31 protein-coding genes are annotated in these 47,480 nt (G+C 60.3%); 20 read left to right on the plus strand and 11 right to left on the minus strand.

Translation table 11 applies throughout. The features are described from left to right. The first annotated feature begins 452 nt into the window (after positions 1-452). From AC5ZG5_RS20845 to AC5ZG5_RS20885, 9 genes are all read left to right on the plus strand, one after another. A complete protein-coding gene (locus AC5ZG5_RS20845) occupies positions 453-1,460 on the plus strand; it encodes an AraC family transcriptional regulator (protein ID WP_456643753.1) in 1,008 nt (335 codons plus the stop codon). Between the two features lie 162 nt (positions 1,461-1,622). Next, on the plus strand, positions 1,623-2,489 hold the full coding sequence (locus tag AC5ZG5_RS20850) for an AraC family transcriptional regulator (protein ID WP_456643752.1): 867 nt from the start codon (positions 1,623-1,625) through the stop codon (positions 2,487-2,489). Positions 2,490-2,656: 167 nt separating this feature from the next. Continuing rightward, on the plus strand, positions 2,657-3,400 hold the full coding sequence (locus tag AC5ZG5_RS20855; protein WP_456643751.1) for a S1 family peptidase: 744 nt from the start codon (positions 2,657-2,659) through the stop codon (positions 3,398-3,400). 283 nt (positions 3,401-3,683) lie between these two features. After that, on the plus strand, positions 3,684-4,628 hold the full coding sequence (locus AC5ZG5_RS20860) for a helix-turn-helix transcriptional regulator (protein ID WP_456643750.1): 945 nt from the start codon (positions 3,684-3,686) through the stop codon (positions 4,626-4,628). 390 nt (positions 4,629-5,018) lie between these two features. Continuing rightward, positions 5,019-6,683, plus strand: coding sequence for an arylsulfatase (locus AC5ZG5_RS20865; RefSeq protein WP_456643749.1), 1,665 nt, complete (start codon positions 5,019-5,021; stop codon positions 6,681-6,683). Positions 6,684-6,908: 225 nt separating this feature from the next. Next, positions 6,909-7,967, plus strand: coding sequence for an HAD family hydrolase (locus tag AC5ZG5_RS20870; RefSeq protein ID WP_456643748.1), 1,059 nt, complete (start codon positions 6,909-6,911; stop codon positions 7,965-7,967). A 395-nt stretch (positions 7,968-8,362) separates the two neighbouring features. Further along, complete coding sequence (locus tag AC5ZG5_RS20875; protein WP_456643747.1) at positions 8,363-10,495, plus strand: tetratricopeptide repeat protein; 2,133 nt, start codon at positions 8,363-8,365, stop codon at positions 10,493-10,495. A 395-nt stretch (positions 10,496-10,890) separates the two neighbouring features. Further along, positions 10,891-11,976 (plus strand): efflux RND transporter periplasmic adaptor subunit, encoded by a 1,086-nt coding sequence (locus AC5ZG5_RS20880; RefSeq protein ID WP_456643831.1) that lies wholly within the window; start codon positions 10,891-10,893, stop codon positions 11,974-11,976. Further along, positions 11,973-15,056: an efflux RND transporter permease subunit gene (locus AC5ZG5_RS20885; protein WP_456643746.1), complete on the plus strand. Its 3,084-nt coding sequence runs from the start codon at positions 11,973-11,975 to the stop codon at positions 15,054-15,056. Before AC5ZG5_RS20880 ends, AC5ZG5_RS20885 begins: the two co-directional genes overlap by 4 nt. A 271-nt stretch (positions 15,057-15,327) precedes the next feature. Here the strand turns inward: AC5ZG5_RS20885 and AC5ZG5_RS20890 are convergent, their stop codons facing one another. From AC5ZG5_RS20890 to AC5ZG5_RS20925, 8 genes are all read right to left on the minus strand, one after another. Continuing rightward, positions 15,328-16,107 (minus strand): enoyl-CoA hydratase-related protein, encoded by a 780-nt coding sequence (locus tag AC5ZG5_RS20890; RefSeq protein ID WP_456643745.1) that lies wholly within the window; start codon positions 16,105-16,107, stop codon positions 15,328-15,330. Between the two features lie 102 nt (positions 16,108-16,209). After that, positions 16,210-17,133: a GntR family transcriptional regulator gene (locus tag AC5ZG5_RS20895; protein WP_456643744.1), complete on the minus strand. Its 924-nt coding sequence runs from the start codon at positions 17,131-17,133 to the stop codon at positions 16,210-16,212. Between the two features lie 144 nt (positions 17,134-17,277). Then, on the minus strand, positions 17,278-18,600 hold the full coding sequence (locus AC5ZG5_RS20900; RefSeq protein WP_456643743.1) for an MFS transporter: 1,323 nt from the start codon (positions 18,598-18,600) through the stop codon (positions 17,278-17,280). Between the two features lie 20 nt (positions 18,601-18,620). Then, positions 18,621-20,162: a tripartite tricarboxylate transporter permease gene (locus AC5ZG5_RS20905; RefSeq protein ID WP_456643742.1), complete on the minus strand. Its 1,542-nt coding sequence runs from the start codon at positions 20,160-20,162 to the stop codon at positions 18,621-18,623. Then, positions 20,150-20,587 carry a tripartite tricarboxylate transporter TctB family protein gene (locus tag AC5ZG5_RS20910; protein WP_456643741.1) on the minus strand — a complete coding sequence of 146 codons (438 nt, stop codon included), beginning with the start codon at positions 20,585-20,587 and terminating at the stop codon, positions 20,150-20,152. The genes AC5ZG5_RS20905 and AC5ZG5_RS20910 overlap by 13 nt, the downstream gene beginning before the upstream one ends. A 73-nt stretch (positions 20,588-20,660) precedes the next feature. Next, positions 20,661-21,611, minus strand: a complete 951-nt coding sequence (locus tag AC5ZG5_RS20915) for a Bug family tripartite tricarboxylate transporter substrate binding protein (protein WP_130223268.1) — start codon at positions 21,609-21,611, stop codon at positions 20,661-20,663. A 43-nt stretch (positions 21,612-21,654) separates the two neighbouring features. Then, positions 21,655-23,199: a hydantoinase B/oxoprolinase family protein gene (locus AC5ZG5_RS20920; protein ID WP_456643740.1), complete on the minus strand. Its 1,545-nt coding sequence runs from the start codon at positions 23,197-23,199 to the stop codon at positions 21,655-21,657. Further along, positions 23,196-25,295 carry a hydantoinase/oxoprolinase family protein gene (locus tag AC5ZG5_RS20925; RefSeq protein ID WP_456643739.1) on the minus strand — a complete coding sequence of 700 codons (2,100 nt, stop codon included), beginning with the start codon at positions 25,293-25,295 and terminating at the stop codon, positions 23,196-23,198. The genes AC5ZG5_RS20920 and AC5ZG5_RS20925 overlap by 4 nt, the downstream gene beginning before the upstream one ends. Positions 25,296-25,602: 307 nt before the next feature. Between AC5ZG5_RS20925 and AC5ZG5_RS20930 the strand changes: the two genes are divergently transcribed. From AC5ZG5_RS20930 to AC5ZG5_RS20945, 4 genes are all read left to right on the plus strand, one after another. Further along, positions 25,603-26,607, plus strand: a complete 1,005-nt coding sequence (locus tag AC5ZG5_RS20930) for an aminopeptidase (protein ID WP_456643738.1) — start codon at positions 25,603-25,605, stop codon at positions 26,605-26,607. 74 nt (positions 26,608-26,681) lie between these two features. Next, a complete protein-coding gene (locus tag AC5ZG5_RS20935; protein WP_456643737.1) occupies positions 26,682-27,920 on the plus strand; it encodes an aminotransferase class I/II-fold pyridoxal phosphate-dependent enzyme in 1,239 nt (412 codons plus the stop codon). After that, the gene (locus AC5ZG5_RS20940; RefSeq protein WP_456643736.1) at positions 27,917-28,297 is read left to right on the plus strand and encodes a RidA family protein; all 381 of its coding nucleotides are present in this window, start codon (positions 27,917-27,919) and stop codon (positions 28,295-28,297) included. The genes AC5ZG5_RS20935 and AC5ZG5_RS20940 overlap by 4 nt, the downstream gene beginning before the upstream one ends. 663 nt (positions 28,298-28,960) lie before the next feature. Next, positions 28,961-31,522 carry an ATP-binding protein gene (locus AC5ZG5_RS20945; protein ID WP_456643735.1) on the plus strand — a complete coding sequence of 854 codons (2,562 nt, stop codon included), beginning with the start codon at positions 28,961-28,963 and terminating at the stop codon, positions 31,520-31,522. A gap of 43 nt (positions 31,523-31,565) precedes the next feature. On the opposite strand, the gene AC5ZG5_RS20950 is transcribed toward AC5ZG5_RS20945, so the two are convergent. Continuing rightward, positions 31,566-32,315 (minus strand): GntR family transcriptional regulator, encoded by a 750-nt coding sequence (locus tag AC5ZG5_RS20950; protein WP_456643734.1) that lies wholly within the window; start codon positions 32,313-32,315, stop codon positions 31,566-31,568. A gap of 141 nt (positions 32,316-32,456) precedes the next feature. On the opposite strand from AC5ZG5_RS20950, the gene AC5ZG5_RS20955 reads away from it, so the two are divergent. The 3 genes from AC5ZG5_RS20955 to AC5ZG5_RS20965 all read left to right on the plus strand — a co-directional run bounded on the left by AC5ZG5_RS20955 (position 32,457) and on the right by AC5ZG5_RS20965 (position 36,684). After that, positions 32,457-33,824 carry a class-II fumarase/aspartase family protein gene (locus AC5ZG5_RS20955; protein ID WP_456643733.1) on the plus strand — a complete coding sequence of 456 codons (1,368 nt, stop codon included), beginning with the start codon at positions 32,457-32,459 and terminating at the stop codon, positions 33,822-33,824. A gap of 90 nt (positions 33,825-33,914) precedes the next feature. Continuing rightward, complete coding sequence (locus AC5ZG5_RS20960) at positions 33,915-35,228, plus strand: cation:dicarboxylate symporter family transporter (protein ID WP_456643830.1); 1,314 nt, start codon at positions 33,915-33,917, stop codon at positions 35,226-35,228. Positions 35,229-35,280: 52 nt separating this feature from the next. Then, a complete protein-coding gene (locus tag AC5ZG5_RS20965; RefSeq protein WP_456643732.1) occupies positions 35,281-36,684 on the plus strand; it encodes a class II fumarate hydratase in 1,404 nt (467 codons plus the stop codon). A 235-nt stretch (positions 36,685-36,919) separates the two neighbouring features. On the opposite strand, the gene AC5ZG5_RS20970 is transcribed toward AC5ZG5_RS20965, so the two are convergent. After that, positions 36,920-38,122 (minus strand): aspartate kinase, encoded by a 1,203-nt coding sequence (locus AC5ZG5_RS20970; protein ID WP_456643731.1) that lies wholly within the window; start codon positions 38,120-38,122, stop codon positions 36,920-36,922. Then, on the minus strand, positions 38,123-39,307 hold the full coding sequence (gene nagA / locus AC5ZG5_RS20975) for an N-acetylglucosamine-6-phosphate deacetylase (RefSeq protein ID WP_456643730.1): 1,185 nt from the start codon (positions 39,305-39,307) through the stop codon (positions 38,123-38,125). 118 nt (positions 39,308-39,425) lie between these two features. Here nagA and AC5ZG5_RS20980 point away from each other — a divergent pair, with 118 nt between their 5' ends. From AC5ZG5_RS20980 to AC5ZG5_RS20995, 4 genes are all read left to right on the plus strand, one after another. Then, positions 39,426-40,349: a glucosamine kinase nucleotide-binding domain-containing protein gene (locus AC5ZG5_RS20980; protein WP_456643729.1), complete on the plus strand. Its 924-nt coding sequence runs from the start codon at positions 39,426-39,428 to the stop codon at positions 40,347-40,349. A 19-nt stretch (positions 40,350-40,368) separates the two neighbouring features. After that, complete coding sequence (locus AC5ZG5_RS20985; RefSeq protein WP_456643829.1) at positions 40,369-41,349, plus strand: N-acetylmuramic acid 6-phosphate etherase; 981 nt, start codon at positions 40,369-40,371, stop codon at positions 41,347-41,349. An 11-nt stretch (positions 41,350-41,360) separates the two neighbouring features. Then, complete coding sequence (locus AC5ZG5_RS20990; RefSeq protein ID WP_456643828.1) at positions 41,361-42,359, plus strand: SIS domain-containing protein; 999 nt, start codon at positions 41,361-41,363, stop codon at positions 42,357-42,359. 442 nt (positions 42,360-42,801) lie between these two features. Beyond that, positions 42,802-47,480, plus strand: a 4,679-nt coding sequence (locus tag AC5ZG5_RS20995; RefSeq protein WP_496165465.1) for a N,N-dimethylformamidase beta subunit family domain-containing protein, incomplete at its 3' end; no start/stop codon positions are given.

Here is a 47,480-nt window from a genome sequence, read left to right on the forward strand (position 1 = left end):
TCCGAAGGTAAACACACCCCTCGCCGAGGATCGGTCTCACCTGCATCCACTTGCGCTTGGACCGCCGAAATATCCCGGCGCGCGAGATACTCACGCAGGTCCGGCAGATCCTCGACGAGTGCTGCCGCCAATGCACAAGCACTTGCCGTACAGGTTATTGCGACCGCCGTCGTCTGAACCAGCTGCGATGCCGCGCTGTCATCGACACGGCTATCATCGACGTGCAGAGCAATATGCATTTTGTGCCAAGTATTCGAGCAGTTGCCCACAGGTAATACTGGTCCTACAATACAACCGAGATCTCGGCCCGCCTCGGATCTCGAATCGACTTGATGGCGTTGCCCGCTCTTCTTTTGCGACCGAAATCGCTCTTCCCGATTCCCAGTGTTCTCCTTGCTGTAAGCTTAGTTGTCCCGAGTGATTAGTAGCTCTGTTTTCGGGAGAGAACAGAAATGGCGTGGAGTAAAGTTTTTAATTTATCTGATCCGTCACAGTGCAAGGCAGTTATTTGGTCCGCGGACATAGAACTTTTTCCGACGGCGAAAGGAAGCTTTCATGCCGAAATTGCGCAGATCGGCATAAACAGGCTTTTGGTGCAACGATATCAAGTGTCGCTTCCGCAGGTTAACACCCTCGCGATCAGTCCAGGCCGCAGATCAATTGGCTTTCTTACCGAACCCAATGAATCGGCCTTCCTGCACTGCGGCCTGGAGGTCTTGGCCAGCGATCTCGTCGTAAACAGGTCCGACGTCATACATCAACGATCTGGCGCAAACCTCCACTATGGCACGATCTCTCTCGCGGCTGATGACTTTGATGCTGCTGCCGAGGCAGTACTCGGTCGCGAGTTTGTCGAAATGCCGCAGAATCGAATTGTCCGCCCGCATTCTGCGGCGATGCTCCGACTGCTGAAACTGCACAAGAGCATTGGGCTGCTCGCTCATGACATGCCGGATGTTCTCGAAATCCCGGAAGTGGGGCGGGCACTCGAGAATGAGCTCACTTATGTCATGGTGAGGTGCGTTGCCGAAGGCGCCGCTGTAGAGTCGAGGACCGGTAGCCGTCGTCACGACGCCATCGTCGCACGATTTGAGGAATTCCTGGAGGCCAATCCCGACCGGCCGCTTTATCTTGCGGAAATCTGCGCAGCGACTGGCGTCGCGGAGCGCACGCTCCGCGCCTCCTGCGAAGAGCATTTAGGAATGGGGCCGATCCGTTATCTCGCCCTGCGCCGAATGCACCTCGTACACCGCGCGCTCCTGAGCTCGGACCATTCAAAGCGGACCGTCACCCAGATTGTCACCGACCACGGTTTTTGGGAACTCGGCCGCTTTTCGGTTGCCTACCACGCACTGTTTGGCGAGGCGCCATCGCATACCTTGCGGCGATCGGTCGAGCTGCCGGAAACGCGTCCCAATCGCCCAACATCGCTTGCAGCCACAAACTTGCGGGCAGCTTGAGCCAGACAGGGACTTAATACAATGTCGTGGGCAAGAGTTCTCAGATTTACCGATCCGTTTCCCTGTCAGGCGGCCGTTCAAGCGACTGATGTCGAGATACTCCCCACAACGAAGGGAGATTTTTGGGCCGAGATTACACAGATTGGCATGACCAGACTTTGGATGCAGCGTTTCACTGTATCTTTGCCGCAAATCAGCAACGTTGCGTGCAGACCCGACCGGCGATCGATCATCTTTCTCACCGAATCCAATTCGTCCCCACTACAGCACTGTGGCCAAGACGTCTTGCCTGGTGACATCATCATTAACAGAACTGACGTTGCACATCATCGATCCGGCCATGATTATCATTTAGGGGCGATGTCTCTCCCGATCGATGAATTCGACGCCGCGGTCGAAGCGATAGCTGGCGGTGGTTTCAGCAAGCGGCTGGATGAGCGTAGCGTTCACCCGAATCCTGCGTTGATGTCGCGGCTGCTGAAGCTGCACAAGGTGGTCGGACAACTCGCCCATGAAACCCCCGATGTACTCGCAATACCGGAAGTGCTTCGTGCCCTCGAGAGCGAACTGGTGCATGTCATGGTCCGGTGCCTTGCGGAAGGCATCGTGCTGGAAACGACCATGGGCGACCGTCGCCATGACGCGATCGTCGCGCGGTTCGAGGAATTTTTGGAGGCCAATCCCGACCGCCCACTTTATCTCACGGAAATCTGCGCGGCGATTGGTGTCGCCGAACGCACCCTTCGCGCCTCCTGTGAGGAACATTTTGGCATGGGACCGATCCGTTATCTCACCTTGCGCCGAATGCACCTTGTGCGGCGGGCGCTCTTGAGGTCGGACCCATCAACGGCAACTGTCACGCAAATCGTGGCCGACCACGGCTTTTGGGAACTGGGGCGCTTTTCAGTTGCCTACCGAATGTTCTTCGGAGAAACGCCGTCGTGCACCTTGCGGCGCCCGCCGGCGGACCCGAGGGTTCGGCTCGACCGCCCATCAACCCTTGCTTTTGCCGGGCCCGGCCTCGCCTGAACCGGGTGCGCGTGATCGCAAACGCGCGGTCGCCTGCGACAAAATCATGCCACTACGCGCGGAAAAATCGCTAAATTCGGAAAAACCTCCGGATAAGGCGGTGAGCTCTATTGCTCTCTTGCAGGCTTCGGTCCCCCCTGCAAGAGGGGAGAAGGAGGCCCTTTGGAATGCGCAAACGCATTTTTTACGGGGCACTCGTTGTTTTCGTTCTGCTCGCAAATACGCAGCGGATTTCTGCGGCTTGCGTCGATCCCACACAGGTTGCGCACTCAGCCGTCAGCATCTTCAGGCATTTTGACGACGCGGAGCGCGAGTCGCATCGGGGCCTGGTCGGCGTGCGAGGCACCGGTTGGTTCCTGTCACCAACGACGATCGTCACCGCTGAACACGTCACCGCCGGCATGGAGCTATCGACGCAGGACTGGAAGCCGCTTGAGATCGTGGACGGGAACGACAGTCAATTCATCGCCGCCCGAATCCTGCGCCTGGCTGGAGGGCGGATGGAAAAGCTGGCCGTAATCGAACTCGGACGCGCCGTTATCAACGCCCAGAGTGCGGCGATCCGCCACGAGCCACTCGTTCCGGAAGAGCAGGTCGTGACGCTTGCCTATGGGGCAGGCCGCCCGCAACTCGTCGGAGGACGGTTCGTTCGATTTGGAGACGGCGGGAAGCTGTCGGGCATGGCACTCCTAGAAATGTATGAGGGCGGGAATCGCCTTATCATCGATCACGGTGCGTCGGGAGCACCGGTTCTTGATTGCGGAGGTCGCGTTACGGCGGTCCTGAGCCACGTGTTTACCCAGAACGTTGGGTGGGCCCACCGGCAGATCAGGACTTCGACAGCATGGGGAATGCCCAACGTCGCGTCCGTGCCGGTCCAGGCGTTGGAAGAATTTGCCGAGACGAGATGAGAGCCGGGTCATCGCATCGTCAGTGTCGCCACAAAATGGGCATCCGGCCACAATTGCTCCGCCAACTACGAAAGACCGCCAGCGGGCGGTCTTTCCACTGAGGGGGCACCTATGGTCGCAGCACCTGGTCGAGATTATCGACCGGCTTGCCGGATTTGCATATTCTTCACATTCCACCCCCGCCATCGACCTTCCGAACCCGCATAGCCGACGACGGCCGACTGCTTGATGCTGCCTCCCTCGATGAGACCGGACCGTGCACCGGTCCGACGGGACGGCGCAGATGGCAGAAGGCGCGACACTCACGTTTGGCGACGCTGACGGCTATGCCGCAGGATTCGGCGATGTCCGTATCAATCTAACGATAACGGGTGCCGGCGATTTCGAGGCACGGCTAACACGGTTGAGATTGAACCACCTGGAATTGTGTCGGTGCCGGGAAATCCTTCCGCGCATCGCATATATTTCGCTGCCCCCCGAACGGATATTCCTTTCTTTTCCGCTGGGTACCGCGTCCCTCGTGTCCGATGGGCTTGTCTTGCGGAACGGCGACATGGTTTTGCACGGTCGCGGCGAAAGCACCCATCAGCGCTCCCACGGCGCGTCCCAATGGGGCTTGATAGCCCTATCGCCGGACCAATTCGGGACTTGCAGCAAAGCCTTGACTGGACGGGAAATCGCGCCGCCGCCCGTGAGCAGAGTGCTCCACCCTGCCCGCGCGAATATATCAAGATTTCGTCTTCTCTTCAGAGAAGCTTGCTACCTTGCAGAGGCTGGACGGAAATTGATCGAGCGCCCCGAGGTAGCAAGAGCGCTGGAGCAGGAATTGCTCCACGCGATCATCGATTGTCTGACCGCCGACGACATCGACAACAATAACTCCAAGGCAAGACACCATCACACTGCCGTCATGCATCGATTCGAAGATGGCCTAAGCAAACGCATCGATCAAAGACTCAAAATGCCTGCGCTTTGTGCCGAGATCGGCGTGCCGGAGCGCAGCCTGCGGATGTGTTGCGCGGAGTTCCTCGGCGTAAGCCCCGCACGATATCTCTTGTTGCGGCGATTGAACCAGGCTCGTTCGGCACTGCGACGCGCCGATCCTTCGATAGCCACCGTCGCGGAGGTCGCGCGAAATCATCAATTCCTGGAGCTTGGACGCTTTGCGGTGACGTATCGCACCACCTTCGGAGAGTCGCCTTCCGTCACGCTGCAACGCGATCCGTGATCTGATCCGCCGAAAGCGCACAGCCAGCCCTGCGAAGCCGACATTAGCCTCAGCCTCGTAGGCGAGGCTTTCAATCCTTTGTGCCGATTGACGACTGCGGGCCTGGTCGCTGCGGAACGGCGGCAACGCGCTTTGGTATACCGCTTTCCATCACGCCCTCAATCTGCCGAATGTGCATAGCGCATTCAGGGCCTTTCGCCCAATTTGCCGTCGCAAAGCGTCCGACCGATTGCCGGTTGCGATCTCGCATGAACCGGCAAAGGCAAGTTGGTCGGCGGGTGGAGGTGGGCGAAGGCTGCGGCCCGGGGCTTTCGGCAGCCGCCAACTAAGGAAGCAACCATGAGCTTGTTCCGACCAATTTCGGGCGCTCTTGTCTTGGCGTGTGCCGTCATGACAGTGGCAAGCATTCCTGCCTCCGCCCAGCAGGGACAAAAACCCAACATCCTCTTCATCATGGGCGACGATATCGGATGGATGCAGCCAAGCATCTATCACCGCGGTCTGATGGTGGGAGAAACGCCTAATATCGATCGCATCGGCAACGAGGGTGCCATCTTCATGGACTACGTCGCCATGCAGAGCTGCACTTCCGGCCGCAATGCGTTCTTCACTGGCATGTATCCGCTGCGCACTGGCATGATCCCGCCACAGCTCCCGGGGAGCCCGTCCTACCTGCGGCCCGGCACGCCGGCTCTCGCCCAGTTCCTGTTCGATCTCGGCTACACCACCGGCGAATTCGGCAAGAACCATCTCGGCGACCACACCGATGCCCTGCCGACGGCACACGGCTTCCAGGAGTATTGGGGCTATCTCTATCACCTCGACGCGATGCAGGGCGTGAGCTTCCCCGACATCAACAAGACCGCGCTCCAGCAGACGGTTGCGCCGCCGTGCAAGAACACGCCGATCCCCGGCGTGCCGGAAGTGCCTGGCGCGGTGGATCCCAAGACGACGATCTGTCTAACGCCCCCGCGCAATATCCTGTCGTGCAAATCTTCGGACGGCACCAGCAAGAACCAGATGTGCAGCGGCGAGGGTCCGCTGACCCTGGAACGATCGAAGACGGTGGACGAGGAGATCTCGGAAAAAGTCATCAGCTTCCTCGACCGCAACGACCCCAAGAAGACCAATAAGCCGTTCTTCGTCTGGTACAACCCGGCTCGCATGCACGTCGTGACCGTGCTGCCGCCGAAATACGAGGCCATGGTGGGCGAGCGCGGCGGCAAGGACTGGGGCGTCAACGAAGCCGGCATGAAGCAAATGGACGACAACATCGGCCTCGTCCTCAAGAAACTCGACGACATGGGTCAGGCCGACAATACGATCGTCGTGTTCACCACTGACAATGGTGCCGAGCAGATCAGTTTCCCGGACGGCGGCATCACGCCATTCAAGGGGCAGAAGGGCGAGGCGTGGGAAGGCGGCTACCGCGCGCCAATGGTCATCAAATGGCCGGGCGTCATCAAACCGGGCACGGTGAAGAACCAGCTTTTCGCCGCCCTAGACTGGATGCCCACCCTGGTCGACATCGCCGGCGGACCCAAGGGCGACGAGTTGAAGCAGCAGATCGAGGCAGGGAGATATCCCGGCATCGTCAAGACCACCCTCGACGGCGTCAACCAGCGCGACTACCTCGTGGGCAAGTCCGAAAAGTCCGCGCGCGACTTCTTCTTCTATTTCTCGGGCGCGACGCCGTCGGCGGTACGCTACAAGAACTGGAAGATGTACTACACGATGTCACAGCCCGGGCCGGCCGGCTGGATCATGCCGCTGATCCCGTTCCATTTCACGCTGGTCCAGAACATCAAGCGTGATCCCTTCGAGCAGAATGTCGGCATCGACCAGAAATCGGCCATGAGCCTGGGCGGCACACTCGGCGCCCCGGCCACGGCTTTCCAGTACGACTGGAACCTGTTGCCGATCGGTCAGCAGCTATGGCTGCAGCACCTCCTGACGTACGAGAAATTCCCGCCGCTGCAGGCGCCGGAGAGCTACAACCTCAGCGGGATCCTGGACGAGGTCAAGAAGGCCAATTCCCGCGCAGCGAGCGACTAAGCTGCATGAAGGGAGCGCGATGTGAACAGGCAGACGCCCTACGGGGCGTCTGCACACGACAGTTGGAGCGAAAGATGGCTTCTATGCCCGCCCAGAATATTCAACCTTCGCTCCGATCCGTTCGAGCGGGCTCAGCACGAGTCCGGCGACTACGTGCGCTGGTTCATCGAACACGCCTTCCTGCTCGTGCCAGCGCAAGCGATCATGCAGAATTAGGAGACGATCATGCAGGCTCTCTTGCACTATCGCACGAACCGCCGCGTTCTGATTTCGATCTTGACGCTGTTGCCTGCCTTGTCCAGTCCGCTCCTGACGATCCCGGCATTGGCGCAAACAACGTCGCAGGCTCCATTGCCTTCATGGAACGATGGGGCCGCGAAACAGGCGATCCTCGACTTCGTGCGCGTCACGACCGACACCGCGAGCCCGAACCACGTGCCACCGGAGAATCGAATTGCCGTCTTTGACCAGGACGGCACGCTCTGGGTCGAGCATCCGATCTACACGCAAGTGCTCTACTGCCTGGAGCGCGTCCCGGCGGTGGTCGAGAAAAAGCCGGAGCTCAAGAACGTCGCGCCGTTCAAGACCGTGCTCTCGGGCGATCGGGAGGCGATCGCCAGGCTTTCCTTGCCGGACCTGGAGGAGATCCTGGCTGCGACGCTGACGGGGATGTCGGTGGAGGAGTTCAAGGCCGAAGCGAAGCAGTGGATCGCGACCGCGCGGGATCCACGCTGGAAGCGCCCCTACACCGAGCTCGTTTATCAGCCGATGCTCGAAGTCCTGCAATTCCTGCGTGATAACGGTTTCAAGACCTTTATCGTGACAGGTGGAGGGCAGGACTTCGTGCGTGTATACGCCGAACAGGTCTATGGCATCCCGCCTGAGCAGGTCGTCGGTACCGCGGGGGGAACGAAATACAGCTACGGCAAGGGCGGCGAGCCGTTTTTGACCAAGGAGCCTAAGCTTATCCTGAACGACGACAACGCCGGCAAACCGGAAGGGATTCACCTCATGATCGGACGTCGGCCGTATGCGGCGTTCGGCAACTCGACGGGCGATCGCGAGATGCTGGAGTGGACCGGTGCGGGTGCTGGTGCGCGTCTGAAGATGCTGGTGCTGCATGACGATGCCGCCCGCGAATACGCCTACGGCCCGGCACAAGGTCTGCCGGACACCAAGGTCGGCACTTTCACGCCCGCGCTCTATGACGAGGCCAGGAAGGACGGCTGGACGGTGATCAGCATGAAAAACGATTGGAAGCGAGTGTTTCCATTCGAGCAGTAGCACCGATTCTGAAGGGGACGCGGCAGACGATGGACCGGCTCAGCCGGCAATAGCGCGCAGATATTTTGCCGAATCTGCATAGCGCGGGACAGCACCAGAGGATTTGCTGGAATTCGTCCTTAGCCTGCAGCGGATAGCAATTCGTGGCGCGCAGCGACAACAGAGCAGATAGGAACCAGAGGCCACCGACGCGCGCCGCCACGTGGATAGCGATGGCAGTTCTCGCGTTGGGTGGTTGTGCACTCCTGTTTGCCATCAATGGCGGTGTCGTCCGCCCTGCGGCTTTTCGTTCAAGCAAGGCCGCCTCTGCTGCCGTCTTTGTCGGCAGTGAAGCCTGCGCCGGGTGCCATCAGGCCGAAATCGCGTTGTGGAGGGAGTCCCAGCACAAGCATGCCATGCAGCACGCGACCGCCGCTTCCGTGCTTGGGAATTTCAATGACGCCGGTTTCGACTATTTCGGCGTCCATTCGCGGTTCTTCAAGAAGGAGAACAAATTCTTCGTCGAGACGGATGGTCCTGACGGCAAGCTTGCGAACTTCGAGATCAAGTACACCTTCGGCATCGATCCGCTCCAGCAATATCTGATCGAGTTCCCCGATGGTCGTATTCAGGCGCTTTCAATCGCCTGGGATAGCCGGCCGAAGGACAAGGGCGGGCAACGCTGGTTTCATCTCTATCCCAATGAGGAGATCAAGCACGACGACGTGCTGCACTGGACCAAGCTCAATCAGAACTGGAATTTCATGTGTGCGGAGTGCCACTCCACGGGCATCCGGAAGAACTACGACGCGGCCGAGGACCGCTTTCGCACGACCTGGACGGAGATCAGCGTCGGCTGCGAGGCATGCCACGGCAAAGGCTCGCGGCACGTCGCTTGGGCGCAGAGCCAGCGGAACTGGTTTGGAAAAGACGATGACCCGCGCAAGGGGCTAGCCGTCTTGCTGAACGAGCGGGATGGCATTACTTGGCACCCCGATCCGAAGACCGGCAACCCGCAACGCAGCATCGCTCCTGCGGTGACACGCAGGGAGGTCGAGACTTGCGGATTGTGCCACGCCCGACGCGGTGAATTTTCGGAAGACTGGGTACCAGGACAACCATTGTCCGACACGCATGCCGTTTCCCTTCTTGCTCTTGGCCTGTATCACGCGGACGGGCAGATGCGCGATGAGGTGTATAACTACGGCCCGTTCAAGCAAAGCAAGATGTTCGCAGCCGGCGTGACCTGCAGCGACTGCCATGACCCTCATGCGGCCAAGCTCCGCGCTTCAGGCGACGGCGTTTGCCTGCAATGCCACGCCTCCGACAAATATGAAGTTGCCTCACATCATCGCCACGAAGGCGTTGTGCCGGCCGTGGCTTGCGCGTCGTGCCACATGCCGGTCAGCACCTACATGGTGATCGACAAGCGGCATGACCACAGCCTTCGAATTCCGAGGCCGGATCTCTCCGTAAAGCTTGGCACTCCGAATGCCTGCAACAATTGTCATGCCGACAGATCCGCACAATGGGCGGCCGACGCGATCGAGCGCTGGCACGGACCGGTCCGGAAAGGCTTTCAGAATTACGCCGAGGCTTTCCAGGCTTCCTGGACCGGCCGCGCCGACGCTGCCACACTGCTGGCTGTGGTGGCGGCCAATCCCACCGCGCCGACCATCGCACGTGCGAGCGCGCTTAGCGAACTTCATTCGCGGGTCTCGGGCGCGAATATCGAGCTTGCGCGCAAGGGATTGGCAGATGCCGACCCGATGGTGCGGGTCGCAGCGCTTGACATGCTCGACGGCCTTCCGGGCGAGCGGATCTGGCCGTTGGTCGCGCCGCTTCTTGCCGATCCAAGCGGCGGCGTTCGTATCAGGGCGGTGTCGATCTTGGCCGCCGTTCCGACCGCGGCCCAGCCCTCGGCGGACCGCGCAGCCTTCGAAGGGGCCGCTGCCGAGTTCATTGCGGCGCAACGTCTCAACGCCGACCGACCCGAGGCACGATCGACCCTCGGAAACTTCTTTGCGCGGCGCGGATTGGCAGCCGATGCAGAGAGCGAATACAAGGCGGCCCTGCGGCTCAGCCCGCAATATGCGCCTGCGGCGATCAATCTGGCGGACCTTTATCGGCAGCTTGGCCGGGACGGCGACGGAGAAAGTGTTCTGAGAACAGCGATCATATCCTCACGCCAGGATGCCGGCTTGCACCACGCCCTCGGGCTCAACCTGACGCGGCAGAAACGGCCGAACGACGCGCTTGGCGAATTCCGCACAGCCAGCGAGCTCGAACCTGACCGGTCGCGCTACGTCTATGTCTACGGCGTGGCACTACATTCGTCGGGCCGCATCGGTGAAGCGATTGAGGTCTTGAAGGCGAACCTGGCCCGTCATCCGGACGATCGCGACTCTCTATCTGCCCTCGTCTCGTTCAGCCGCGATTCCGGCAACATTGCTGCCGCCCTTGAATACGCCGAGCGACTGTCCCGCCTCATGCCGAATGACCGTGAATTGACCCGCCTCACCGACGATCTTCGCGCACGTTTGAAGTGAGTTGACAGCGCTTTCCTGCCGCTGCGGACGAACTGCGCATCGCAGGAGAGTATCGGCGGCACACCGAGTTATGTCAGTCTGCTGACCTGTCTTCAAATGTCGAACTGGAAGTGATCCTGCCTCGCAGAACAGGACCATATTTTCGTGATAGCGTGCGTAGCTCGCCGATCTTCCTCGCCGATCGACGCTGCTTTAACACGTCAGCACAGCTTACCTAGCGCCGCCGACACTGTGCTGATTCGGCGCATCTATGTCTTTATCTTTGCTGGGCGAGATGAGACCTTGTCATCGGACGCGATGATAACAACGATCGGAATGGCAGGAAGACCCAGGTGGGCCGAACGAACAAGGAAGTGGCCATGTCCACGTCTGCGTGTGCCGACCGTTTGAACAGAATGCGTCGCGTGCGGCAGACCGGACTGCTGATCTTGGTAGCTCCCGTGCTGTTAGCGGCTTGTCAACGTGAGCCAGAAACATCGGCTCCAGCAGTCCGTCCGGTTCGAACCGTAACCGTTGAAAAGAGCAAGGCCGGAACACCGCTCACATTTACCGGCAGGATTGAAGCCGAGGACGAGGTCTCGCTTTCATTCCGTATTGGCGGTCGGCTTCTCGAGAACAACGGCAAGCTCGGAGATCGGGTGAAGCGCGGTCAGGTCGTCGCGCGCCTTGAACCTCAGAACGAGATGAACGGCCTGCGGCAGGCGCAGGCTGCTCTCGCAGCCGCCCAGGGCCAATTGGTCCAGGCCCGCAATCAGTTCGAGCGCCAGCAAACTCTCTTCGCGCAAGGCTGGACCACGAACGTCAACTTCGACCAGGCAAAACAGGGCCAACAGACCGCTCAATCGCAGGTCGATGCGGCCGAGGCCCAGCTCAAGATCGCGCATGATCTGGTTGGTTTCACCGAGCTCAAGGCCGACGCTCCGGGTGTTCTGACGACAATCGGTCCCGCCGCAGGTGAAGTCGTCCAGCCCGGACAAAGCATCGTCAGGCTTGCCCGCAAGGATGGCCGCGATGCCGTTTTCGACATCCCGGCCCAGGTCATCCGAACGGCGCCGAGCGATCCTGAAATCAGTGTGAGTCTGACCGACGACCCCGCGGTGACCGCGCAAGGCCGCATCCGCGAGGTCGCCCCACAAGCCAATCCGGCGACACGCACCTTCGAGGTCAAGGTTGGCCTGACCGATCCTCCGCCGGCCATGCGCCTCGGCGCAACCGTCACCGGACGCCTGGAGACGGAGGCTGTTCCGATCATTGAAATCCCGGCCACGGCGCTAACGAGAGTAAATCAACAGCCCGCCGTGTGGGTCGTCGATCCCTCGAAGAATACCGTATCATTGCGAAACATCGACGTGCTGCACTTCAACCAGGCGCTGGTAGCGGTTTCCCAAGGAATCGACACCGGCGAAATCGTGGTCACGGCAGGCGTGCAAGCCCTGCACCCCGGCCAGAAGATTCGCATACTCGGGTCGGGGCGGTCATGAGATTCAATCTTTCCGAATGGGGGCTGAATCACCGCTCGTTCGTAGCTTTTCTCATGATCATCGCTGTCGTTGCCGGCGTTGTATCCTATTTCCGTCTTGGGCGCAGCGAGGATCCCACCTTCATCATCAAGACGATGGTTGTTCAGGCGGCGTGGCCTGGAGCAACCATCGAGGATACCCTCAAGCAAGTGACGGAACGACTTGAGCGCAGGCTGCAGGAAACGCCGCATCTCGACTTCCTGCGCAGCTATACCAAGGCCGGCATCACGACGATTTTCGTCAACTTGAAGGGCAACGCAAACGCCAAGGAGGTGGCCGACACCTGGTATCAGGTTCGCAAGAACATCGGTGATATCAGGCATACACTGCCAGCCGGGATCGTTGGGCCCGGCTTCAACGACGATTTCGGCGCTACATTCGGGATCATCTACGGTTTTACGAGCGATGGGTTCACCCATCGCGAACTTCGCGATTACGTTGAAGACATCCGCTCGAAGCTGCTTCTTGTTCGCGACGTCTCGGAAATCGAACTGCTGGGCGCCCAGGACGAACGGATCTTTGTCGAGTTCTCGACCAAAGAACTCGCCGGGCTCGGCATCGACCGCACGGCGCTCATTGCCGCGCTCCAGGCCCAAAACGTCGTGCGTCCGGCCGGCACGATCCAGACCGGCGATGAGAGTCTTTCGCTGCAGGTTTCAGGTGCATTTCGGACGGAGCAGGACGTCGCCAACGTCAACTTCATTGCGGGCGGACGGACGCTCCGCCTGAGTGACATAGCGCAGGTTCGGCGCGGCTATTCCGATCCCCCGCAGCCCATGTTCCGCGTCAACGGCGAGCCAGCGATCGGGCTTGCCATCGCCATGCGGGAGGGGGGCGATATTCTCGCCCTCGGCAGGAACATCAAGCAGGCGATGGACCAGATCACCGCGGATCTGCCGATGGGGATCCAGCCGATCCTGGTCGCCGATCAGGCCGTTACGGTCGATGGCGCGATCTCCGAGTTCATGACGTCGTTGTTGCAGGCGATTGCCATCATTCTCGTGATCAGCTTCATCAGTCTGGGCCTCCGCCCGGGGTTGATCATCGCACTTTCGATTCCTTTGACGCTCGCCATCGTGTTTCCGATCATGCAGATGGCGGGCATCGACATGCAGCGGATATCGCTCGGCGCCCTCATCATCGCGCTGGCCCTGCTCGTCGATGACGCGATGACCACCACCGACGCCACGCTCAACCGGCTCGTTGCGGGCGATGACAAGATTGAAGCTGCGACTTTCGCATTCCGGACCTATGCGTTCGCCATGCTCGCAGGAACGCTGGTAACTATCGCCGGATTTGTTCCCGTCGGCTTTGCAGCCAGCTCCGCGGGAGAATACACCTTCTCGCTATTTGCCGTCGTCAGCATCGCACTGCTCGTATCCTGGTTCGTGGCGGTCGTCTTCGCGCCACTGCTCGGTGTCGTCATTCTGAGACCACCCCAGACCTTGCAAACCGCGACCCCCGGCAGAATTCTCTCTTGGTATCGAGGCTTCTTGACCGCCGCTATGCGGGCAAAATGGGTGACTATTCTTCTCACCGTGGCGCTCTTCGTTCTGTCCTATCTCGCCCTTCCGCTCATTCCCCGCCAGTTCTTTCCGTCCTCCGATCGTCCGGAGCTTCTGGTCGATATCAGCCTGCCGCAGAATGCGTCGATCTATGCCAGCGAAGCCGCCGCGAAGCGCTTCGACGCGGCGCTGAAGGGCGATGCGGACGTGGCGCGCTGGAGCACCTATGTCGGACGCGGCGCCATTCGCTTCTATCTGCCGCTCAATGTCCAGTTGGCGAACGACTTTTTCACGCAAGCGGTGATCGTTGCAAAGGATGTCGCCGCACGCGAACGAATTCGCGTCAGGCTTCAAGAACTCCTGGCCAATGAATTCCCGAATGCGATTTCCCGGATCTCTCCGCTCGAACTCGGCCCGCCGGTCGGCTGGCCTGTGCAATATCGTGTGAGCGGCCCCGACATTGACCAGGTGCGGGACATTTCGCTGAAGCTTGCCCAGATCATCGCGACCAACCCGCAAGCCGAGCAGGTCAATTTCGACTGGATCGGGCCGGCGCGTCAGCTCCGCATCCGTGTCGACCAGGACGAGGCGCGATCGCTGGGTCTGAGCTCGCAAGCCGTGGCTAACGTCCTGAACACTGTGATTTCAGGCACGCCTGTCACCCAGGTTCGCGACGACATCTATCTTGTCGATATCCTCGTGCGCGCGACCGACGAACAGCGCGTCTCGCTGGCGAACCTGAGCACCTTGCAAGTGCCGCTGCCTAACGGGCGAACAGTTCCGCTCAACCAGTTCGCTACATTCGAATACAAGCAGGAATATCCGTTGGTCTGGCGGCGCGATCGCATACCTACGCTCACGGTGCAGGCCGATGTGGCGCCCGGGGCGCTTCCGGAAACCGTGATCAATGCGCTTGCGCCGGCGGTCGATAAGCTGGCAGCAACCCTTCCCCGCAGCTATCGCATCGTCGTGGGCGGAACCGTCGAAGAAAGCCAATATTCGCAAGCTTCCGTCATCGCCGTTGTTCCGGTCATGCTGTTGCTGATGTTCACGGTCCTCATGGCCCAGTTGCAGAGTTTTCAGCGGCTGTTCCTGGTCCTCAGCGTCGCGCCTCTCGGCTTGATCGGCGTTGTCGCGGCGCTTCTCGTGTCCCGCAGGCCGCTCGGCTTCGTCGCCATCCTTGGCATTCTGGCTTTGATCGGCATGATTACCAAAAACGCCGTGATCCTGATTGGCCAAATCGAAGCCGAACGCGCACGGGGAGAGAACGTCTGGTCAGCCGCAATCAATGCCAGCAGCTCCCGCTTCCGCCCAATCATGCTGACCGCCGTATCGACCGTTCTCGGCATGATCCCGATCGCTCCAACGGTGTTCTGGGGACCGATGGCCTTCGCGATCATGGGAGGATTGCTGGTCGCGACGATACTTACACTTATCTTCCTTCCTACCCTGTATGTCGCTTGGTTCAAGGGAACCGAAAAATCAGCCGATCCGCAGATGCCGGCGGAGATCGGTATTCCGAGGATCAACGCATAACACTGGGTTGCTGACAGTCTGGGTTGCTGACAATGGCGCCAAATCAGCCCGCCAGCGAAACGACCGAGCGGTTTCCTATGGCTATCGGTGCTTCTCACATTTATCTGGTTCGCGGCGAACTCGCCCTTCGCCGTCAGCGCGCGCGACCGCGCGTTGATTTCCGTCGCTCTGGCCTACATGTTCACGCGCAAACCGAGCGCGTGGCGAGACGTCCGTCAGCGGCATCACGCGGAGGATTTGCCACGCCAGATATTGGCTCGATCGCAGCGGGCTAGTTTCCACGAAAGACTGGCTTGCGCTTCTCTCGCTGAGCCGCCCGACCTTCCGCATAATCTTGACTGGCATAACATCGATCCGCCGCGCGCTGCGCACGTTCGAGATCCGGCGGTCCGTCGCGCCGAGCAAGTTCCTGGAATGCGATCCGCGCTGCGGCCAGACTAAGCGGTGCAGCAGACAACAAATCTCCTACCGCCGCGTCCACGATAGTTGCCATCGCTTCGACGCTGTCGGCCAACCAGTTTACGAGCCCTAGACGAAGCGCATCCTCGCCTCCGTAGCGTCGCCCTAGCAATACCATCTCGCGTGCCTGAGCCAGCCCGACCACATTGAGGATGGTCGCGATATCTTCGAGCCGATAGGGCAGACCGAGCCTTACCGCAGGTACTCCAAACTGCGCGTTCTTCGTGCAGACCCTCATATCGCACATCAGAGCCAGCTCAAAGCCAGCTCCAAGGCAATAGCCGTTGATCGCAGCAATGCTCGGCTTGGTCAGCGCGCGAAACTGAGTAGCCACGTCGCGCTGCAGGGCGTTGTAAGCCGCCGCGGCGACAGGATCGGCACGAACCTTCTCGAACTCGCTGATATCATTGCCCGAACAGAAGCTGCGGTCGCCGGCGCCCTGAAGCACCAGGACACGGACGGCGGCGTCATCCTGCACCTTCGCCAGAAGCTCTGGGAAGGCGCGCCACATGTCCTGGTTGATGGCGTTCAGCCTGGATGGATTGTCGAATGTGAGCCGAGCAACACCTCCGTCAATCGTCAGACGTAACATTCTCCCAACTCCGTCCGTTTCGGCATTCTCAGGGAGATCATCGGCTGACCCATCTCCCCGTGAAAGGCTCGAGCTCCTACGTCGACGCGATCACTACGTCCTCTAGGGGGTGCGCTCGCTGGCGGCCTTGGCAAAAGGCGGCGCCAGACGGCTGGCAATCTCCAGATGCCGGCGTAGGAGCGTCGCGGCCCAAATCTGGTCGCCTGTCAGAAGGGCGTCCATGATCTCGCAGTGTTCGCGCACCAACGTCTGGATACGATCCTCGTCGTCGTAAACGTAGTACTCGCTGAGTTGACGAAGCCTATTCTGCTGTTCGACCGCTTGCGCAATGAACCGGTTTCCCGACATGACCGCGAGCATTTCGTGGAACTTCGCATTGGTATCGAATATTTCTCTGCCGCTCAGTTTCCCGCTCTTCGCGCGGACAAGCATCTGCTCATGCGCCTCGCGGCACCGCTCCGTCGCTGGCCTGTCCAGCAGAAAGGTCGCCTCCATCAACCCTGCCGGCTCTACGATGATGCGAAAGCGATAGCTTGCAGCATAAGCCTCCGCAGAATTAAGGCTCGGCATAAATATCCAGCCATGGCCGGTGCTTCGTCTGACCAAGCCATCCTGGGACATCTTCGTGAGAGTGCGGACGAGCTGAGCACGCGATACGTCGTAGCGTCTCATGAAGCTTGCTTCGGTGAATTGCTCTGGAACCCTGTCGCGCATGCGGTCCATGGCAATTCGGTCGTACAGCGACACATCCGGTGGCGGCGAGATAGGCAGATCGATCGCGTCCAAGGTGCCGCCATCGCGTGCGAGATAGTGCCCCTTGTTCGCGGCTGAGATCACGATCCCCTTCTCGGCCAGCAATTGGAGCGCAGCCCGGATCGGAGAGCGCGAGACACCGACCTCCTCAGCCAGCTGACTTTCCGTCAGTCGAGAATCAACGGGTAACTTTTCACGTCTGATATAGTCGATGATCTTGGCGACAACGTCGCTTTGGACCCTGGTGAGTGTGGTATCGCGCATGTTGCTCATGGTCCTGACGCCTATAGTTCGCCCTCGATTCCACAACGCTCCACTAGAGCATGATCCGGAAAAGTGGAAACCGGTCTTCCGAAAAGATCATGCTCAAACAAAGAGATGAGATCATGATCTGATTACGTCTAATCGGATCATGATCTAGTCACCCATGGACCCGATTCTGGCGAGATCATCTTTTGAAATCATCTGCAGGACCAGGCCCGCGCCCGCAAGCACAATCATGGCGGTCGATCCGAGGCCCACGTAAAGGCTTCCTGTTGATTCGCGGAGCCATCCAATCAATGACGGAGAAACGGCGCTACCGACAGCCCCTACCATACTGACGAAGCCGATCGCACCGGCGGCTCCTCTGCCATGCAGATATGAAGTTGGAATGGTCCAATAGATCGCCAGTAACGAGACGCCTCCGATGGCTGCAGCGGCCATCAGCAGAACGGTCCCCAGCATGCTCGCAGAAGCCAGAGGCAGCAGCAGATAGGCACCGGCCGTCATCGACGCGCAACCAACGAAATGCCAGCGCCGCTCCATGAATGCGTCGGAACTACGCGCGATCAGAAGCATCCCTGCAGCCGCCGCGATAGAAATGCCGCCGGTGACCCACCCGATTCCATCAAAACTGGCGAACCCAGCATTTTTCAGTACGCTGGGGGTCCAGAAGGTTGCTGTATTGGAGGCTGTGTTGGCCGCAAAGTTCAAGAGCGCCATCACATAGATGCGCGGATCCCGCATTGCTTCAGCAAAACTGCCTGTATTTCGCCTGTTGCCGACGGCTTCATCCGACTTCAGCTCGTCGGCAAGACGCTGCTTTTCGTGCTCGCTCAGCCATCTGGCACTCTTTGGGTCGTCGTCGAGATAGAAATATGCGATGATGCCAAGGAAAATGGCCGGAATGGCGAAAAGCAGAAACAACCACTGCCACCCGCGAAGGCCGAACACGTCGTTCATGCTCTGCATGATCATGCCCGACAGCGGCGCACCGATGATGCCGGACAAGGGAACACCAAGGAAAAACAAACCGGTGATGCGGGCCCGATAGCGAACCGGGAACCAGAAAGTAAGATACAGCATGATCCCCGGGATGAAACCGGCTTCCGCGGCGCCGAACAGCAGGCGCAGGACGTAGAGATCGGATGCATTGCGGATGAACATCTGAGCTCCGCTGACAACTCCCCACAAGATCATGATGCGGAATAGCGTCCTGCGCACGCCCACCCGCGCAAGCATCAGGTTGCTGGGAATATCGAACAGACTGTAGGTGACATAGAACAGTCCGGCTGCCAGTCCATAGTGCGCGTCAGTCAGATGGAGGTCGCCGAGAAACTGTAACTTCGCAAAGCCGATGTTGACGCGGTCAATGTAGCAAACGAAGTACAGCAGCAGGATGAAAGGGATCAATCGGTATGACACCTTCCGGAAAATCTCATCCGATGCTTCGAGCGGCGGTGAGCTGGCGATCTGCATGTCCCGACCTCTCTCCTTCGCTATGCCGCTGGAAGGTTGGAAGCAGACGACGAAGCCCCTTCCTCACCCTGAAGCGCTTCGTCCCGAGAGCGGCGCAGTGAGGGAAGCGCGATCAACACCACGAGCACGGCCGTAAAGATCATTAACCCGAGTGCAATCGGATGCCGGATGAACGTCGTCCAATCTCCATCGGAGAGCAGCAGCGCGCGGCGCAGTTGTTCGTCAAGCTGCTTGCCCAGCACCAGCCCCAGCAACAGCGGCGCCACAGGAAAATCCAGCTTCTTGAGCGCGTATCCAAGGACCGCAAACCCGGTCAGCACATAGATGTCGAAGACTTGATTGCTCTCCGCGAACGCCCCGATCGCCGCGAGCACGAGGATGCCGGGAAACAGAAATACATACTTGATGCGAAGCAGGGAAACCCAGATTCCGATCAAAGGAAGATTCAGGATCACCAAGATCAGGTTTCCGATCCACATGCTGGCGATCAGTCCCCAGAAAAGGTCCGGCTGACGTATCATGACCTGCGGCCCCGGCGCGATGCCGTGCGTGATCATCGCCCCCATCATGAGTGCCATCAGCGCATTTGGCGGGATGCCAAGGCTTAGCATGGGAATGAAATTGGCCTGAGACGCAGCATTGTTGGCTGATTCCGGACCGGCCACACCTTCCACCGCGCCGCGCCCGAACATTCCTGGTCGTCGCGAGACTTTGCGCTCCAAGCTATAGGCGCCAAACGCCGCGATGGTCCCGCCGCCGCCCGGCAAGATCCCGAGCAGCGTTCCGAGAGCAGTGCCGCGCAGGACAGGCGCCCACGACCGCTTAAAGTCATCGCGAGTCGGCCAGAGGCTTGTAATCTTTGCAATGTTGCGCCCCTTGCCGTCGGTGTCCTCCAGACTAGAGGCAATCTCGGCGATTCCGAACAGGCCGATCGAGACTGCCGTGAAACCCAGCCCATCCGAGAGTTCGAACATTCCAAAGGTGAAACGTTCGACGCCCGAATTGACGTCCATCCCTACCAGACTAAGCAATATCCCTATCAGCACCATGGCGATGGCTTTCGCAATGGAGCCTCCGGACAACAGCACTCCTGAGACGAGGCCAAGTGCCAGCAACGCGACGTATTCCTCGGGCCCGAACAGCAGCGCCAACTTGACCAGCGTCGGCCCCGCGATGGCGATGAACACCGTAACGACGCAGCCGGCAAAGAACGAGCCGAGCGCGGCTGTGGCCAGCGCGGCACCCGCGCGCCCTTGCAGCGCCATCTGGTGACCATCAAGACAGGTGACGACAGTCGATGCCTCGCCGGGAATGTTGACGAGGATCGACGTGATCGAGCCGCCGTACTGAGCGCCGTAGTAGACGCCGGCGAGCATGATGATCGCGCCGACGGGCGGAAGATAAAACGAGATCGGGAGCAGGATCGCGAAAGTCGCCAGTGGCCCGATGCCGGGAAGAACACCGATCAGTGTCCCCAAGAGTGCGCCAAGGAAACAGAAGCCGAGATTCTGCAGACTGACCGCGACGCTCATCCCGTAGATGAGATTGTTCAGGAGATCCATGTCGGCCACACGCTGATATTGAGTCCGAGGAGATATTTGAAGATCAAGACGGCCAAAGCGCAGATGATGATGATGGTGGCGCAGCGTTGCTTCCAGCTGGGAAATGGAGCGGCGAGCGATCCGATGAAAGCGCAACAGCCGCCGGCGAGGACAAGTCCGGCATGTTCGATCAGAAGGCCGAAGGTCAGCACGCCGAGTATCAGCGCGCTGAGAGGACGCCACGACCAGGCCGCCATTTTCACCGGCGCTCTCAAACCCTGCGCGCCAATGAAGGCGCCTGTCGCGAGTACTCCATAGGCAATAAGCCTGGGCAAGTAAGCGGCGCCGGCCGTCCCCTCTGCATCAGCAGGCAATCGTGCGACAAGCAGCAGCGTCACTATGCCGATTGCGAGCACCAGCAATCCTGCAATCACGTCCCGGTTCATCTCGATCCTTTCGAAGGATGTCAGCGCTGACCGGCGTTGCGAGCCAAGCACGCACCGCATTCGGACGAACGGCTCACTGTTTGAGAGCCGCCTTGATGCGCGTGAGTTGCTCCTGTTGAGCTGATGCAAACTCCGCTGCATTCCGATAGTTGGAGGGCTCGCCGACCCGCTCGGCAAATTTTCGCCAGGTATCGCGATCCATCGCCTGATGGAACCTATCGTGGAGATATTTGACGACGTCAGGCGGCAGACCGGCCGGACCAACAAGACCCTTCATGTTGGTGCACACCACGTCGTATCCCTTTTCCTTCAAGGTCGGCACGTCGGGATAATGGCTGGAGCGCTCCGCGCCAGTGCTGGCAAGGATACGGATCGTGTTCGCCTGCACCTGGCCTTCGATTTCCTCGGTCGCTCCGAGCGCAATGTCAATCTGGCCAGCGATCAACGCCTGAATCGCCGGCGAACCGCCCTGATACGGAACGTGTTTAAGTTTCACACCCGCGGCACGCTCGAGCAGCACTCCGGCAGAATGCGTCAGACCGCCGAGGCCGGTATTGGCCTGCGAAATCTCACCGGGCTTGGCTTTGGCCGCGGCGATAACGTCCTCGATCGTCTTGAACGGTGAATTGGCGGCGACGATAAAGAAGAAGGGATTGTTGGTCAGGCGGATGATCGATGTGAAATCTTTGTCCGGATCGTACGGCACTTCGCGATGGGCCGGAACGGACGTCGTCTCCGAGCCGCCGGCTACGAGCAACGTGTATCCGTCGGGCTTGGACCGCGCGACCTGCTGCGCGGCGAGAACGCCCGCGGCACCTGGCTTATTGGTCACGACCAAGGGGACCGGAAAGCTTTCCTGCGCAGCCGCAGCAATTATTCGGGCGGCTTGATCGCTACCTCCACCTGGGGCGAATCCTACGACAATTTCAATCGGTTTCTTCGGCGTCCATTCTTCCGCGTGGATCGCTCCCACCCACAAAGAGAAGAGCGCCGCACCGATTGCAGTCCACGTGCCTGTCTTCATTTCGTCCTGCCTTGGGATTCCAACCTGTTGTTGTAATAATTTCCTAAATGGGTGCCGCGCCGAAGCCGCCGCCTCCTGGCGTCTCGAGCGTCAGCCGGGCGCCGGGCTGGACGATCAAGATCCCACGGGGATCCACCGGCGCGCCGTCGAGAAGAACCCGCCCTGTTGCTCCGGGCCCGCCTCCCTGCAATCCGGGGGCGGGAGTCCTGAGACGATCCGCCATGAAGGACACGGTGACCGGACTATCGGCGAGCAACAGGAGTTCGAACACCTGTCCGTCTCCGCCGCAATGCAGCCCACGGCCGCCGGTGCCTCGTCTCAGGGCGCGACGCTGGATGCGCACTGGTGCTTGCGATTCGATGACCTCGATCGGCGTATTGGAAAGATTGCTTGGAAAACTTAGAGTCGGCAGACCAGCACCGTTCGCACCGCCGCCCTGCCCTCCGTTGAGGAAGAAGGTGGACGTGAAGCGCTGGCCTTGGTGCTGTCCTGATAAATGAACGCACCACAAAGGCGAGCCAGACGCCGCCCGCACCTTGTTGGGTATGACAGGCGCGAGCGCGCCCATGACGGCTGGCGGAATGAGGTGCCCTGTCATAGCCCGTGCGCTGACCGCCGCGGGAAAACGTGGATTGAGGATTGAGCCCAGCGGAGCCGTGGCGGCAATGGGCCGGAACGAGCCATCGTTGTTGGGTACGTTCGGCGCCAGCACGCATTTGAGAGAGTAGGCCGTATACGCAAACGTGTAGATCGGAACGACGTTGATGGCCTTCGGCAATTGGAGCGATGAACCGGCATAGTCAACGCTCACGGCCTCGTCACCGACATCGATGCGACAGCGAATGACCACCGGCTCGACGAAGCCGTCGACGCTGATTTCATTTTCATAGGTGCCGTTCGGCAGCGCACGAATTGCGTCACGCATCGCGCCTTCAGCGCGGAGCTGCATTTCGTTTCCGACGGATGTCAGCTCGCAACCGGTATCTTCGAGCGTGTCGAGCAGCCGTCTTGCCAGCATCTTGTTCGCTGCGACCTGCGCCCACAGGTCGCCCATGACCTGATCAGGCACACGCACATTGTTGCGGATGATTTCGACCAATGTCTCGTTGGTGACGCCACCATCGACCAGCTTTGTCGGCGGAATGCGCAGCCCCTCTTCGAAAAGCTCCGCGGTGCTCGGCGAACGCAGCCGTCCGCCGATGTCGGGTGCATGGGCCGCTGTGCCGGAAAAGCCCACCAGCTCCTCGCCTCGGAAGATCGGAACCGCAACGTTGATGTCGGGAAGATGCCCGGTGCCGAGCCAAGGATCGTTTGTGATCATGACGTCGCCGGGACGCAGCTTCTCCCGCGGAAAAACCTTCAGGAAATGGCGAACCGTCGCCGGCAGCGTGCAGATGAAAGACGGAATGCTCTGGCTCGACTGAGCAAGCAATTGGCAATCGCGATCCAGCAGCACGACGGCATAGTCGTTGGACTCTCGTACGATTGTCGAGAATGACGTGCGCACCAGGGTTGCCGCAGCTTCATCCACGAGGCTGACCAAACGGGTCCACAGAATTTCCAGCGAAATCGGATCGATGCCGTTCATGGCCGAACCTCCAAATGAACGAGGACACTGAGATTCTTGAGAATCTCCACCCGAGCTGCCATTGGAACGACGATGGTTGATTCCTCTTCCTCCAGGATCAGCGGTCCTTCCACGCAGCAGCCCGCCGGCACGGCGTATCTTTCGTACACCGGCACCTCCTCGAAGGTGTCTGTCTCGGTCCTGAAGATGACTCTGCGAGCCTTGGGGCGGGCCGCGCCCCCGGGATCCTGCTTGGTCGGCCAGACGAAATGCCTGACGTCCTGACGGGTCGCGCCCACGACGCGCCACGTGACGGTTTCGGGCGTACCCGACGGCAACAACCCGCCATAGTTCTCTTGATATTTGCGCTGAAACGCATCCACGAGATCGGCCCTGAACGCTGCGTCCGGATTCCGGAAAGGGAATGCGACCGTGAGATTTGCGCCCTGGCCCGCATAGCGCATCTCGACCAGCAGTTGCCAATCAACCTCGGCGTCACGCGGCGCCGCTGCGCTCAACTCGGCCTCGGCATCGACCTTCAGGCCGGCAAGCACTCTCGCCAGCTCGGCCCAATCAATGGCATCGATTCGCGTCGACCGTGACCAGGACCGATCGACTCGCACCGGCGCAGCCAGAAAGCCAAGGCATGACCCCGTGCCGACGGCGATGGGAAAGAGCACCCTCGGGACGCGCAGCTTGCGTGCAATTTCCACCGCGTGAACAGGACCCGCACCTCCGGTTGCCACCAAGGTGAATTTGCGCGGATCTTGCGCTTTCTCCGCAATATGAACCCTGGCAGCCCCCGCCATCGCCTCGTTGACAACATTGAAGATCCCCTTGGCGACCGCCTCGGCCGAAAGCGTCAGACGCTCACCCAGAGTGCGAAGCGCTCGCATCGCCGCATCAAGATCGAGACGCATGCGCCCACCCAGAAAATAATCTGGATTGAGATATCCGAGCGCCAGATCAGCGTCTGTTACCGTGGGCTGTTGGCCGCCTTGGCCATAGCAGGCTGGACCCGGCTCCGCACCGGCGCTTTGCGGGCCGACGGTGAGCAACCCCAGCTCACTCGTCCTCGCGATGCTTCCGCCGCCCGCACCGATTTCAATGAGATCGATGCTGGCCACCAGAAGCGGAAAGCCACTGCCCTTCTTGAAGCGCCGCACGCGGGCAGCCTCGAAGACGTGCACAACAGAGGGAGCGCCAGAGAGGATCGTGCAAATCTTGGCGGTGGTGCCGCCCATATCAAAGGCCAGAATGTCATCGAAACCCGCGGCGCGGCCGGCGTTCGTCGCACTCAGCACACCGCCGGCGGGACCGGACTCGATCGTGGAGATCGGCACTTCCGCAGCCGCGGCCACCGAACTGGTACCGCCGCTCGATACCATGATGCGCAAGCTCGCATCGATTCCCGCCTGCCGCAGCCGGCTCTCCAGCTCACCGAGATATCGCCTGACGATTGGCTGCACATAAGCATTGGCGACGGTGGTCGTCGTCCGCTCATATTCGCGGATTTCGCCAGCGACCCGCGACGAGAGGCTCACGCACATTCCGGGAAAGGCATCACGGAGCGCCGCTCCAACTTCATTTTCGTTGGCCGCATTGACGCAGGAATGAAGAAGCGAGACGGCGATGGACTGCACATTGGCCGTCCGCAACTTCGCGACGAGATCGCCAAGCGCATCTTGGGGGCGCTTCAGAACTGCGCCGTCCGCCGTGGTGCGCTCAACGATCTCGAAGCGACGCTCGGCAGGAACCAGCGGCTCAGGCATCTCGATATCGAGATCATAGAGGTCATAGCGAACCTCGCGCCGGATATCGATCACGTCGGCTGTCCCCGCCGTGGCGACGAGCGCAGTGGGAACGCCTTTTCGCTCGATGAGTGAATTCGTGACGAGCGTGCTGCCGTGAATCACCTCCGCTACGTCGGCGGAGACATTTCGCTTCGCACGCGCCGCAACCGCCGCAAGCAGGTCATTGACGACATTGGAGAGTGCCTCGCCAGGGTCACTTGGGGTCGTCAAACGCTTGGCCAGGTAAACTCGACCGTCGGAGATTTTCTCGATCACGCCGTCGGTAAAGGTCCCGCCGATATCCACGGCAATACGATAGCCCATAAACTCGATCCTCCCGGCAACGCCTTCTGTGGAATATTATCTACATAAAAAGCAATCTCGTGCAACCTCCGAGATGCGCTGAATTCCATCAATGCTTCAAAATTTCCGCTCCATTCGCGAACAATATGCCTCACTTTTCGCCAGCTCGCCTTCTTCCCGGCTCAGAGCCATCTCTTGCAAAGTGTTTTTTAACGACATAAAAGACCATTGGTCGAATTGAGATGAACCAACCCGGGCGGACACCCGGTCGCGTGCATCGGCGGCTTCAGTCGTCGAATGCGACAAAAATCATGAAGGAGACGGTGACTTGGACAATCTGCTGATGCTGCGGGGCGCCCGCAAACTGGTGACGACGTGCGCGAATGTGCAGCCGGGGGAGGAAGTCGTAATCGTGACTGATTTCGCCGGGCATCGTGTCGCCGAAGCGGTCGCTGCGGCGGCACTCGAGCGTACCGACGCGGTCAACATCATTGTCATGCCGCCAAGGTCGATCGACGGAGAAGAGCCGACCAAGACAGTTGCTGCGGCCATGTCCGCGGCCAACGTCCTGTTCACGCCGGTCAAACAGTCAATCACTCATACCTATGCAACCCGCACCGCGATCGGAAATGGCGCGCGCGGCATCATGCTGTCGCAGTTCAATCCGAACATGCTGGTGACCGGTGGCATCAACGCCGATTTTGAAGCGATCCGGCCACTCTGCTTTAAAGTCGGCGAACTTCTCGCCAACTGCGACAAGGTGCATCTCACCACACCCGCAGGAACTGATTTGCGTCTCAGCCTGAAGGGCCGTCCCTCGAACCCGCATTGCGGCTTGGTTCGCAAGCCGGGCGACTTCACGACCGTGCCCAACATCGAATGCAGCTCCTCTCCCATTGAGGGGACTTCAGAAGGCGTAATTGTCGTGGACGCGAGCATCCCCTATTACGGGGTCGGCCTCGTGAAGGAGCCGATAAGGTTCGATGTCGCCAATGGTCGCGTGACACGGATCTCCGGCGGCTATCAGGCGGACTTCCTCGATCAACTGCTGGCCCGTCAGGGAGACCCGGCCGTCTACAACATCGCCCAGATATCGTTCGGCCTCAATCCACATTGCCCCATGGAAGGCGTGATGCTGCACGACGAAGGCGTTTACGGGACGGCTCATATCGGCATCGGGACCAGTGTCCTGCTCGGCGGTGAGGTGAAGACCCTCACTCATTTCGATTCACTGATGTGGAAGCCGACACTCTCGCTCGACGGCAAGGTCGTCCTGAAGGACGGCAAATGGTTGTTGCCGGAAGCCGAAGTTATCCATAGCGGGCGCGCTTAGCCCGGATCCGTCGCGATCAAGATCGCGGCGGATGCTCTCCTTGATATTATTCCCATCATCTCTGGAGAACCCAGATGCACGATCCTGCTCGACAAAGCGCGCCACAAGACCGTCTAGCTCGCTTGAGAATTTCTGGCCGCGCCGGCTTGGGAGGCAAATCAGTACGACAAGCGGATCTCGATTTGCTGGCCAAGGCCCCAGCCGGTTTTCTTGACACAACCCATTTCGACACCGTGAGGTTTCCGCCACCTCCCTGGGCCGACGAGACATTCGGCCGCGCCGCGCGCGATGGAGCCCTCGCCTACACGGGTTACCGCGGCCATCCCAACGTCCTCAAGAACGTGGCGGATAGCACGGGCAAGTTTATTGGGATCACGCTGCGCCCCGGCGAAAACGTGATCCTGACGCCCGGCACGCAAGGCGGATTGTTCGCGTCCCTGAGCGCGCTGGTGCAGGAAGGCGATCGTGTCGCTCTGATGGATCCGGACTATCTCTTCAGCGAACGGATTGTGCGTTTCCTTGGCGCAGAGCCGGGCCACGTTCCGCTGCATCTCGATGCCCGCGACCCACATCCGGACTTCGACGTCCTGGAAGCCGAATTTGCGACCCGCGGCGCTCGGCTGTTCGTATTCTCTCATCCGAACAATCCGTCTGGCGCAGTATTTTCGGAGGCAGTGATCGGCCGTATTGCGGAGCTGGCAAAGCGCTACGATGTCACTGTCCTGGTGGATGAACTCTATTCCAGGCTGATACACGAAGGATCTTTCACTCACCTGGCCGAGCAGCGCGGAATGTTTGAGCGTACAGTGACATTGCTGGGGCCGAGCAAGACCGAATCCTTGAGCGGCTATCGCCTTGGCGTGGTGGTTGCACCGGAGAAGATAGCTACGCGCATTGAGGACGTGCTGTCCGTCACTGCGCTGCGTGCGCCTGCTTATGCGCAGCACCTCCTCACTTGCTGGCTGCGCGACGACCATGCCTGGCTGGCGGAGCGAATGACCGCCTTCACCGCGCTAAGGACACTCACCGAGCAGAAGCTGCGTCAGCTTCCCTGGCTCAAGTGGCAGCCGCAACGTGGCACCGCCTATGCATGGGTCGACGTCAGCGCCCTTGAACTGCCCGGGCCGGCCGTGGCCGAGGCTCTTCTCACGGAGGCTGGAGCGTTGGTCAGTCCCGGATACCAATTTGGCCCTGCAAGTGGCGGCCACTTTCGGGTTTGCTACGCGCGCGATGAGACCGAGTGGAGCTCAGCGCTGGATCGCATGGTTCGCACGCTGGACACGCTGAAGAAAAGGCGCGGGGCGGTCGCATGACGACCCGCCAGGCGATCTCAACCGTCGTGGCGCCCGCACCGGCGGGTCCCTATTCGCAGGCCATCAGCGCAGAAGGACGATTTGTCTTTCTTGCCGGCCAAACACCTCGGACAAGGGACGGGCGGCGCATCAGCGATGCGCCGTTCGTTGAGCAAGCTCGTCTTGCGCTCGACAACCTCGAAGCCGTGGCGCGTGCATCGGGTCTTTCGCTTCGGCACGCCGTGAAGATAAATGTCTATCTGCGGTCTCTCGAGGACATCCCCGCGTTCAATCAGCTGTTTGCGGAATATATTGGTGATCCACCACCGGCCCGCACGTTGACTCAGAGCAGCTTCATCGATTTCGCCGTCGAGATCGATGCCATCTTGCTGGCGTGACAAAAGATCGTGCTCAAACAAAGAGATGAGATCATGATCCGACTCCGTCGGATCATGATCTCATCGACCAATCGGTCCTGGCGTGGCGTCAGGCCAAACCGCTGCCGGTAGATTCGCGAAAATGCATTCGGCAAGCGGGCCGCAGAGTCGGGTGCGGTGCAGATTGTTGACTCAGCGTGCATTTCGAACGATGCCCATGCCATAGCAGCGCCTTCGATCCTCCAGCGGCGGCCGCAAGCGGCCACGCTTGAAGCGTGGGGCGCACCCATCTTCTCATGCACCGTCTCTTGCCACGAACGCTTCGATGTTGGGTCGAGGATGAGTACGAGTCCCTCGTAACGCTCCTCCCAGCGGCGCTCCGTTTCAACTGTAACAAACAACGCGACGTTGGTCGTTGGCGCGACAAATATGGCACCACGGTGACAAAACTCGAAACACCGAAATCGCGCCGTAACAAAGCCGATGTACTGCCCTCCCCCAATTGGAACAGCAGAGAAGTAAGAGATGACACGAAGGCGACACGCACGACGTCCGCTGGTCGGTCGGACCGATTACCGTGATCGCGAAGCCAAGGTGTGCTGCGGGCGTGACGCCCTGCGCCGTCCTCGCGCGCCAAAGCTCTACAGCCTGCAACGTCAGATTTCTCGTCCTGGAAATTAGGCAGTGGCCTTATTGTTGCGGCTGTTTGCCCTGGTGGCGTTTGCCCTTCTGCCTGGAATCGCAATCCAGTTGTACAATGAGTTCGACCTCCGTTTCTCGCACCAAATGGAAGTGCAAGAGCTGGCGCTTGGTCTCGCCAAGCTCGCCGCCGCCGAGCAGCAGCAGATCATCCAAGGAATTCGCCAGGCATTGATTGCACTCTCGGAGCTTCCCGCGGTCAAGGCGAAGGACGCCCGCGGATGCGAGGCTTACCTCTCCAGAATCAAGGAGCGCTACCCGGAGTTCATTGATTTTATTGCGGTCGACATGAATGGCGATTCGTTCTGCGACTCGACCAGCGATTACAAGCCCTCGACCGCGGCCGGACGCGCCTACTTTGCCAACGTCCTGAAAACCGGCAAGTTTACCGTCGGAGAATTCGCGCACGGCCGAGCGACCGGCCGCAACGTCCTCCACTTTGCCCTGCCATTCTATGCCGACGATGGCCACATGGGCGGCGTCGTAATAGCCGCCCTCAGCCTCGATTGGCTGGCTCATTATCTCGCGCAGAAGGGCCCGCCCCCCGGCGTCGCCCTCGCCATTAGAGACCGCAACGGCACGTACCTCGCACGCTATCCTCGTAACGACCAGTTCGTCGGCCGGAGGATACCCGATGACCGTTACTTGCACTCGGATCCCTCGGGCACAACAACCGCGCGCGACATTGACGGTGTAGAACGGATCGTAGGCTACACGGCGCTGCAAGCAGACGCCGGAGAGATTTTTGTTACCTTCGGCGTCGACAAGACGCTGGCCTTCAGTCAGATCCAACGTCGTACGCGGCTAGGCATCCTTCTGATTGTCCTGGCCACGTCGGTGGTGCTGGCCTTGACCTGGTTTGGTGCCCGTCGGTTCATCCAGCATCCGCTGGGACAAATGGTTGATGCGGCCAACCAATGGCGGCTTGGCGACTACGCGCGTCGAGTGCATATCCGGGACAAAGGATCAGAGATTACCCGGGTCGCCGACGCATTCAACACCATGGCCGATGCGCTCGCGAACCGCGAACACGAGCTGCACGATGCCAAGGAGAAAGCCGAGCAGGCAGCGGCTCGGATCACGACAATATTCGAGAGCACGACCGACTGCGTCCTTATCGTCGATACAGAATGGTACATCACTTATCTGAACGAGAGGGCGAAGGCGCAGCTCGCTGTAGGATATGACCTCATCGGCGTGAATCTGTGCGAGATCTTTCCGGATTGGACCGACAAAGACCTCTCGGCCCGAGCACATACGGCTATGTCGGAACAGAGCTCCGCGTCCGTCGAAACGTTCTTCCGAGATGTCTGGTACGCGGTCAATGCATTCCCATCCGGCGAAGGCATCGTCATCCTGTTTCGAGACATCACCGAACAGAAGCATGCCGTGGAGGCGCGGCGCTTGATGGAAGAACAACTTCATCAGAGCCAAAAAATGGAGGCCGTCGGTCAGCTCACGGGCGGCGTTGCCCACGACTTCAACAATTTGCTGATGGTGATTTCCGGCAATCTCGAACTTATCGAGAGCCGTACGGCAGACGACAAATGCGTCCAGAGACTCGCAGTAGCGGCGCGGAAGGCCGCCGACCGGGGTGCGAGCCTAACCGCGCAGCTTCTCGCTTTTTCCCGACGGCAGAAGCTGAACCCGAAGACCATTCACATTGATGCTCTCATTCGGGATTTTCAGGGACTGATCCTTCGCGCACTCGGGGACAGGTGCAAGATCAACCTTGTCGCGGATGATCAACTGTGGCCATGCCATCTTGACCCTGCGCAGCTGGAGACAGCACTCCTCAACCTGGCCCTGAACGCGCGCGACGCCATGCCGGACGGCGGCAGGCTGGATATCGAGGCGCGAAATATAACCCTTGACGAGGGCGCCATTGCCGGCGTCGCATCCGGATCGTACGTCAAGCTCTCCGTCACCGACACTGGCTGCGGCATGCCGCAAGACACGCTGGATCGGGTGTTCGAACCGTTTTTCACCACGAAGGAGGTCGGCAAAGGAACCGGGCTCGGCCTCAGCATGGTTTATGGGTTCGTCCGGCAATCCGGCGGCCATGTCGCCATCGAAAGCACAGTCGGAATGGGAACCACGGTCAGTCTCTATCTGCCCAGATCCGGCCAAGCGTCCGATGTGGGGAGGGATATCACCCAACTCCAGGACATAGCAGCAGGGTCAGGCAGGGTTCTCATGGTCGAAGATGATCACGACGTCATGGACGTCACGTCAGCAATACTGAGAGAGCTCGGCTATGAAGTCCTCTGCGCCCAAGATGGCGCCGACGCCATCCGGATTCTGAGGGATAACAAGAAACTGGATCTGCTATTCAGCGATATCATGATGCCGGGAGGCATCAGCGGTGTTGAACTGGCTCGCGAAGCGAAGCACCTCTGCAGCGGCATCAAGATTTTGCTCACTTCAGGCAACGCGGCAGACACTTTGTCGCGCCACGGGGCAGAGGGCGAGTTTCCCGTTATCGGCAAACCCTTCCGTCGCGCCGAGCTGGCGCAACATCTGCGGATGGTTATGGGCGCCGCGTGAAATCATTGCCGGCCGGGAACGTTTCAACGCAATGCACGGGACCTTACTCCCGCTCCGAATCCTTCCGCATCAACCTAGTCGTGTAGCTATATCGATCGGCCGGGTGAATGCTGAGCGATACTTCGGCCATCTCGTTCGAGCTGAAGAGATATTGGCGCCGGATCGCAAGCGCGTGCGCGCCCGGCGTGGCCTTCAAAGGCTCTGCCATGTCATGGGAGACGCCGACCGCACGGATATCCTGACGAATTTCGCTGAATCGCCGGCCGGATATCTTTTCCACCAGCGTGCCGAAGATGTCGCGATGGTCTTCCATCCTGGATCGAACCTCGCGCGTAAAAGCGTCGTCAATGTAGACATCAGTCCAGCAGATCGGAGTCTTCGTTGCATCGCCGGGGATCATGCGGAGGCTCGATATGCGCAGCCAGCGACGCCCGGGCTGGCATCCGAGATCCCGTGCCAGCGCATCATCGGCGACGACCTCGGCAACCCGCTGGACGTGGCGTTCGGTTTCGACGCCGAACCGCTGCACGGCCTCTATGGATTCGAGCGCCTGGGTAAATCCGCCACCGCTGCGCTGCGGCGTCAGCGCTTCGACGCGGGTGCCTGCATTCCGCTTGCGGCTGACGAGGCCTGACGCCTGAAGTTCGCGCATTGCGGCACGCACCGTCGAGCGGCTCACGGCAAACTGTTCGGCCAGCTCGAACTCGTTGGGCAGAACCGAACCTATGGGATGTCGACCGCCCGCGATTGCCTCCGTGAGCAGGCGAGCAACGTAAGCGTAACGCGTTTCCACACCTGCCTCCGTTCTATCCGGTCAATGGAAGCCCAATGGGAGTGGGATTCGTCAAGAAAGGATGTTGACTCATCCTTTATGTACGTACATATTAATATGTAGGTACATAATATAACACAAGGATCCAAAGGGGGTCGACGGATGGGCAGCACAGTTTTCGATTCGGCTTTGTTTCGCGACATGTTCGGGACTGCCGAAATGCGGGCGGTCTTTGCCGACGATGCGCTCATCGCGCGCTATATCGAAGCCGAAGTCGCCCTTGCCCGTGCCCAGGCCCGATTGGGCGTGGTGCCGAAAGCCGCCGCCAACGCCATCGAGGCGGCTGCGCGCTCCATCAAGATCGACGTCGAAAAGCTGCGTCACGAAACCGAGATCGTCGGTTATCCCATCCTTCCGCTTGTGCATCAGCTTTCGGAAGCTGCGGGTGAAGCTGGTCGTTACGTTCATTGGGGGGCGACGACCCAGGACATCATGGACACGGCCAACGTTCTGCAGATCCGGGCAGCGCTTCAAATCGTTGCGCGTGACCTGCGCGAGGTCCGTGACATCCTGGCGACGATGGCGCGGAAATACCGCGACACGCCGATGGCCGGGCGAACCCATCTCCAGCAGGCGCTTCCAGTGACGTTCGGCTACAAGGCCGCGGTCTGGCTGTCCTCCATTAACCGGCATATCGAGCGCGTCGATCAGGCGCTGCCGCGTATCCTGCTTGGCGAATTCTCCGGGGCCGCCGGCACGCTTGCCTCTGTCGGCGCCGCCGGCCTCGAAATGCAGAAACTGTTCTGCGACGAGCTGGGACTGCATCAGCCGTCGATCACATGGCACGTCGCCCGGGATGGCATCGCCGAGTCCGTGACTTTGCTGGGCCTCATCACCGGCACATTGGGGAAGATCGCGACCGACGTGATGCTGATGTCGGCGTCGGAATTCGGCGAGGTCTCCGAGCCGTTCGTGCCCGGGCGCGGTGCCTCGTCGACGATGCCGCAGAAGCGCAATCCCATCTCCAGCGAACTGATGCTCGCGGCGGCAAAGGCCGTGCGGCAGCACGTCGCCGCGATGCTGGACGGCATGATCCACGATTTCGAGCGCGCCACCGGCCCTTGGCACCTCGAATGGGTGTCGCTGCCGGAAAGCTTCCTGCTGACGGCCTCGTCGCTGGCCAACGCCAAGTTCATGCTCGCCGGCCTTGTCGTCCATGAGCGGCGAATGCTGGACAATCTCGATCTCACCCAAGGCCTCATCGTTGCGGAGGCCGTGATGATGGCCGCCGCGCCAAAGCTCGGGCGGCAAAAAGCGCACGACGTCGTCTATGACGCCTGCCGCAAGGCCATCGAAGGCGGCGGACAACTCGCCGACATTCTCGCTGATGTGCCGGAGATCGCCGAAGCTCTCGGTGGCAAGGATGTGATCAGGCGTCACTGCGATCCCGCGAACTATTTGGGCCTGTGCGGCCCGATGGTCGATCGCGTTTTGGACATTTCAGGCGCGAACGCCGCTCGCGACGACTGATGTCGCCCGCGCCGAGCACCCGATCTCATTAATGCGCCGCAGAGCGCCGCTTCAGCCCAACAGATGACCCCGGAGGACACCATGGCCGCCATGGCGACAACGCAGCGCGACGACATTGCTCTCGAACAGACCGTCAAGCCAACGAAGAAGGCCCTGTGGAAGAACCTCGGTCTCCAGGTTGCCGTCAGCATGGTGCTCGGAATCATCGTTGGTCTTGTGTGGCCCGAATTCGGCGCTTCCCTGAAGATCCTCGGTGATATCTTCCTGCGGCTGATCAAGACGGCGGTCGCGCCGCTGGTTTTTCTCACAGTCGCCGTCGGTGTCGTCGCGGCCGGAGACATCAAACGGGTCGGCAAAGTCGGGCTGATCGCCATGATCTATTTCGAGATCGTCTCGACGATTGCACTGGCACTTGGCCTGCTGTTCGGAAATCTCGTCGGGGTCGGCAAGAACCTCGATCATATCACTGCACCGGCAACAGCGACCAAAGGCGCCGAAGCCGCGACGAAGGCTGCGGCAACCTCGCACACGACATTCGACCAGTTCCTGCTCAACGTCTTCCCAGACAATTTCGTCGGCGCCTTCGCGCGCGGCGAGTTGCTTCAGGTTCTCGTCATCGCGTTGATCTTCGGCTTCGGGCTGATGGCGCTCTCGCCGGAGAAGCGCGCACCCATCGAGAGCGGACTGAACACGATCTCGACCGCGTTCTTCGAGTTCATCCACATCATCATGGCCCTGGCGCCGATTGGAACGTTCGGCGCCGTCGCCTATGCCGTCGGCTCCAATGGAACAGCCGTACTGATTTCGCTCGCATACTTCGTGCTGACGTTCTACGCCTTGGTTATCCTCTTCATTGTGGTGGTCCTCGGCGCAGTCTGCGCCATGTTCAGCATCAATATCTTCCGGCTGCTGCGTTACATCCGCGACGAAATCATCATCATGCTGGGCACCGCCTCCTCGGAAAGCGTGTTGCCGCGCCTGCTGGAGAAGCTGCCGGCGTATGGAGCCTCGAAGCAGACGGTCGGGCTCGTCCTGCCGACCGGATACGCCTTCAATCTCGACGGCACCTCCCTGTTCATGTCGATGGGCGTGATCTTTCTGGCCAATGCCTATGGCGTGCCGCTCAGCTGGGAGCAGGAAATCGGAATTCTCGCGATCATGCTTTTGACATCGAAGGGCGCGGCCACGGTCTCAGGTGGTTCCTTCGTCGTCTTCGCCGCGACCGTCACGGCATCCGGAATTCTGCCGGTCGACGGCCTCGCGCTGATCTTCGGCGTCTATCGCTTTCTCTCAATCGCGCTTGCGACGTGCAACGTCATCGGCAACACGGTGGCAACGGTGGTCGTCGCGAAACTGGCCGGAGAGTTCGACGAGACCGCCTGGAAGCGCGTCGAAACTGCCTAGCGCAAACTGAACTTAATCTCCGGTTTCGAGTCTCCACGGGAGGACAGCCAACGTGGTCCAGTCACGCATCGAACATGACGCATTTGGCGCCATCGAAGTGCCAGCCGATCGCTATTGGGGCGCGCAGACGCAACGCGCGCTTGGGGTATTTGAAGTCGGTGACGAGCGTTTTCCTGTGTGTCTGTTTCGCGCTTTTGCTGTGCAGAAGATCGCGGCGGCCCGTGCCAACGTTCAGCTTGGCGTGCTTGATCGGGCGATTGGCGAGCCGATCGAGCTGGCTGCCGTGGAACTGCGGGAGGGCCGCTTCGACGATCATTTTCCATTGACGATCTGGCAGACTGGTTCTGGCACACAGACCAACATGAACGTCAACGAGGTCATTGCCAACCGCGCCAACGAAATGCTGGGTCAGCCACTCGGCACGAAGGCACCGATCCATCCCAACGATCACGTCAATTGCTCGCAGTCGTCCAACGACAGCTTTCCAACGGTGATGCACATTGCCGCCTCGCTGGAGATACGCGACCGCCTGCTGCCGGCTTTGAAAACGCTGCGCGACGAACTCGCGGCGAAGGCCGTATCTTTTTCGGACGTCGTGAAGATCGGACGCACGCATTTGATGGATGCGGTTCCCATGACGATGGGGCAAGCTTTTCAGGCCTTCTACACCCAGATCGATAATTGCATCGCCCGGATCGACGATGCGTTGCCTCGCCTCCATGTCGTCGTGCAGGGCGGGACCGCGGTCGGATCCGGCCTCAACGCGGCGGCTGGCTTCGACGTGGCGTTCTGCGATGAACTGAGCGCATTGACCGGCCTGCCCTTCACGTCCAATCGGAGCAAGTTTGAGGGGATGGGCGCACACGACACCCTGGTTGAAGTTTCCGGCACGCTCAACACGCTTGCAGTGTGCCTTCTCAAAGTCGCGAACGACATCCGGTTTCTGGGTTCAGGCCCGCGCTGCGGCCTGGGTGAGCTCGTCATCCCGCACGACGGACTGACCTCGTCCATCATGCCGGGCAAGCGGAACCCGACCATCGCAGAAGTGGTGACGCAGGCTGCGTTTCAGGTGATCGGCAATCACGCGACCGTCACGGCAGCGGGCGCGTCGGGTAACTTCGAGCTCAACGTCGCCAAACCCGTACTGATCTACAACATCCTGCAGTCCATCCGGATTCTGGCGGACAGCAGCCGGACGTTTGCGGTGCGTCTCATTCATGATCTGGACATCGACCGGCAGCAGCTTGATCGAAACGTGTCGAACGCCCTTCTGCTCGCGACCGCTCTGAATCCGATCCTTGGTTACGACAAGGTCGCGAAGATCACCGCCAAGGCGTTGAGCGATTCCACGACACCGCGCGAATCTGCGGTGGCGCTCGGTTTTCTTAGTGCCGAGGACTATGATCGTCACGTCGATCCGCATATCATGGCAGGGATCGGAAACAGAAACCGATAGGTGGCGATTTTAGTTCCAATGCGAACGATGAGCGCGATTCGGTCTCGCGGGCGATCGCGCTCCAGCGAGCCCACGCCTCCCCCAGATTCATAAGCGCGTCGCGGACACTAGCCAGCCAGTGTCACAATCCCATGTCGGACATGGTACACACGGGTCGCTGCAATGCCGATATTATAATGTCGATGGTTTTGCGAGCGCCCGGCTGTTCGTGACCGAGCTTAGCTCGCGCTCGGCTTTATGCGTGCTGGACAAGCGAATGCAGCGCCTTGACCGCGGCCTCGCGGTTCTCCACCGGGACGAACAGACTGACCGAATGCGGCGACAACACGTAACTGTCGGGGACGATCCCGTGTTGTCCGAGAACCTGCAACGCCCTGAACGGCAATTCCGACGAAACGCCGCCGAAGCAGGTGAGACTGACCGAGCTTGAGGCTTCGCGCTGCGTGCGCAGATCCTTGGCGTGCTCCAGCGTGCGGAGCAGGGCGTCGAGCCACTCTGCATCGCAGGCCACGGTCATGCTGGTTTTTCCCAGGGTGAAGCTCGATGCGAGGAGCTGCGGCCAGGACAGGCTGTTTTGCTTGAGATGCTGCGCGAATTTCTCGAAACCGTGATTGAGATCGTTGGAATCGATTTCCACGTGCTCAATGCGCGCCATCGAGTTGACGGCCAGAACCCTTCCGTTTTCCATGCCTGCAACCTCTTTCATCACTTGCGTGCTGTGTTCGACGCCGCCCCACCGCTTGATGACCAGCGGCACATCCTGACTTTGCGCCAGCTCTACGCTGCGAAAATGCAGGATCTTTGCACCCCAGAAGCACATTTCGGACAGGGATGCGAAGTCCACTCGCCGCAGGGGTCTTGCATCCGGCGCGATGCGCGGATCGGCCGAACAAATTCCGTCGACCTCTTTGATGATTTCACAGCGTTCGGCTTTCAGCGCCGCGGCCATCGCAACGGCCGTGGTGTCGCTGCCGCCCCGGCCGAGCGTGGTGATTTCCCGCGTCGCCGGGTTCACGCCCTGAAATCCTGCCAGCACCACGACGCGACCACGATCAAGCTCCTCACGCACACGAATGGGCCGGACATCCAGAATGCGTGCCGAGGAATGGGAGTCGTCGGTCATCACGCCGGCCTGGCTGCCGGTGAAGCTGATCGCTGATACACCGAGGTCGGCAAGCGCCATGCTCATCAGGGACATGCTGATGCGCTCACCGGTCGTCAGCAGCATGTCGAGTTCACGGCGATTGGGAGCAGGACTTACCTGATAGGCCATCTGGATCAATTGGTCGGTGGTCTTACCCATGGCGGAGACGATCGCGACGACACGATGACCGCGGCCTTGCAGGTCGGCAAGACTGCGCGCGACCGCGCGAATTTTCTCCGGTGTTTCGAGACAGACACCGCCATATTTTTGCACGATGATGGGATGGTTGCGCATCTAACCTCGGTGAGAAGCCTCGCCCGTCTCGTCCATCGAACCGACACCGCCTATCCATGTGCCGACGACTTCAAAGTTCGGATTGAAGGCGACAAGGTCCGCGCGGTATCCAGGCGCGATCCGTCCAAGCACGGACTCAAGGCCCAGGAATGAAGCGGGCGTCCGAGAGGCCATGATGAGGGCATCGAGAAGGGAGATTCCGGCGAGCTCAACAGCGTTGCGCACCGCCTCGATCATGGTGAGGTGAGCACCCGCGAGGGTGCCATCGGGGCCAGTCAGGCGATTTTCATGCAACGTGATCTGCCTTCCCTGCAGCGTGAATTGCCGGTCGTTCGTGCCCACGAGTGGCATGGCGTCAGTGACCAGCATCAATCGATCGCGTCCCTTGCAACGGAAGGCAACACGCAAACCGGCGCGGTCAACGTGGATGCCGTCGCAGATGATCCCTGCAAACAGCCGGTCATCCCAAAGCGCGGCGCCCACCAAGCCCGGCTCCCGGGCGTTCAACTGCGACATGGCATTGAACAGGTGGGTCACCCCCGAGACACCGCGATCGACCACCTGGCCGATTTCGGCTGCGGTGGCGTCGCTGTGGCCGGCCGCGATACGCAATCCGGCGCCAATCAATTCATCGATCATGGACGCGGGCACGCATTCCGGGGCCAAGGTCACAATGGAGCGGCCGCGGCCCCCGAAACTTTTGATCGCGGTGAGATCGCGCCGATCGGGCACGCGTATCTCGGCTTCCGGATGAATGCCCTTGCGAGACCTGTTGAGAGCCGGCCCTTCCAGATGAAAGCCGAGCACGCCGGGAATCGTCAGACAAGCCTGGGCGACTGCAGCCAATCGCTCGATGACCTCGCTGCGATCGGTGATGAGGGTCGGCAGGCAACCCGTGGTCCCCTGCTTACGGTGCGCCTCAACGATGCGTCGAACGCCAGCCTCCGTCGGCTGGTCGTTGAGAAGAACGCCCCCGCCTCCGTTCACCTGGATGTCGATGAATCCGGGTGCAAGGATCGCGTCCGCGGGAAGGTGGATGGAGGCGTGTGCCGCCGCCTCGCCGAAGGTGATGCTTTCAATCCGCCCCTGCGATATCCTGACCGACCCCGGGCCGCGCATGTCGACACCATCAAAGATGTGTTGCGCGGCAATCGAGAGAGAGGCGGAAGACCAAGCGTGGCCCATCTGTATTGATCCGAGAATGGCAGTCACGGACTCGTGAGGCGAGTCTGGTACAACACCCCATATGTACACCAAGCGGCTTCGGGAGGGACCCGGAGCGAAACCCTGGCGTTAACTTTCCATGGGAACAAAAGGTACCACGTATCTCGGCATTGATGGCGGCGGAACCCGCTGCCGCGCCCGGATCGAGGACGAAAGCGGCAGGGCGGTCGGTGAAGCGAGCTCCGGACCTGCTACGACGCGGATCGGCTTCGAGAAGGCCTGGCGGTCCATCATGGAGGCCACCGAAGCGGCAGCCGCACAGGCCGGATTGACGCACGAGGATTTCGCGCGGATGCACGCCGGATTTGGCCTTGCCGGAATTGGTCGCCGGGGCGCGGAAGCGGCGCTCAACAAGATCGCGCATCCCTTTGCGTCTGTCATCTTCATCAGCGACGGCCTCGCGGCCTGTCTCGGTGCCCATAGCGGCGCAGACGGGGCTATTGTGGTAGCCGGTACAGGCTCGGTGGGTGTCGGCCTGATCGACGGCCGCGAAATCCGTCTCGGCGGTTACGGCTTTCCCGTGTCGGACGAAGGCAGCGGCGCTGACATCGGCCTGCAGGTTGTTCGATTGGCGCTGCGGGCCGCGGATCGCCGCGGCGAGCTGACCCCATTGCTTTCAGAGGTGCTGGGCGCATTCGATCATGATCCCTATCAGGCGGTGGCTTGGTCTGAAGAAGCCAGAGCCACGAACTACGCTGCGTTCGCGCCGATCGTGATGCGCCACGCCAACCAGGGCGATCCGGTCGGCCGTCGCATTGTCGAACGCGCGGCCGATGCCATTGGCGATCTGCTCGATCTGTTCCTGGCGAGAGGAGTTGACCGGCTCTCGCTGGTGGGCGGACTCGCGGATGCCATTACCCCCTGGCTGACGCCTGACCTGCGCGCTCGCCTGAGGCGTCCCGACGCCGACGCGGCGGCCGGCGCGTTGCTGGTGGCGCGAGGGCGGCTTGACCTGCCCAAAAGAGAAACCGACCATGAACAGGATTCAAAGTTCCGCGTTTGATGGCGCACGGATCAACTATATGGCCACCGAAGAAGTCGATCCCCGCTTTGCCGATCTTGATGCATGGTCGCTGACGTCAGCGATGGAAGCGATGTGGGAGGGCCAGCTTGCGGCAGTCGCGGCGATCGGCCATGCCCTCCCCGCGATCACTGCGGCGACCGAAGTGGCCAAGGCGGCGCTGGGCGATCGCGGACGCATTGTATATGTCGGCGCCGGCACCTCGGGCCGCGTGGCGGTCCAGGACGGCGCCGAGTTGCTGCCGACCTTCGCCTGGCCCAACGAGCGCGTCCGCTTCATCGTCGCCGGCGGAGACAGCGCGTTCGTCACCAGCGTCGAGGGCGCGGAGGATGATGTCGATGATGCGGTCACGCAAATCAATGCCGCGCGGCTCACACCGCACGACGTGGTGATCGCCGTTGCCGCCAGCGGGACAACACCATTCACGGTCGCGGCGCTGCAGCAGGCAGGCTCTTTCGGTGCCGTGACGATCGGCGTCGCCAACAATCCCGGCACCGCACTGCTGGCATCGGCAAAGTTTCCGATCTTGGTCGAGACCGGCTGCGAGCTGATCGCCGGCTCGACGCGGATGAAGGCGGGCACCGCGCAGAAGGTTGTGCTGAACCTGATCTCTTCAGGGATCATGCTGCGCCTTGGCCGGGTGTATCGCGGCATGATGGTGAACATGCAGCCGACCAATGCCAAGCTGAAGCGGCGCGCCGAGGCCATGGTGGCGCAAATCGCGCATTGTGATCCGTCCCACGCGGCACGCTCGCTCGAGCAGGCCGAGGGAGACATCAAGACGGCAAGCCTCCTGGCGTTGGGTGTCGACAGGGTTGATGCCGAAACCATCCTGAAAAACTTCGACGGCAACCTTCGGCACGTGTTTGCCGAGCTCGCCAAGGATATCACCAAGGATCGCGACAAGGATCGTAACAAGGATGGTGACCGGCATCCCAAGGGAGCGGCGGCGCGCAAGCAAGGCGGAGAGATTGACCCGTGACAACATCCGCGATGGCGAGCGAAATCGGGGAAAGCGCGGATGTCGTCGCCAAGATTGTTCGTAACCGCCCCGCCACGCGCGACATCGCGCAGCGAATTGGGATTGGCTCCGCGCCCCTGTGCGTTGTATGCGGCCGGGGAAGCTCCGGGCATGCGGGGGTTTTCCTAAGATACCTTGTCGAGACGCGGCTTCGCCTTCCCGTTTCCGCCAGCGCTCCTTCGGTGATCACGGCATTTCGTACGCCCTTGATGCTGCGCGATGCGCTGTTCGTCGTGATCTCGCAATCCGGGCGCAGCCCGGATCTTGTCGCGGCGACCAGGTCGGCGCGATCAGCGGGCGCCCGCACCGTCGCCATCGTCAATGCGACGTCGTCGCCGGTGGCTGACGAAGCGGAGTTCGTCATTCCGATCGAAGCCGGCAAAGAACACTCCATAGCTGCGACCAAGACCGTGATCGGCTCGATGGCCGCGAGCGCCGGACTTGCTGCCGAGCTGGCGGAAGATCACGCGCTGCGGGCAGCCCTCGACAGGCTGCCCGAGCGCCTGCACCGCGCGCTGGCGCTCGACTGGTCCGGGATTGCCGATGATCTCGCCAAGGCGTCAGCCGTGTTTGTGGCGGCGCGGGGCCTGGGCCTGGGCTCGGCGCGGGAGATCGCGCTCAAACTTTCGGAAATCCTGCGCCTGCCTTCCATTGGTCTGAGCGCCGCCGAGCTGCAGCATGGGCCGCGGGCCGCGCTATCATCGCGCACGCCGGTTGTGATGATGCGCCTCATGGATGAAACGGCGGCCTCGGTGGACGCGCTGGCAGAAGAATTGCGCGAGCAGAAGATCGCGCTGCACCTATGCGGCGGTCCGCATGGCTCGCTGCCGTGGTTGGCGGAGGATGACCCCGCCACGGATCCGATCACCATGCTCGTTCCAGCCTATCGGATGATCGAGCAGACGGCGCGCACCTGCGGATTTGACCCGGATCGCCCCCCTCGCCTGAGCAAGATCACCGAGACGTTTTGACAGGTACTGCCGTTGACTGGCGACCGAAAGCTGGACCACCGCCGCGCCAGTTTCGCAGAACAAGCGACCTCATGAAAACGTAACAAATGCGACAAAGACCAAACGAACCAGCAAAATCAACGAATTCGCGGGTGTCCGCGTGCTCGACACGGTCTGGTTGCAGGTTGGTGTGATATTCAAATGATAACGAAACAATGGCGAGACAGGAGGCTCGATGCGGCCGCGACGGGCTTTTGCTGCAAACACCAGGAGCGTTAGCGACAGTCCGACAACTCCATCGCGCGAAAATTCATCCCTGATCCAGGCCTTACCTGTCTCTAACGTCGTCCCATTTTTGTGATTAATAAATTTTAAATATTTAATTGACGTCTAAATTAAACGAATTAAACATTTAAAACTGTGTCACTCCGAATACTAAATCGATTGTTCGAGGGTGATTGCCATGCTGACACAGACGCCGAGCCTTTTGTCTGGGGAGCCACTCCCTGTTCCTCTGCCGCCAGAGGCCGGGCTTTCTTCCGTGAACTCGACGCAGACTTCGAATGCGACCCCATCCGGCCCTCCTGTCGGTTCGAGCACTCCTGCGGATACCGGCAGCCTTACAGCGGACCCGCCGCCGAGTGATCTGCTCGCGACGACGTTGCCCGAGGCGGCGACGACGGCCAACTCAGAGGCGGAGTTCAATCCGCCGGCGTCCGAAACGGCGAGCGAGCCGAAGCAAGACCTGATGATGGCTCGAACGGTGCCCGACAACTTGGCCAACCTCCCTCCGAGCACGATCGCCCACTGGAGCAATCCGGGCGGCGGGTCCTGGAACGCCGCGACGAACTGGACTACCGGTGTCCCTGGAGTTGCCAATAACGTGGTGATGGATGCGACTCGAGCTTATACCGTCACGAGCGCGAGCAGCGTCGACATAAACAACCTGGTCGTCCATTCAGGCGTGAATTTGTCGAGCAATCCGGGCACGCTCTTCACCGTCGAAGGCAGCGTAGCCGATAACGGAATCATCCGAGCCGGCCCGTCCGATGGAAACCAAATTTCCACCGTAGATATCAAAGGCAACGTCCACGGCACCGGATCGCTGCACATCTCAGACCAGGCGGTTCTCGAGATCGGAGGTGCTGTTTCCGGACGACTGACAAAGGGGTCGTTTTCCGGGATCATCGTATCTTTCGACGCGGCAAATGGTGAACTCGTCCTCGATGATTCGGCGCAGTTCCAGGGCCTGATCACAAGCTCGTCGCCGGGGGCGGCGCTTGCGGCGGGTCAGCTCATCGATCTGAAAGACCTTGCGTTCACCTCCTCGATGTCGACGTCTGTTCAGTACGACGTCACCTTAAACACCAGCAAAGTAAACTTCAGCAACGGTTCTACCGCCATCTCCTTGCTATTTTCCGGACAGCATTCGACCTGGACTCTGAATAGCGACGGGCATGGCGGCACCGTTGTCGCCGATCCCTCTGGCACGCATCCGTTGGAGGCGGCTCTTGCGCCGAGCAACATGGTCGGCGCGTCGTCCGCAACCCTGGCGCAGTCGGCCACAACAGACCCGACCGGTTCACCGGGAACGAATGCGTCCCCATCCGACCCTCCTGTCGGTTCGAGCACTCCTGCGAATACCGGCAGCCTTACAGCGGACCCGCCGCCGAGCGATCTGCTCGCGACGACGTTGCCCGAGGCGGCGACGACAACGGCCAACTCAGAGGCGGAGTTCAACCCGCCGGCGTCCGAAACGGCGAGCGAGCCGAAGCAAGACCTGATGATGAGTCGAATGTTGCCGGACAACTTGGCGAACTTCGCTCCGAGCACGATCGCCCACTGGAGCAATCCGGGCGGCGGATCCTGGAATGTCGCGACGAACTGGACTACCGGTGTCCCTGGAGTTGCCAATAACGTGGTGATGGATGCGACTCGAGCTTATACCGTCACGAGCACGAGCAGCGTCGACATAAATAACCTGGTCGTCCATGCAGGCGTGACTCTGTCGAGCAATCCCGGCACGCTCTTCACCGTCGAAGGCAGCGTCGTCGATGCCGGAATCATCCGAGCCGGCCCGTCCGATGGAAACCAAATTTCCACCGTAGATATCAAGGGCAACGTCAACGGCACCGGATCGCTGCACATCTCAGACCAGGCGGTTCTCGAGATCGGAGGTGCTGTTTCCGGACGACTGACAAAGCGGTCATTTTCGGGGATAACCGTATCTTTCGACGCGGCAAATGGTGAGCTCGTCCTCGATCATTCGGCGCAGTTCCAGGGCCTGATCGCAAGCTCGTCGCCGGGGGCGGCGCTTGCGGCGGCTCAGCTCATCGATCTGAAGGACCTTGCGTTCACCTCGTCGATGTCGACGTCTGTTCAGTACGACGTGACCTCAAACACCAGCAAAGTGAACTTCAGCAACGGTTCTAGCACCGTCTCCTTGTTGTTTTCTGGAAAGGATTCGACCTGGACTCTGAATACCGACGGGCATGGCGGCACCGTTGTCGCCGATCCCTCTGGCACGAATCCGATCGTGCAGGAAAACCAGTTGCCGGGCACGCCGAGGAGCACCTGGTGGGTCAATCCAGGTGCCGATTCGACTAACCTCGAGGGATTCACGACCGCGATCAGCACCAATATAGGCGACACGGTGCAGTTCAAGATCGATGATCTGACGGGCAGCTCGAACTATCAAATCCAGATCTATCGACTTGGGTACTACGGAGGAAACGGCGCCCGTCTGGTGACCACGCTGCAACATCAGGGCACGGCCCCGGTCCAGCCGGCCCCGACCACGAACCCGGCGACCGGAGAGGTCGACGCCGGCAATTGGAGCGTCACTGATTCATGGTCCATTCCGACCACGGCCGTATCAGGCGTTTATGTCGCCAACGTCGTCCAAGGCACTCAAGTTTTCCAGATTCCGTTCGTCGTCAAGGATCCCAACTCCACAAGCGACATCGTCTTTCAGACGTCTGATGAGACCTGGCAGGCTTACAACGGTTGGGGCGGCGCCAGCCTATATGGAGGCAACGGTCCTTCCCAGGGCGGCGCGGCCTACGCGGTCAGTTACAACCGCCCGATCATGACCCGGGATGGAGTAGGTCTGTACGCAAATTCAGATGATAGTGTGTTTACAGGCGAATACCCCGCAATCTACTGGCTGGAAGAAAACGGCTACAACGTAAGCTACATTTCCGGCATGGATACAGCGACCAATGGCGCGTTGCTGCTCAACCACAAGGTGTTCATGGATGCCGGACACGACGAATATTGGACCGACAGCCAGGTCGCGAATGTTCAGGCCGCGGCAAACGCGGGCGTCAACCTCACGTTCCTCAGCGGCAACGAGATCTTCTGGCAAACCCAGTTCACACCGAGCATAGACAGTAGCAAGACAGCCAATCGCACACTGGTCACCTACAAGGACAGCCACTTTGAGCAATTGATCAACCCTAGCGGGCAGGGGACGGGCACCTTTGAGGCCCCCACCAATTGGGGCGGTGCCGCCATGCCGTCCAATGCGCTGACGGGAACGGTGTTCTCGGTTGACGAGAGCGGGAGTCTTGGGACGATCAAGATTCCCTACAGCATGACCCAGTTGCGTTTCTGGCGCAACACAAGCGTCGCGGCCACGACACCCGGCCAGACAGCTTCGCTGGAAAGCGGCCTGTTAGGATATGAATGGGACTCCTCTCCCGATAACGGCTTCATGCCTGCCGGCCTGATCGACCTCTCTTCGACGACAGTCCAGGAATCTACGGCGTTCAATACGGAGTTCGGGAACGTCGACACAAGCGGTACCGCAACTCACAATCTGGTCGAGTACCGTAATCCCACCAGTGGCGCGCTGGTGTTTGGGGCGGGCAGCGTGTTTTGGTCATGGGGCTTGTCAAACCAGCACGATTCTTCGCCGGACGGCAATCAGACAAACGCCGACCCGAATGTCCAACAGGCAATGGTGAATCTGTTTGCGGACATGGGCGTCCAGCCGCAGACGCTGCAGGCAAGTCTGGTGATCGCGAGCCAGTCGACCGATCACACCGCGCCAACGTCCAAGATCACCAGCGTGTCATCCTCGTCCGTGATCGAAGGCCAAACCGTGACCGTAAGCGGTACCGCGACTGACGTCGGCGGCGTGATTGGCGGCGTTCAGATTTCGACCGACGGTGGAAAGACGTGGCACGTGACGAGCGGTCAAGTTGGCACGCAAACAGTCAATTGGACCTACACTTTCAATGCGCCGGCCAAGGGGTCGTACGGTATCGAAACCCGAGCGGTCGATGACAGCCTAAATCTCGAGACACCGGGTTCCGGCGTGTCGTACACGGTTTCACCGTCCACGTCCCTCAACCTGTTCGGCTCCAGCGCCACGCCGGCTACGGCTGATGTAAGTGACCCACACGGCGTGGAAGTCGGTCTCAAGTTCACGTCAAGTACCAACGGCCAAATCACCGGGATCCGCTTCTATAAGGGGTCCCTGAACACCGGCGCCCATGTGGTTGATCTTTGGAGCGCCAGCGGCACACTGCTGGCGACCGCCACGTCCACCAACGAGACCGCCAGTGGCTGGCAGCAGGTCAGCTTCTCCAGTCCTGTGAACATTGTTGCAGGCACGACCTATGTCGCCTCGTACCACATGACCAATGGCCAATACTCAGATACGCCTTACTATTTCGACACGCTCCAAAATCCGACAAACGGATCTCTGTCCGCAACGGCTAACGGTCTGAATGGCGTTTTCGCCTATTCCTCAGGGAGTATCTTCCCCACTAATATCCCTGCCTCTGGCGACAACTACTGGGTCGATGTCGTCCTTAACGATACCGGCTCGACGACCGAGACGCCGCCGGTGCTGGTGACCCAGACCGCCAACCAGAATGCGGTCGTCGGCTCGGCCTTCTCGCTGACGTTGCCCGCCGGCACCTTCAACGATCCCGATGGCGGCGCCCTCACCTATTCGGCAACCGGCCTGAACGGCGCGGCGCTTCCCTCATGGCTGACGTTCAACGCGGCGACACGAACTTTCAGCGGCACGCCGGCATCGGCAAATGTCGGCACTCTTGGCGTCCAGGTTTCGGCCACCGATCCGGCCGGCCTCTCTGCCAGTGAGACCTTCAATATCGCCGTGACCACGAC

Source organism: Bradyrhizobium sp. Ses1 (genome assembly GCF_059512365.1).

Coding starts and splice junctions, on each gene's coding strand:
- AC5ZG5_RS20845 (WP_456643753.1), top strand. CDS start 453: ATGGCGTGGAGTAAAGTTTTTAATTTATCTGATCCGTCACAGTGCAAG.
- AC5ZG5_RS20850 (WP_456643752.1), top strand. CDS start 1,623: ATGCAGCGTTTCACTGTATCTTTGCCGCAAATCAGCAACGTTGCGTGC.
- AC5ZG5_RS20855 (WP_456643751.1), top strand. CDS start 2,657: ATGCGCAAACGCATTTTTTACGGGGCACTCGTTGTTTTCGTTCTGCTC.
- AC5ZG5_RS20860 (WP_456643750.1), top strand. CDS start 3,684: ATGGCAGAAGGCGCGACACTCACGTTTGGCGACGCTGACGGCTATGCC.
- AC5ZG5_RS20865 (WP_456643749.1), top strand. CDS start 5,019: ATGACAGTGGCAAGCATTCCTGCCTCCGCCCAGCAGGGACAAAAACCC.
- AC5ZG5_RS20870 (WP_456643748.1), top strand. CDS start 6,909: ATGCAGGCTCTCTTGCACTATCGCACGAACCGCCGCGTTCTGATTTCG.
- AC5ZG5_RS20875 (WP_456643747.1), top strand. CDS start 8,363: ATGCAGCACGCGACCGCCGCTTCCGTGCTTGGGAATTTCAATGACGCC.
- AC5ZG5_RS20880 (WP_456643831.1), top strand. CDS start 10,891: ATGCGTCGCGTGCGGCAGACCGGACTGCTGATCTTGGTAGCTCCCGTG.
- AC5ZG5_RS20885 (WP_456643746.1), top strand. CDS start 11,973: ATGAGATTCAATCTTTCCGAATGGGGGCTGAATCACCGCTCGTTCGTA.
- AC5ZG5_RS20890 (WP_456643745.1), bottom strand. CDS start 16,107: ATGTTACGTCTGACGATTGACGGAGGTGTTGCTCGGCTCACATTCGAC.
- AC5ZG5_RS20895 (WP_456643744.1), bottom strand. CDS start 17,133: ATGAGCAACATGCGCGATACCACACTCACCAGGGTCCAAAGCGACGTT.
- AC5ZG5_RS20900 (WP_456643743.1), bottom strand. CDS start 18,600: ATGCAGATCGCCAGCTCACCGCCGCTCGAAGCATCGGATGAGATTTTC.
- AC5ZG5_RS20905 (WP_456643742.1), bottom strand. CDS start 20,162: ATGGATCTCCTGAACAATCTCATCTACGGGATGAGCGTCGCGGTCAGT.
- AC5ZG5_RS20910 (WP_456643741.1), bottom strand. CDS start 20,587: ATGAACCGGGACGTGATTGCAGGATTGCTGGTGCTCGCAATCGGCATA.
- AC5ZG5_RS20915 (WP_130223268.1), bottom strand. CDS start 21,611: ATGAAGACAGGCACGTGGACTGCAATCGGTGCGGCGCTCTTCTCTTTG.
- AC5ZG5_RS20920 (WP_456643740.1), bottom strand. CDS start 23,199: ATGAACGGCATCGATCCGATTTCGCTGGAAATTCTGTGGACCCGTTTG.
- AC5ZG5_RS20925 (WP_456643739.1), bottom strand. CDS start 25,295: ATGGGCTATCGTATTGCCGTGGATATCGGCGGGACCTTTACCGACGGC.
- AC5ZG5_RS20935 (WP_456643737.1), top strand. CDS start 26,682: ATGCACGATCCTGCTCGACAAAGCGCGCCACAAGACCGTCTAGCTCGC.
- AC5ZG5_RS20940 (WP_456643736.1), top strand. CDS start 27,917: ATGACGACCCGCCAGGCGATCTCAACCGTCGTGGCGCCCGCACCGGCG.
- AC5ZG5_RS20955 (WP_456643733.1), top strand. CDS start 32,457: ATGGGCAGCACAGTTTTCGATTCGGCTTTGTTTCGCGACATGTTCGGG.
- AC5ZG5_RS20960 (WP_456643830.1), top strand. CDS start 33,915: ATGGCGACAACGCAGCGCGACGACATTGCTCTCGAACAGACCGTCAAG.
- AC5ZG5_RS20970 (WP_456643731.1), bottom strand. CDS start 38,122: ATGCGCAACCATCCCATCATCGTGCAAAAATATGGCGGTGTCTGTCTC.
- nagA (WP_456643730.1), bottom strand. CDS start 39,307: ATGGGCCACGCTTGGTCTTCCGCCTCTCTCTCGATTGCCGCGCAACAC.
- AC5ZG5_RS20980 (WP_456643729.1), top strand. CDS start 39,426: ATGGGAACAAAAGGTACCACGTATCTCGGCATTGATGGCGGCGGAACC.
- AC5ZG5_RS20985 (WP_456643829.1), top strand. CDS start 40,369: ATGGCCACCGAAGAAGTCGATCCCCGCTTTGCCGATCTTGATGCATGG.
- AC5ZG5_RS20990 (WP_456643828.1), top strand. CDS start 41,361: ATGGCGAGCGAAATCGGGGAAAGCGCGGATGTCGTCGCCAAGATTGTT.